At 68.0% G+C, this 54,662-nt stretch carries 59 protein-coding genes, 4 tRNA genes and 4 pseudogenes (1 of these 67 running past the window's edge); 32 read left to right on the forward strand and 35 right to left on the reverse strand.

Features of this window, described 5'->3' with window-relative positions; translation table 11 throughout:
* Positions 1-597, reverse strand: partial view of a MocR-like transcription factor YczR gene (yczR, locus tag ACRXBZ_RS17525; protein ID WP_433880003.1) — the 5' end (the start) only. It extends 849 nt beyond the left edge of the window; only the first 597 of its 1,446 coding nucleotides appear in the window; its start codon is at positions 595-597; the stop codon falls past the left edge of the window.
* Positions 598-658: 61 nt separating this feature from the next.
* On the opposite strand from yczR, the gene yczE reads away from it, so the two are divergent.
* Positions 659-1,306, forward strand: coding sequence for a membrane protein YczE (gene yczE / locus ACRXBZ_RS17530; protein ID WP_433880004.1), 648 nt, complete (start codon positions 659-661; stop codon positions 1,304-1,306).
* A gap of 153 nt (positions 1,307-1,459) precedes the next feature.
* On the opposite strand, the gene ACRXBZ_RS17535 is transcribed toward yczE, so the two are convergent.
* The 3 genes from ACRXBZ_RS17535 to ACRXBZ_RS17545 form a co-directional block, all read right to left on the reverse strand.
* Positions 1,460-1,663: a hypothetical protein gene (locus ACRXBZ_RS17535; protein WP_433880005.1), complete on the reverse strand. Its 204-nt coding sequence runs from the start codon at positions 1,661-1,663 to the stop codon at positions 1,460-1,462.
* A 219-nt stretch (positions 1,664-1,882) separates the two neighbouring features.
* Entirely contained in the window at positions 1,883-3,526 is a 1,644-nt protein-coding gene (locus ACRXBZ_RS17540) for an ABC-F family ATP-binding cassette domain-containing protein (RefSeq protein WP_433880006.1), read from the reverse strand.
* Positions 3,527-3,581: 55 nt separating this feature from the next.
* Complete coding sequence (locus tag ACRXBZ_RS17545) at positions 3,582-3,704, reverse strand: hypothetical protein (protein ID WP_433880007.1); 123 nt, start codon at positions 3,702-3,704, stop codon at positions 3,582-3,584.
* Positions 3,705-3,792: 88 nt separating this feature from the next.
* Here ACRXBZ_RS17545 and ACRXBZ_RS17550 point away from each other — a divergent pair, with 88 nt between their 5' ends.
* Positions 3,793-4,503, forward strand: coding sequence for a GTP pyrophosphokinase (locus tag ACRXBZ_RS17550; RefSeq protein ID WP_433880008.1), 711 nt, complete (start codon positions 3,793-3,795; stop codon positions 4,501-4,503).
* 162 nt (positions 4,504-4,665) lie between these two features.
* Here the strand turns inward: ACRXBZ_RS17550 and ACRXBZ_RS17555 are convergent.
* From ACRXBZ_RS17555 to ACRXBZ_RS17575, 5 genes are all read right to left on the reverse strand, one after another.
* Positions 4,666-4,739, reverse strand: a tRNA-Phe gene (locus tag ACRXBZ_RS17555).
* A 28-nt stretch (positions 4,740-4,767) separates the two neighbouring features.
* A tRNA-Asp gene (locus ACRXBZ_RS17560) sits at positions 4,768-4,844 on the reverse strand.
* Positions 4,845-4,867: 23 nt separating this feature from the next.
* Positions 4,868-4,940: transfer RNA gene (locus tag ACRXBZ_RS17565), tRNA-Glu, on the reverse strand.
* Between the two features lie 285 nt (positions 4,941-5,225).
* Positions 5,226-5,420 carry a hypothetical protein gene (locus tag ACRXBZ_RS17570; RefSeq protein WP_433880009.1) on the reverse strand — a complete coding sequence of 65 codons (195 nt, stop codon included), beginning with the start codon at positions 5,418-5,420 and terminating at the stop codon, positions 5,226-5,228.
* A gap of 125 nt (positions 5,421-5,545) precedes the next feature.
* Positions 5,546-5,785, reverse strand: coding sequence for a hypothetical protein (locus ACRXBZ_RS17575; RefSeq protein ID WP_168585652.1), 240 nt, complete (start codon positions 5,783-5,785; stop codon positions 5,546-5,548).
* A 246-nt stretch (positions 5,786-6,031) separates the two neighbouring features.
* Between ACRXBZ_RS17575 and ACRXBZ_RS17580 the strand changes: the two genes are divergently transcribed.
* Together ACRXBZ_RS17580 and ACRXBZ_RS17585 are read left to right on the forward strand one after the other, a co-directional pair.
* The gene (locus ACRXBZ_RS17580) at positions 6,032-6,253 is read left to right on the forward strand and encodes a heavy-metal-associated domain-containing protein (RefSeq protein ID WP_168585653.1); all 222 of its coding nucleotides are present in this window, start codon (positions 6,032-6,034) and stop codon (positions 6,251-6,253) included.
* 264 nt (positions 6,254-6,517) lie between these two features.
* Complete coding sequence (locus ACRXBZ_RS17585; RefSeq protein WP_433880010.1) at positions 6,518-7,036, forward strand: hypothetical protein; 519 nt, start codon at positions 6,518-6,520, stop codon at positions 7,034-7,036.
* 98 nt (positions 7,037-7,134) lie between these two features.
* On the opposite strand, the gene ACRXBZ_RS17590 is transcribed toward ACRXBZ_RS17585, so the two are convergent.
* The 3 genes from ACRXBZ_RS17590 to ACRXBZ_RS17600 all read right to left on the reverse strand — a co-directional run bounded on the left by ACRXBZ_RS17590 (position 7,135) and on the right by ACRXBZ_RS17600 (position 12,104).
* On the reverse strand, positions 7,135-8,328 hold the full coding sequence (locus tag ACRXBZ_RS17590; RefSeq protein WP_433880011.1) for an acyl-CoA dehydrogenase family protein: 1,194 nt from the start codon (positions 8,326-8,328) through the stop codon (positions 7,135-7,137).
* A 3-nt stretch (positions 8,329-8,331) separates the two neighbouring features.
* Complete coding sequence (locus tag ACRXBZ_RS17595) at positions 8,332-10,383, reverse strand: acetyl/propionyl/methylcrotonyl-CoA carboxylase subunit alpha (protein WP_433883906.1); 2,052 nt, start codon at positions 10,381-10,383, stop codon at positions 8,332-8,334.
* A 107-nt stretch (positions 10,384-10,490) separates the two neighbouring features.
* Entirely contained in the window at positions 10,491-12,104 is a 1,614-nt protein-coding gene (locus ACRXBZ_RS17600; protein WP_433880012.1) for a carboxyl transferase domain-containing protein, read from the reverse strand.
* An 86-nt stretch (positions 12,105-12,190) separates the two neighbouring features.
* On the opposite strand from ACRXBZ_RS17600, the gene ACRXBZ_RS17605 reads away from it, so the two are divergent.
* The 5 genes from ACRXBZ_RS17605 to ACRXBZ_RS17625 all read left to right on the forward strand — a co-directional run bounded on the left by ACRXBZ_RS17605 (position 12,191) and on the right by ACRXBZ_RS17625 (position 17,738).
* Positions 12,191-12,766, forward strand: a complete 576-nt coding sequence (locus tag ACRXBZ_RS17605; RefSeq protein WP_433880013.1) for an SACE_7040 family transcriptional regulator — start codon at positions 12,191-12,193, stop codon at positions 12,764-12,766.
* Between the two features lie 233 nt (positions 12,767-12,999).
* Positions 13,000-14,706, forward strand: coding sequence for an aa3-type cytochrome oxidase subunit I (ctaD, locus tag ACRXBZ_RS17610; RefSeq protein ID WP_433880014.1), 1,707 nt, complete (start codon positions 13,000-13,002; stop codon positions 14,704-14,706).
* 33 nt (positions 14,707-14,739) lie between these two features.
* Positions 14,740-15,207, forward strand: coding sequence for a MarR family winged helix-turn-helix transcriptional regulator (locus tag ACRXBZ_RS17615; protein ID WP_433880015.1), 468 nt, complete (start codon positions 14,740-14,742; stop codon positions 15,205-15,207).
* Positions 15,208-15,566: 359 nt separating this feature from the next.
* Positions 15,567-16,775 (forward strand): MFS transporter, encoded by a 1,209-nt coding sequence (locus tag ACRXBZ_RS17620; protein WP_433880016.1) that lies wholly within the window; start codon positions 15,567-15,569, stop codon positions 16,773-16,775.
* Positions 16,776-16,907: 132 nt separating this feature from the next.
* A complete protein-coding gene (locus ACRXBZ_RS17625; RefSeq protein WP_433880017.1) occupies positions 16,908-17,738 on the forward strand; it encodes an aldo/keto reductase in 831 nt (276 codons plus the stop codon).
* A 103-nt stretch (positions 17,739-17,841) separates the two neighbouring features.
* On the opposite strand, the gene ACRXBZ_RS17630 is transcribed toward ACRXBZ_RS17625, so the two are convergent.
* The gene (locus ACRXBZ_RS17630) at positions 17,842-18,999 is read right to left on the reverse strand and encodes an FAD-dependent monooxygenase (protein ID WP_433880018.1); all 1,158 of its coding nucleotides are present in this window, start codon (positions 18,997-18,999) and stop codon (positions 17,842-17,844) included.
* A 350-nt stretch (positions 19,000-19,349) separates the two neighbouring features.
* A complete protein-coding gene (locus tag ACRXBZ_RS17635; protein WP_223839832.1) occupies positions 19,350-19,508 on the reverse strand; it encodes a hypothetical protein in 159 nt (52 codons plus the stop codon).
* A gap of 190 nt (positions 19,509-19,698) precedes the next feature.
* Between ACRXBZ_RS17635 and ACRXBZ_RS17640 the strand changes: the two genes are divergently transcribed.
* The 5 genes from ACRXBZ_RS17640 to ACRXBZ_RS17660 all read left to right on the forward strand — a co-directional run bounded on the left by ACRXBZ_RS17640 (position 19,699) and on the right by ACRXBZ_RS17660 (position 23,890).
* The gene (locus ACRXBZ_RS17640; RefSeq protein ID WP_433880019.1) at positions 19,699-20,319 is read left to right on the forward strand and encodes a YigZ family protein; all 621 of its coding nucleotides are present in this window, start codon (positions 19,699-19,701) and stop codon (positions 20,317-20,319) included.
* Positions 20,320-20,450: 131 nt separating this feature from the next.
* Positions 20,451-20,936: a hypothetical protein gene (locus ACRXBZ_RS17645; protein WP_433880020.1), complete on the forward strand. Its 486-nt coding sequence runs from the start codon at positions 20,451-20,453 to the stop codon at positions 20,934-20,936.
* A complete protein-coding gene (locus ACRXBZ_RS17650; protein WP_433880021.1) occupies positions 20,937-21,425 on the forward strand; it encodes a hypothetical protein in 489 nt (162 codons plus the stop codon). It abuts the gene before it with no gap.
* The gene (locus ACRXBZ_RS17655) at positions 21,425-23,638 is read left to right on the forward strand and encodes a putative T7SS-secreted protein (RefSeq protein WP_433880022.1); all 2,214 of its coding nucleotides are present in this window, start codon (positions 21,425-21,427) and stop codon (positions 23,636-23,638) included. The genes ACRXBZ_RS17650 and ACRXBZ_RS17655 overlap by 1 nt, the downstream gene beginning before the upstream one ends.
* 3 nt (positions 23,639-23,641) lie before the next feature.
* The gene (locus ACRXBZ_RS17660; protein WP_433880023.1) at positions 23,642-23,890 is read left to right on the forward strand and encodes a hypothetical protein; all 249 of its coding nucleotides are present in this window, start codon (positions 23,642-23,644) and stop codon (positions 23,888-23,890) included.
* Positions 23,891-23,970: 80 nt separating this feature from the next.
* Here the strand turns inward: ACRXBZ_RS17660 and ACRXBZ_RS17665 are convergent, their stop codons facing one another.
* Positions 23,971-24,582 carry a TetR/AcrR family transcriptional regulator gene (locus tag ACRXBZ_RS17665; protein ID WP_168585669.1) on the reverse strand — a complete coding sequence of 204 codons (612 nt, stop codon included), beginning with the start codon at positions 24,580-24,582 and terminating at the stop codon, positions 23,971-23,973.
* A 116-nt stretch (positions 24,583-24,698) separates the two neighbouring features.
* On the opposite strand from ACRXBZ_RS17665, the gene ACRXBZ_RS17670 reads away from it, so the two are divergent.
* Positions 24,699-25,844 (forward strand): DUF418 domain-containing protein, encoded by a 1,146-nt coding sequence (locus tag ACRXBZ_RS17670; protein WP_433880024.1) that lies wholly within the window; start codon positions 24,699-24,701, stop codon positions 25,842-25,844.
* Positions 25,845-26,433: 589 nt separating this feature from the next.
* Here ACRXBZ_RS17670 and ACRXBZ_RS17675 read toward each other — a convergent pair.
* Positions 26,434-26,991, reverse strand: coding sequence for a phosphatase PAP2 family protein (locus ACRXBZ_RS17675; RefSeq protein WP_433880025.1), 558 nt, complete (start codon positions 26,989-26,991; stop codon positions 26,434-26,436).
* Positions 26,992-27,298: 307 nt separating this feature from the next.
* On the opposite strand from ACRXBZ_RS17675, the gene ACRXBZ_RS17680 reads away from it, so the two are divergent.
* The 3 genes and pseudogenes from ACRXBZ_RS17680 to ACRXBZ_RS17690 form a co-directional block, all read left to right on the forward strand.
* On the forward strand, positions 27,299-27,850 hold the full coding sequence (locus ACRXBZ_RS17680; protein WP_433880026.1) for a chorismate mutase: 552 nt from the start codon (positions 27,299-27,301) through the stop codon (positions 27,848-27,850).
* 491 nt (positions 27,851-28,341) lie between these two features.
* A complete protein-coding gene (locus tag ACRXBZ_RS17685) occupies positions 28,342-29,253 on the forward strand; it encodes an LLM class flavin-dependent oxidoreductase (protein WP_433880027.1) in 912 nt (303 codons plus the stop codon).
* Positions 29,254-29,428: 175 nt separating this feature from the next.
* Positions 29,429-29,687: pseudogene (locus ACRXBZ_RS17690) on the forward strand (GNAT family N-acetyltransferase); the annotation flags it as partial.
* A gap of 100 nt (positions 29,688-29,787) precedes the next feature.
* Here the strand turns inward: ACRXBZ_RS17690 and ACRXBZ_RS17695 are convergent.
* Positions 29,788-30,954 (reverse strand): serine hydrolase domain-containing protein, encoded by a 1,167-nt coding sequence (locus ACRXBZ_RS17695; RefSeq protein WP_433880028.1) that lies wholly within the window; start codon positions 30,952-30,954, stop codon positions 29,788-29,790.
* 484 nt (positions 30,955-31,438) lie between these two features.
* On the opposite strand from ACRXBZ_RS17695, the gene ACRXBZ_RS17700 reads away from it, so the two are divergent.
* Entirely contained in the window at positions 31,439-31,672 is a 234-nt protein-coding gene (locus ACRXBZ_RS17700) for a hypothetical protein (protein WP_433880029.1), read from the forward strand.
* 155 nt (positions 31,673-31,827) lie between these two features.
* On the forward strand, positions 31,828-32,382 hold the full coding sequence (locus ACRXBZ_RS17705) for a flavoprotein (protein WP_168585678.1): 555 nt from the start codon (positions 31,828-31,830) through the stop codon (positions 32,380-32,382).
* 134 nt (positions 32,383-32,516) lie between these two features.
* Here the strand turns inward: ACRXBZ_RS17705 and ACRXBZ_RS17710 are convergent, their stop codons facing one another.
* The 7 genes and pseudogenes from ACRXBZ_RS17710 to ACRXBZ_RS17740 form a co-directional block, all read right to left on the reverse strand.
* Entirely contained in the window at positions 32,517-32,936 is a 420-nt protein-coding gene (locus tag ACRXBZ_RS17710; protein WP_433880030.1) for a VOC family protein, read from the reverse strand.
* A 159-nt stretch (positions 32,937-33,095) separates the two neighbouring features.
* Positions 33,096-33,296, reverse strand: a pseudogene (locus tag ACRXBZ_RS17715) (dihydrofolate reductase family protein); the annotation flags it as partial.
* A 31-nt stretch (positions 33,297-33,327) separates the two neighbouring features.
* A pseudogene (locus ACRXBZ_RS17720) lies at positions 33,328-33,642 on the reverse strand (SDR family NAD(P)-dependent oxidoreductase); the annotation flags it as partial.
* Positions 33,639-33,824, reverse strand: a complete 186-nt coding sequence (locus tag ACRXBZ_RS17725) for a hypothetical protein (protein ID WP_433880031.1) — start codon at positions 33,822-33,824, stop codon at positions 33,639-33,641. The pseudogene ACRXBZ_RS17720 and the gene ACRXBZ_RS17725, both read right to left, overlap by 4 nt.
* Before the next feature lie 122 nt (positions 33,825-33,946).
* Positions 33,947-34,681: an SDR family oxidoreductase gene (locus tag ACRXBZ_RS17730; RefSeq protein WP_433880032.1), complete on the reverse strand. Its 735-nt coding sequence runs from the start codon at positions 34,679-34,681 to the stop codon at positions 33,947-33,949.
* 43 nt (positions 34,682-34,724) lie between these two features.
* A complete protein-coding gene (locus ACRXBZ_RS17735; RefSeq protein WP_433880033.1) occupies positions 34,725-35,162 on the reverse strand; it encodes a cupin domain-containing protein in 438 nt (145 codons plus the stop codon).
* A gap of 420 nt (positions 35,163-35,582) precedes the next feature.
* The gene (locus ACRXBZ_RS17740; RefSeq protein WP_433878414.1) at positions 35,583-36,893 is read right to left on the reverse strand and encodes an IS701 family transposase; all 1,311 of its coding nucleotides are present in this window, start codon (positions 36,891-36,893) and stop codon (positions 35,583-35,585) included.
* Positions 36,894-37,075: 182 nt separating this feature from the next.
* Here ACRXBZ_RS17740 and ACRXBZ_RS17745 point away from each other — a divergent pair, with 182 nt between their 5' ends.
* The 7 genes and pseudogenes from ACRXBZ_RS17745 to ACRXBZ_RS17775 all read left to right on the forward strand — a co-directional run bounded on the left by ACRXBZ_RS17745 (position 37,076) and on the right by ACRXBZ_RS17775 (position 41,763).
* Entirely contained in the window at positions 37,076-37,444 is a 369-nt protein-coding gene (locus ACRXBZ_RS17745; RefSeq protein WP_433880034.1) for an ArsR/SmtB family transcription factor, read from the forward strand.
* A pseudogene (gene arsB, locus ACRXBZ_RS17750) lies at positions 37,441-38,495 on the forward strand (ACR3 family arsenite efflux transporter); the annotation flags it as partial. The gene ACRXBZ_RS17745 and the pseudogene arsB, both read left to right, overlap by 4 nt.
* Before the next feature lie 60 nt (positions 38,496-38,555).
* Positions 38,556-38,903 (forward strand): arsenate reductase/protein-tyrosine-phosphatase family protein, encoded by a 348-nt coding sequence (locus ACRXBZ_RS17755; protein WP_433883907.1) that lies wholly within the window; start codon positions 38,556-38,558, stop codon positions 38,901-38,903.
* 4 nt (positions 38,904-38,907) lie between these two features.
* Positions 38,908-39,396, forward strand: coding sequence for a GAF domain-containing protein (locus ACRXBZ_RS17760; RefSeq protein WP_433880035.1), 489 nt, complete (start codon positions 38,908-38,910; stop codon positions 39,394-39,396).
* 1,151 nt (positions 39,397-40,547) lie between these two features.
* Complete coding sequence (locus ACRXBZ_RS17765) at positions 40,548-40,865, forward strand: ANTAR domain-containing protein (RefSeq protein ID WP_433880036.1); 318 nt, start codon at positions 40,548-40,550, stop codon at positions 40,863-40,865.
* 292 nt (positions 40,866-41,157) lie between these two features.
* The gene (locus tag ACRXBZ_RS17770; protein WP_433880037.1) at positions 41,158-41,490 is read left to right on the forward strand and encodes a DUF6247 family protein; all 333 of its coding nucleotides are present in this window, start codon (positions 41,158-41,160) and stop codon (positions 41,488-41,490) included.
* Entirely contained in the window at positions 41,491-41,763 is a 273-nt protein-coding gene (locus ACRXBZ_RS17775; RefSeq protein ID WP_433880038.1) for a hypothetical protein, read from the forward strand.
* Positions 41,764-41,771: 8 nt separating this feature from the next.
* Here the strand turns inward: ACRXBZ_RS17775 and ACRXBZ_RS17780 are convergent, their stop codons facing one another.
* The gene (locus tag ACRXBZ_RS17780) at positions 41,772-42,680 is read right to left on the reverse strand and encodes an IS5 family transposase (RefSeq protein ID WP_433877464.1); all 909 of its coding nucleotides are present in this window, start codon (positions 42,678-42,680) and stop codon (positions 41,772-41,774) included.
* 373 nt (positions 42,681-43,053) lie between these two features.
* Here ACRXBZ_RS17780 and ACRXBZ_RS17785 point away from each other — a divergent pair, with 373 nt between their 5' ends.
* On the forward strand, positions 43,054-43,266 hold the full coding sequence (locus ACRXBZ_RS17785) for a hypothetical protein (RefSeq protein ID WP_433880039.1): 213 nt from the start codon (positions 43,054-43,056) through the stop codon (positions 43,264-43,266).
* Positions 43,267-43,724: 458 nt separating this feature from the next.
* Here the strand turns inward: ACRXBZ_RS17785 and ACRXBZ_RS17790 are convergent.
* Positions 43,725-43,800: transfer RNA gene (locus ACRXBZ_RS17790), tRNA-Lys, on the reverse strand.
* A gap of 381 nt (positions 43,801-44,181) precedes the next feature.
* Here ACRXBZ_RS17790 and ACRXBZ_RS17795 point away from each other — a divergent pair.
* A complete protein-coding gene (locus ACRXBZ_RS17795) occupies positions 44,182-44,919 on the forward strand; it encodes a DUF4232 domain-containing protein (protein ID WP_433880040.1) in 738 nt (245 codons plus the stop codon).
* Here the strand turns inward: ACRXBZ_RS17795 and ACRXBZ_RS17800 are convergent.
* On the reverse strand, positions 44,903-45,193 hold the full coding sequence (locus ACRXBZ_RS17800; RefSeq protein WP_433880041.1) for a hypothetical protein: 291 nt from the start codon (positions 45,191-45,193) through the stop codon (positions 44,903-44,905). The genes ACRXBZ_RS17795 and ACRXBZ_RS17800 overlap by 17 nt on opposite strands.
* A gap of 33 nt (positions 45,194-45,226) precedes the next feature.
* Entirely contained in the window at positions 45,227-45,565 is a 339-nt protein-coding gene (locus ACRXBZ_RS17805) for a DUF5753 domain-containing protein (protein ID WP_433880042.1), read from the reverse strand.
* Positions 45,566-46,006: 441 nt separating this feature from the next.
* On the opposite strand from ACRXBZ_RS17805, the gene ACRXBZ_RS17810 reads away from it, so the two are divergent.
* On the forward strand, positions 46,007-46,684 hold the full coding sequence (locus tag ACRXBZ_RS17810; RefSeq protein WP_433880043.1) for a DUF4232 domain-containing protein: 678 nt from the start codon (positions 46,007-46,009) through the stop codon (positions 46,682-46,684).
* Positions 46,685-46,993: 309 nt separating this feature from the next.
* Here ACRXBZ_RS17810 and ACRXBZ_RS17815 read toward each other — a convergent pair whose 3' ends face one another.
* The gene (locus tag ACRXBZ_RS17815) at positions 46,994-48,487 is read right to left on the reverse strand and encodes an MFS transporter (protein WP_433880044.1); all 1,494 of its coding nucleotides are present in this window, start codon (positions 48,485-48,487) and stop codon (positions 46,994-46,996) included.
* Positions 48,488-48,554: 67 nt separating this feature from the next.
* Between ACRXBZ_RS17815 and ACRXBZ_RS17820 the strand changes: the two genes are divergently transcribed.
* The gene (locus ACRXBZ_RS17820; RefSeq protein ID WP_433880045.1) at positions 48,555-49,109 is read left to right on the forward strand and encodes a TetR/AcrR family transcriptional regulator; all 555 of its coding nucleotides are present in this window, start codon (positions 48,555-48,557) and stop codon (positions 49,107-49,109) included.
* A gap of 49 nt (positions 49,110-49,158) precedes the next feature.
* On the opposite strand, the gene ACRXBZ_RS17825 is transcribed toward ACRXBZ_RS17820, so the two are convergent.
* Complete coding sequence (locus ACRXBZ_RS17825; RefSeq protein ID WP_433880046.1) at positions 49,159-50,346, reverse strand: MFS transporter; 1,188 nt, start codon at positions 50,344-50,346, stop codon at positions 49,159-49,161.
* Positions 50,347-50,411: 65 nt separating this feature from the next.
* On the opposite strand from ACRXBZ_RS17825, the gene ACRXBZ_RS17830 reads away from it, so the two are divergent.
* Positions 50,412-50,816: a MerR family transcriptional regulator gene (locus ACRXBZ_RS17830; RefSeq protein WP_433880047.1), complete on the forward strand. Its 405-nt coding sequence runs from the start codon at positions 50,412-50,414 to the stop codon at positions 50,814-50,816.
* A gap of 475 nt (positions 50,817-51,291) precedes the next feature.
* On the opposite strand, the gene ACRXBZ_RS17835 is transcribed toward ACRXBZ_RS17830, so the two are convergent.
* From ACRXBZ_RS17835 to ACRXBZ_RS17855, 5 genes are all read right to left on the reverse strand, one after another.
* Complete coding sequence (locus ACRXBZ_RS17835; RefSeq protein ID WP_433880048.1) at positions 51,292-51,648, reverse strand: hypothetical protein; 357 nt, start codon at positions 51,646-51,648, stop codon at positions 51,292-51,294.
* 356 nt (positions 51,649-52,004) lie between these two features.
* On the reverse strand, positions 52,005-52,859 hold the full coding sequence (locus ACRXBZ_RS17840; RefSeq protein ID WP_433880049.1) for an ATP-binding cassette domain-containing protein: 855 nt from the start codon (positions 52,857-52,859) through the stop codon (positions 52,005-52,007).
* Positions 52,856-53,260 (reverse strand): GntR family transcriptional regulator, encoded by a 405-nt coding sequence (locus tag ACRXBZ_RS17845; protein ID WP_210435500.1) that lies wholly within the window; start codon positions 53,258-53,260, stop codon positions 52,856-52,858. Before ACRXBZ_RS17845 ends, ACRXBZ_RS17840 begins: the two co-directional genes overlap by 4 nt.
* Before the next feature lie 52 nt (positions 53,261-53,312).
* On the reverse strand, positions 53,313-54,290 hold the full coding sequence (locus ACRXBZ_RS17850; protein ID WP_433880050.1) for an ABC-2 membrane transporter-related protein: 978 nt from the start codon (positions 54,288-54,290) through the stop codon (positions 53,313-53,315).
* Positions 54,287-54,466 (reverse strand): hypothetical protein, encoded by a 180-nt coding sequence (locus tag ACRXBZ_RS17855; RefSeq protein WP_433880051.1) that lies wholly within the window; start codon positions 54,464-54,466, stop codon positions 54,287-54,289. Before ACRXBZ_RS17855 ends, ACRXBZ_RS17850 begins: the two co-directional genes overlap by 4 nt.
* Between the last annotated feature and the right edge of the window lie 196 nt (positions 54,467-54,662).

Consider the following 54,662-nt stretch of genomic DNA (forward strand, 5'->3'; position numbering starts at 1 on the left):
GCGTTCGCCCGGCGACACCAGCATCCGCAACAGGAGCGCGAAGCCGTGCTGCGCCCCGTTGGCGACGAGGATCTGCTCCGGGCCTGTCGGTAGTCCCCGCTTCGCGTAGCGCTCGGCGATCCGCTCGCGCAGCACCGGCAGGCCTTGCGGCTGGTAGCCGTGACCGGACAGGTGCTCTGCGAACCGCAAGCGCGCCCGATCCACCGCAGCGCACAGTTCCGGCGGTGCGCTCGGCGTGGCCTGCGCGAGGTTCAGCACCTCGGTGCCCGCGGTAGGGAACCAGCCACCGTGGGATTCGTTGTCGCGCTCCTGGTCCGGCAGCTTCACCCACGACCCGGCGCCGCGCCGGCTGGCCACGAAACCGTCCTCCCGGAGCCGGTCGAGCGCCCGCGCGATCAGGGTCCTGCTGACCCCGAGGGCATCGGCGAGCTCGCGTTCCGCCGGAAGTCGAGTCCCCGGCGGCAGTCGGCCGTCCAACGCCAGCTGCCGCAGCGCCGCGGCCAGCGCCTGGGAGGACGGGCGTGCTGTTCCGTCCCAGGAACCGAGCAGCTCGACGAGCTTGCGGCCGGGGATGTGCGCGGACGGGGCGAAGACCATAAGGCCAATTGTAGTTGATTGGCTATCGACGACAAGGCCAATTCTGTTCTAGAAAGTCCTCATGGCCTCGATCTCGACCCCTGTGGACCTCTCACCGCTCTCCATCCGGACCCGCCCGCTGCTCCGGCTCGGGCAGCTCATCGGCGGTCTGGTGCTCTACGGAGCCAGCATGGGGTTCATGGTGCGGGCGCAACTCGGCCTGGACCCGTGGGACGTGCTGCACCAGGGCCTGGCGCAACGCCTCGGCTGGAGCTTCGGGGCGGTCACCGCGCTGACCGGCGTCGCGGTCCTGCTCGCCTGGCTGCCGCTGCGGCAACGGCCCGGCATCGGCACGGTCGCCAACGTTGTCGTCATCGCCATCTCGGTGGACACCACCCTGGGCCTCACCCCACCGATCGACGCGCTACCGGGGCAGATCTCGGTGATGATCGGCGCCATCGTGCTCAACGGCTTCGCGACGGCAGTTTACGTCGGCGCGCGGCTCGGACCGGGTCCGAGGGACGGGCTGATGACCGGCCTGCACGCCCGAACTGGCTGGTCGGTGCGCTTGGTCCGCACCTTGATCGAGCTCTGCGTCCTCGCGGCCGGGTGGCTGCTGGGCGGCACGGTGGGCGTCGGCACCGTGCTCTACGCGCTCGCCATCGGGCCGCTGGCCCAGTTCTTCCTGCGATTCGCGGCGGTCCGGGAGAAAAAAGATCTCTGCCCCTAGAGACATCCGGGATACCACGAAGTAGCATGGACGCCGTCCACCTGACCCCCAGGGGTGGACCTTGACGCCCCCGCACTCCCGGTAACCCCCAGGCCGGTTGAGCGCGGGGGCGTCCCTACTTGGTTTCCGCCTCGTCTTGTGCGGCGGTGCAGGTCAGGCAGGCGGATACAGGCTTGACAGGTGGCCCGTGCCCTGGCACTGCGGGCGGGTCCGCCACTCGCCCGTGGTCATCCCCGTCCGCATGTCCTCGGTGGCCTGCACGACGTACATCCGCGGCTCGCCGAGCTTCCGGAGTCCGCCGCAGGTGAAGCACAGCGCGCGGGCTCGTCGTTGCCCGGCATGTCTCGATCCTTCCACGGTCGCGAACGCGACCGGCTCGCGGTCAGATCGCGGCGATCGTGCCGGGTGGCCACCATCCCTGTTGCAGCCCGCCCTCCCGTATCGATGCCGTCGATCAAGCTACCGCCGAGGCACGACAGTCATCAGGTCGGTCGGACCCCGTCTCCAGCCCGGTGGCGGCGAACGTTTCCGGACCAGTGCTCCAACGTCACAGGCTGACGACGGGCGCGGGAGCACTCACGGCGAGGTCTCGGCGAGCTTGCCACCCGACATCTCCAGGCGGCGGGTGGTTCGCACCGCATCGAGCATGCGGCGGTCGTGAGTCACCAGCAGGAGCGTGCCCGCATAGGAATCGAGGGCCGACTCCAGCTGTTCGATGGCGGGCAGGTCGAGGTGGTTCGTCGGCTCGTCCAGCACCAAGAGGTTGACCCCGCGCCCCTGGAGCAGGGCGAGTGCGGCCCGGGTGCGCTCGCCGGGCGACAGCGTGGCGGCCGAGCGCAGCACGTGGTCGGCCTTGAGGCCGAACTTGGCGAGCAGCGTGCGGACCTCGGCGTTCTCGGTGTCGGGCACGGCCGCGCAGAACGCGTCGAGCAGCGACTCCGAGCCGTGGAAGAGCGCGCGTGCCTGGTCGACCTCGCCGACGACGACGCCGGAGCCGAGCGCCGCGGACCCCGCATCCAGCGGGACGCGCCCCAGCAGCGCCCCGAGCAGCGTCGACTTGCCCGAACCATTGGCGCCGGTGATCGCCACGCGGTCGGCCCAGTCGACCTGCAGCGTCACCGGTCCCAAGGTGAAGTCGCCGCGCCGCACCTCCGCTTCGCGCAGGGTGGCGACGACCGCCCCGGAGCGGGGCGCCGCCGCGATCTCCATGCGCAGCTCCCACTCCTTGCGCGGCTCCTCGACGACATCGAGCCGCTCGATCAGGCGCTCGGTCTGCCGTGCTTTGGAGGCCTGCTTCTCGGTCGTCTCCGAACGGGCCTTGCGGCCAAGCTTGTCGTTGTCGGTGCCCTTGCGGCGGGCGTTCTTGACGCCCTTGTCCATCCAGGCGCGCTGCATGTGCGCACGCGCCTCCAGCGCGGACTTCTTGTCGGCGTACTCCTCGAACGCCTCCCGCGCGTGCCTGCGCGCGACCGCGCGCTCCTCCAGGTAGGCGTCGTAGCCGCCGCCGTAGAGGTTGATCTGCTGCTGGGCCAGGTCGAGTTCGAGGACCTTGTTGACCGTGCGGGTGAGGAACTCGCGGTCGTGGCTGACGACGACGGTGCCGGCGCGCAGCCCGCGCACGAACCTTTCCAGGAGTTCGAGGCCCTCCAGATCGAGGTCGTTGGTCGGCTCGTCCAGTAGGAACACGTCGTAGCGGGACAGCAGGAGCGAGGCCAGGCCCGCGCGGGCGGCCTGACCGCCCGAAAGCGAGCTCATGGCCTGGTCGAGCTCGACGAACAGACCAAGCGAATCCGCGACGCCTTCGGCGCGTTCCTCCAGGTCGGCACCGCCCAGGCTCAGCCAGCGATCCAGGCTCGCGGCGTACGCGTCGTCGGCCCCGGGCGCGCCCTCGGTAAGGGCCTGCGTCGCCTCGTCCATCGCGCGCTGCGCCGCAGCGACGCCGGTGCGGCGGGCGAGGAACTGGTTCACCGTCTCCCCGGGCCTGCGATCGGGCTCCTGCGGCAGGTAACCGACGATCGCGGTGGCGGGGGAAAGGCGCAGCTCGCCGCGCTCCGGCGCGTCGAGCCCGGCCAGCAGTTTCAGCAACGTGGACTTCCCGGCGCCGTTGGCCCCGACGAGCCCTATCACATCGCCGGGCGCGACGACGAGGTCGAGCCCGGTGAACAAGGAGCGGTCGCCGTGCCCGGCGGCGAGATCAGAGGCAACGAGAGTCGCAGACATCAGACCGCCGAGAATAACAACAGCCCCGGAAGCCCCCGCGGAACGCAGGCGGCCCCTACCGATCCCGGTAAGGGCCGAATTGACTGGTCTTCGCGGTGGCCAGGGGCGGGGTCGAACCGCCGACCTCCCGCTTTTCTACGACACCCGCGCCGAACGCGCCGGAGACCGGGAGATCCATGTCGTCATCCTCTCGCCCCGCTCCTGAGCGCAGGCCCGGTCATACGGCCCGGCCTAGGCTGGAATCGATCAGCGGGGAAGGAGCGTCGATGGGTTCCGGGGACATATCTCCGCGCGGCGGCTCGCGCGGGTGGCCCTATCCGCAGCGCAGCGCCATCGAGCAACTCGGCGACATGGACCGCGACGACGCCCTCGCCTTCATGCGCCGGACCGGCGACCTGCTGATGGTGCACAAGTTCGGCGTCGACGAGCTCATGACCAAGCTGCGGATCTGGAGCGAGGAGTTCGACTACGCCCACGAGCACGATCCGATCGAGCACATCACCTCGCGGATCAAGCGCCCGGAGGCGATCGCGGCCAAGCTCGCCCGGCGCGGGCTGCCGATCGACCCGGTGTCGGCCCGCGAACACCTCACCGACATCGCCGGCGTGCGCGTCGTGTGCCCGTTCATCTCCGACGTCTACCTCGTCCGCGATCTCATCCGCCAGCACCAGATTGAGATCGTGCAGACCAAGGACTACATCGCCGCGCCGAAGCCGAACGGCTACCGCAGCCTGCACCTGATCATCAACGTGCCGGTGCACCTGTCCGACCGCACCGAGCAAGTGGCCGTCGAACTCCAGCTGCGCACCATCGCGATGGACTTCTGGGCCGCCGTAGAGCACGAGCTGCTCTACAAGAGCGGGGGCGAGGTGCCGGAGAGCTTCGCCGCCGAGCTCAAAGCGGCGGCCGAGGCCGCTGCCGGACTCGACGCTCAGATGTCTTCGCTGCACGAACGCAGCGAGGAGGCGCCCGGCTAGAGCGCGGCTAGAGCCGGGAGCTGGATCGCAGCGCCAGCATGTGACGGACGCCCTCCGAAGCGACCTCGCCGCCGGACGGAACGCCTACTCCCCGGAAGACCGACTGAAACGAAACAGCCCCCGCCGAAACTGGCGCGGGCTGTTTTCGCGGCTTACGAGCGGTGGCCAGGGGCGGGGTCGAACCGCCGACCTTCCGCTTTTCAGGCGGACGCTCGTACCAACTGAGCTACCTGGCCGATAGCGTCGGCTCAATGCCGTTCGCCTTGGCGACCCAGACGGGACTCGAACCCGCGACCTCCGCCGTGACAGGGCGGCGCGCTAACCAACTGCGCCACTGGGCCATGCTTCTATCTTCAGTTGTTCGTACCCCCAACGGGATTCGAACCCGCGCTACCGCCTTGAAAGGGCGGCGTCCTAGGCCGCTAGACGATGGGGGCTTGGCCGATTCGAAACCGACCCGGCCTTGCCTCCAACCGGCTTTCCCCTTTTCGGAGCGCCCCGTTGGCAGTGATGAAAGCTTACGACATGCCTTCAGCGCCCCCAAGGCGGGGGGTCCCTTAAGCCGCATGACACCCCTCGCGACACCGATCCGACGCGGGACAGCCTCCGATGATAGCCATTTGACCTGCCGCTTTGTTGGATCTTGGCACCCCATCGCCGACGTAGGGTGGCGAGCACCCAGCAGCCCACGAGGCGAGTCCCGAACCCGAAAAGCGCACAAATCAGACAGATGGCGATTTTGTGATCCGCGCCTCAAGATCGACCCGTCGGTTCGGGTTCGCGCGCCAGTCCTCCCGGGCGATCGCGGCGAGCACCACGCGCCAGATCTCGCCGAAGCGGTCGGCCGGCCCCGCCGGCACGAAGAGGTCGTCCGCGATCCGCCGCCCGAGCGACGCGGTCCACGAACGGATGATCAACTACGCCACCGGAAGTTACCGCGAATCCGACCATCCCGCCCGCCGGGTTCGAGCCGGCGCCGACTTGCCGACGCCGCTCGACGAACGCCCCGAAAGCGCACCTCGGCGGCACGGCGGACGCCCGGTCAGCGCGTGACCGGCGGCTGTCCGTCGTCGTCGGGCGCCAATCCCAGCATGTCCAGCAGGAGCTTGCAGTCCTCGGCGTTTTCCGCGCTGCGGGCGACCGCCATCCTGGCCCGGTGCACCTGCTCCGACGAGATCCGCGAGGGCTCGCCGGTGCGCGGCGCGGGCACCGCGGACGACTGCCGCGAGGACCCGTCTTCGTGTTGCCACAAGAACTTCCGTACGTCCAGTGACCCGTACATGACGCCTCCCCGGCCTCGGGTTCCGGGCGCAATTTATCCACAGGTCGTCAACACCCGCAGCCCCCCAGAGAGTGATTTGACTTCGACGCAGAGTAATCGCGTGGGAAACCTCGATCCACTTCGAATATTGCCCTGGTCACACCCCCTGAGCCACCCCCACCACGATCGTCCATAATGGACGTTCGGGACAGTTTGCGGCGGAATCCGCATCGAGTCGTGGCAGAAACCTGCCAGGAGGGAACTTTCATGAGCAGTCAGACGTTCGTCGTTAGCGGCATGACGTGCGGCCACTGCGCCAAGTCCGTCACCGAGGAGCTCTCGGAGCTGCCCGGCGTCAGCGGCGTGCAGGTCTCGGTGGAGAGCGGGCAGGTCTCGGTGACCAGCGAGCAGGAGCTCACCCGGGACGCGGTGGCGGCGGCCATCACCGAGGCGGGGTACACGATCGCGGGGTGGCCCGGCGCGAACTGAGCAGCGACCGGGATGCAGCAATCCTGCGGCGGAAAGCTCCCCACAACGTCCTGCGACGTGCCACAATCGGTCCGCTGACAGACCCCCGGTCAGCACCTGTGGAGATCCCCTCCGGCCCCCGCGTTCCTCCCCCTGGCGCGGGGGCCCTCCGCTTTTTCATCACGATCGCAAAAGCGCAGGTGGGAGCGCTTTTCTGTGACTCGGCGAGCGGTGATAGGGCTCACAGCGACTCGCGGGTCGCAACACAACCGTTATCGTGTGCCGGTGGCTCTAGGACGAACCAAGACCGGCCGACGGCAGCAGAAGTCTGCCCAGTCGGCCGAACCGGATCATGAGTTCGAGTCGTACCTGGCTGCGCTGGCCCCTGAGGAGAGCGTCGAATCCACCGGGTCCGGACGCCGCTTCGGCGCCTCACAGGTCTACCAGCTGCGGCTGCCCCTGATGGCCAACGAACGCCTGCGGGAGCTCGCCTTCAAGCAGGGCACCTCGCCGGCAGCGCTGGCCCGTGACTGGGTGATGCAGCACCTGGCGGACGCCGACGAGGAGCCGGTGCAGAGCGGCCCGGCACCGAGCGGCCAGGGGCCGGTGTGGCCCGGCGAGGACACGCAGCAGGGCTTCCGGCCCGCGCCGGAGTACGACGCGCCGGCAGGTTACGACGCGCACGCCGGTCACGACGCGCCGGCCGGTTACGACGTGCCAGCCGGTTACGACGTGCTGGCCGGTTACCCCGGCATCGAGGAGACCGACGAGATCACCGTGCCGCAGAAGCGGTTCCGGCGCTGATCCCCCCGAAACCCGACCCAACCCCCGACCCGATCCCCGACCACTGATCTGATGGCCGGCGGAGGCCGCAACCCCGAGGCCTCCGCCGTCCTTTTCTCTCAGGCCGGCAGGCCGAGTTCCCGGGCGATCAGCATGCGCTGGACCTCGCTGGTGCCCTCGCCGATCTCCAGGATCTTGGCGTCCCGGTAGAAGCGCCCGACCGGCGTCTCGTTCATGAACCCGTAGCCGCCGAAGATCTGCGTGGCGTCCCGGGCGTTGTCCATCGCCGCGTTCGACGAGACGAGCTTGGCGATCGCGGCCTCCTTCTTGTACGGCTCGCCGCGCACCATCCGCGATGCCGCGTCGTAGTAGGCCAGCCGCGCGGTGTGCGCGCGCAGCTCCATGTCGGCGACCTTGAACTGCATGGCCTGGTACTCGCCGATCTTGCGGCCGAAGGCCTCTCGTTCACCCAGGTAGCGCAGGCATTCGTCGACGCAGCCCTGGGCGAGGCCGACGCCGACCGCGGCGATCGCGACCCGGCCCTCGGTGAGCGTCGCGAGGAACTGGGCGTAGCCGCGGCCGCGCTCGCCGAGGAGGTTCGCGGCGGGCACCCGGCAGTCATCGAAGGACAGCGCATGGGTGTCGGAGGCGTTCCAACCGACCTTCGAGTACTTCTTCGCGACGGTGAAGCCCGGGGTTCCGGCGGGCACGATGATCGTGGAGATCTCCTTGCCGCCGCCCGGCTTCTGCCCGGTGACGGCGGTAACCGTGACGAGGCCGGTGAGGTCTGTGCCGGAGTTGGTGATGAACGCCTTGGAGCCGTTGATCACCCACTCTCCCTCACTCTCGGCTTCGCTCGAGCGCGAGGTACCCCCTACGTCGAGCACCGCTGTGGTTTGGGTGCTGCCCGCGTCGGAGCCGCCGCCGGGCTCGGTCAGGCCGAACGCGCCGAGAATCTCCCCGGCCGCCAGGCGGGGCAGCCAGGTGCGCCGCTGCTCGTCGCTGCCGAACCGGTAGATCGGCATGACGCCCAGCGAGACCCCGGCCTCCAGGGTGATCGCGACGGACGAGTCGACACGCGCCAGCTCCTCCAGCGCCAGGCACAACGCGAAGTAGTCGCCGCCCATGCCGCCGTGCTCCTCGGGGATCGGCAGCCCGAACAGACCCATCCGCCCCATGGTCTGCACCAGCGGGTACGGGAATTCCTCGCGTTCGTAGTAGTCGCCGATGACCGGGGCGACTTCCTTGCGGGCGAAGGTCTGCACGCTCTCGCGCAGGGCTTCGTGCTCTTCGCTGAGCCGGTGATCCACCATCGTTCAGGCCTCCTCTTGAGCGGCGAGGACAGCCAGCGGCTGGTCGAGTCCGACCGACTGCCCCTTCCTGGCGTGCACTTCGGTGACAACGCCGTCGATCGGCGCGGTGACGGTGTGCTCCATCTTCATCGCCTCGACGACGAACAACCTTTGTCCGCTGCGGACTTCCTGGCCGGGGCTCACCTCGGCGACCAGCACGGAGCCCGGCATCGGACTGGTCACCACGCCGTCCGACCGACCGGCGGCGCCGCCGCGCTCGGCGAGCAGGCGGTGCTCGGCGAGCGCCCAGGCGTGGCCGTCCGCGGCGAGCCAGGTGGTGCCGTCGACGTGCGCGTAGCGGTACCGACGGGTGCGGCCCTGGTAGGTGACGGTCAGGGTGTCGCCGTGCGCTTCGACCGAGGCCCGGTGGACCGCAGTTTCAATTGAAACTGCCGTTGCCGGGTCACCCTTGGGCACAGTTTCAATTGAAACCCCGGCGTCCCGGGCGCGGCCTCGCAACCGGACGCGGACCTCGTCGGCCGGGCCGGCGAAGCGCCAGGTGCTCCAGGCAGGTTCGCCGAGCCGCCAGCCGTCGGGGATGTCCCACGGGTCGACGACCGGCTCGGTCGGTTCGGCGGCGAGCAGCCGCTCCAAGGCCGCGGCGACGTAGGCGTCGTCCGGTGTCGTGTTGCTCTCGGCGACGAGCGAGTCGAGTTCGCGCTCGACGAGGCCGGTGTCCAGGCGGCCGGCCAGGACGTCGTCATGCCTCAGCAGTGCGCGGAGGAACGCGACGTTGGTGTGCAGGCCCAGGACCGCCGTGTCGGCGAGCGCGGCGTCCAGCCGGCGCAGCGCATCGGCCCGGCTCGGCGCCCACGCGATGACCTTGGCCAGCATCGGGTCGTAGTCCGATCCCACGCGCCCGCCCGCGCGCACCCCGGAATCGACCCGGACGCCGGGGCCGGACGGCTCGTGCACCGCCAGGACGTCGCCGCCCGTCGGGAGGAAGTTGCGGGTCGGGTCCTCGGCGTAGACACGGGCCTCGACGGCGTGGCCGTCGATCGACAGGTCCTCCTGCGCCCAGGGCAGCGGCTCTCCCCCGGCCACCCGGACCTGCTGTTCGACGAGGTCGACGCCGCGTTCCCCGCCGACCGAGGTGACGAGTTCGGTGACCGGGTGCTCGACCTGCAGGCGAGTGTTCATCTCCATGAAGAAGAACTCGTCCGGGCGGTCGGCGGAGACGATGAACTCGACGGTGCCCGCCCCGACGTAACCGACCGAGCGCGCCGCGTCCACCGCGGCGGCACCGATGCCGGCGCGCGTTTCGGCGTCCAGCAGCGGCGACGGGGCCTCCTCGACGATCTTCTGGTGCCGCCGCTGCAGGCTGCACTCGCGCTCGCCGAGGTGCACCACGTTGCCGTGCGCGTCCGCCAGCACCTGGACCTCGATGTGCCGCGGTCGGGTCACGAAGCGCTCGACGAACAGCGTGTCGTCGCCGAACGCCGAGCGGGCTTCGCGGCGCGCGGAGCCGATCTGGTCGTTCAAGGTGGACTCGTCGTGGATGAGCCGCATGCCCTTGCCGCCGCCACCGGCGGATGGCTTCAACAGGACCGGGAAACCGATCTCGACCGCCGCCGCGTGCAGGTCGGCGTCGGTCATGTCCGGCTCGCTGCGGCCGGGCACCACCGGGACGCCGGCGGCGGAAACCGTTTGCTTGGCGCGGATCTTGTCGCCCATCGACTCGATCGCGGTGGCCGGTGGGCCGATGAAGACGATGCCCGCCTGCGCGCACGCCTCGGCGAAGCCGGCGTTCTCGGCGAGGAACCCGTAGCCGGGGTGGATCGCCTGGGCTCCGGTGCTGCGCGCGGCGTCCAGGATGCGCTTGCCGTCGAGGTAGCTCTCGGTGGCCGGGCTCGGTCCGATGTGGACTGCGGTGTCGGCCTCGGCGACGTGCCGCGCGCCGCGGTCGGCGTCGCTGAACACCGCGACGGAGCGGATGCCCAGCCGCCGCAGCGTCCGGATCACGCGTACCGCGATCTCGCCCCGGTTCGCCACCAGCACCGTGTCGAAGTGCTGCATCGTCACCCCTTCGCCTTGCCGAACGGCAGATCACAACGTTTCGCCTGGTCAACACCCGTGAGCGCTTTTGGTCGCCAGAGCACCGAAAACCACTCACGGCCTGTTTTTCACATCCGGAAGACGCCGTAGGAGATTGGTTCCAGCGGGGCGTTGGCCGCCGCCGAGATCGCCAGGCCCAGAACCGTTCGGGTCTGCTTCGGGTCGATCACGCCGTCGTCCCACAGCCGGGCAGTCGCATAATACGGGTGGCCCTGGTGCTCGTACTGGTCCCGGATCGGCTGCTTGAACGCCTCCTCGTCCTCGACCGACCAGTGCTCACCGCGCGCGTCCAGCTGGTCGCGGCGCACCGTCGCCAGCACCGACGCCGCCTGCTCGCCGCCCATCACCGAGATCCGGGCGTTCGGCCACATCCACAGGAACCGCGGCGAGTACGCCCGGCCGCACATCGAGTAGTTGCCCGCCCCGAACGAGCCGCCGATGACGACGGTGAACTTCGGGACGCGGGCGCAGGCCACGGCGGTGACCATCTTCGCGCCGTGCTTGGCGATGCCGCCCGCCTCGTACTCCTTGCCGACCATGAACCCCGAGATGTTCTGCAGGAACACCAGCGGGATGGACCGTTTGTCGCACAGTTCGATGAAGTGCGCGCCCTTGAGCGCCGACTCGCTGAACAGGATGCCGTTGTTGGCGATGATGCCGACCGGGTTCCCGTGGATGCGGGCGAAGCCGGTCACCAGCGTCTGGCCGTAGTCGTGCTTGAACTCCGCGAACCGGCTGCCGTCCACGATCCGCGCGATGACTTCCCGCACGTCGTAAGGGGTGCGGCTGTCGGTCGGGACCGCGCCGTAGAGCTCGCCGGGGTCGACCGCCGGCGCCTCCACCGGCGCGACGTCCCACTGCCTGGGCTCGCGGGGGCCGAGCGTGCTGACGATCGAGCGGACGATGCGCAGCGCGTCCGCGTCGTCGGCGGCCAGGTGGTCGGTGACGCCGGAGGTGCGCGAGTGTAGCTCGCCGCCGCCGAGCTCCTCGGCGGTCACCTCGGCCCCGGTCGCGGCCTTCACCAGCGGCGGACCGCCCAGGAAGATGGTGCCCTGCTCGCGGACGATCACGGCCTCGTCGCTCATCGCCGGGACGTAGGCACCGCCCGCGGTGCACGAGCCCAGCACGGCGGCGATCTGCGGGATGCCGCGGGCGGACATGGTCGCCTGGTTGTAGAAGATCCGGCCGAAGTGCTCGCGGTCCGGGAACACCTCGTCCTGCCTGGGCAGGAAGGCCCCGCCGGAGTCCACCAGGTACAGGCAGGGCAGGCTGTTGTGCAGCGCGACTTCCTGCGCGCGCAGGTGCTTCTTGACCGTGATCGGGTAGTACGTGCCGCCCTTGACGGTTGCGTCGTTGGCGACGACCACGCATTCCCGCCCGGACACCCGGCCGATGCCGGTGATGATGCCCGCCGACGGCGCTTCGTCGTCGTACAGGCCGTGCGCGGCCAGCGGCGAGAGCTCCAGGAACGGCGAGCCTCGGTCGAGCAGCGCGTCCACCCGGTCGCGGGGTAGGAGCTTGCCCCGTTCGACGTGCCGGATGCGGGCCTTCTCGGGCCCGCCCAGCCGGGCGCGGCCGAGCTGGGTGTTGAGGTCGTCGACGAGTTTCGCGTGCTGCTCGGCGTAGCGGGCGAAGTCCGCCGAGTCCGGGTCCACGGCCGTGCGCAGGGCGGGCGCATCCATGCGGGCACACCTTCCACCGGAGTTAGTCATCGTTAACGCGACCGATGTTAACGACGACTAACGCGTTTCGTCTAGCATCGACGTCGATGTCCACCGATGCAGCCAAGCCGTCGCGCCGCGAGCAGATCCTCACCGCCGCGGCGGAGAAGTTCGCACGCTTCGGCTTCCACGGGGTCGGTATCGACGACATCGGCGCGGCCGTGGGCATCTCCGGGCCCGCGCTGTACCGGCACTTCCGCAGCAAGGACGCGATGCTCGCGGAACTGCTCACCGGGATCAGCGACCGGCTGCTGCTCGGCGGCCAGGACCGGGTGGGCGCCGCCGCGGACGCGCGCGACGCGCTGGACCGGCTGGTGCGCTGGCACGTCGAGTTCGCGCTGTCCAACCCGGCGCTGATCACCGTGCACATGCGCGACCTGGACAGCCTGGCCGACGCCGACCGGCACAAGGTCCGCGAGCTGCAGCGCAGCTACGTCGAGGTGTGGGTGGACGTGCTGTGCCAGATCCGGCCGGACCTGGACCGCCCGACCGCCCGCGCCGCCGCGCACGCGGTGTTCGGGCTGATCAACTCGACCCCCTACAGCGCCTACCTGGACGCCGAAGCGATGTCCCGCCTGCTGCGCTCGATGGCGCACGGCGCCATCGAAAGCGCGCCGAGCTGACGCCCGCATCACCAGGAGCCGTGCCAATTTCGCGAGAAATTGACCGCCACCTGGGGGAACGCACTGCGAACCGGGACGGAGCGTGACATCTGGCGTCACCCGAGGCCGTGCCAATTTCTCACGAAATTGCGCCCTCTCCGGGTGACGGGGGATGCCGATTGCGGCTCGCCGGGGCCGGGTTGAGACTGGGTGGACCCGGCTCTGATGCCCTCGCGATGCCGCAGGAGACTGGCATGGCAACCGTCAGGATCGAACCCACCGCGGTTCCGACGCGGTCGCGGACCACCAGGCGCCCGCTCAAAGGTCAGCGCCTGATCCCGTGGCTGCACACCACGGATCCCAAGGACATCGGGATCCTCTACCTGATCGCCTCGTTCTTCTTCTTCATCGTCGGCGGCTCGATGGCGCTGCTGATCCGCGGCGAGCTGGCGCAACCGGGCCTGCAGTTCCTGTCGCAGGAGCAGTACAACCAGCTGTTCACCATGCACGGCACGGTCATGCTGCTGCTGTTCGCCACACCGATCGTGTTCGGCTTCGCAAACGTCGTGCTGCCGCTGCAGATCGGAGCGCCGGACGTGGCGTTCCCGCGGTTGAACGCGCTGTCGTTCTGGCTGTTCCTGTTCGGCGGACTGATCGTGCTCAGCGGGTTCCTGCTGCCGGGCGGCGCGGCCGACTTCGGCTGGACCGCCTACACGCCGCTGTCGCGCGGGATGTTCAGCCAGGGCCCGGGCGGCGACGTGTGGGCGGCCGGGCTGATCCTCAGCGGCCTGAGCACGATCCTGGGCGCGGTCAACATGATCACCACGCTGGTGTGCCTGCGCTGTCCCGGTATGACGATGTGGCGGATGCCGATCTTCTGCTGGAACATCCTGGCGACCAGCCTGATGGTGTTGATGGCGTTCCCGATCCTGGCCGCCGCGCTGTTCGGACTCCTGATCGACCGGCACCTGGGCGGGCACGTGTTCGATCCGGCCAACGGCGGGGTCGTCCTCTTCCAGCACCTATTTTGGTTCTTCGGCCATCCAGAGGTCTACATCGTCGCGCTGCCGTTCTTCGGCATCGTGACCGAGATATTCCCGGTGTTCAGCCGGAAACCGCTGTTCGGCTACACCGGTCTGGTGTTCGCCACGCTGCTGATCATGGGCCTGTCGATGCTCGTCTGGGCGCACCACATGTTCGCCACCGGTGCGGTACTGCTGCCGTTCTTCTCGTTCGCCACGTTCCTCATCGCGATCCCGACCGGGATCAAGTTCTTCAACTGGATCGGCACCATGTGGCGTGGCCACCTGACCTTCGAATCACCGATGCTGTTCGCGGTGGGGTTCATGGTGACGTTCCTGCTGGGCGGGCTGACCGGCGTCATCCTCGCGTCACCGCCGCTGGACTTCCACATCACCGACACCTACTTCGTGGTCGCGCACTTCCACTATGTGCTGTTCGGGACGATCGTGTTCGCGGTGTTCGCCGGGGTGTACTTCTGGTTCCCGAAGATGACCGGCCGGATGATGGACGAGCGGCTGGGCAAGCTGCACTTCTGGCTGACCTTCATCGGCTTCCACGGCACATTCCTGGTGCAGCACTGGCTGGGCAGCGAGGGCATGCCGCGGCGCTACGCCGACTACCTGAGCTCCGACGGCTTCACCACGCTGAACGTGGTGTCGACCATCGGCGCGTTCATCTTGGGAGCCTCGATGCTGCCGTTCCTGTACAACGTCTTCACCAGCTACCGCTTCGGCGCGGTGGTGACCGTGGACGACCCGTGGGGACACGGGAACTCGCTGGAATGGGCCACGTCGTGCCCTCCTCCGCGGCACAACTTCACCGCGCTTCCGCGCATCCGGTCGGTCCGGCCGGCGTTCGAGCTGCACTACCCGCACATGACCGAGCGCATGGACATCGAGGCGCACGCAAGCCTGCGCCGCGGCGCAAATCATTCGTAATTTGAACGATTCGTGGCTGGTAGAGTATTTGGTGTGGCAGCAGAGATCCCCAAGACAGGCGTCGCGTTCCTGCTCACCCAGCTGGGCACGCAGGCCGCGACGAAGTTCGCCGAGCGCGTCGGCGCGCTCGGCCTGACCCCGCCCCAGGTCGGCATGCTGCGGATGATCGCCGCGCAGCCGGGGCTGAGCCAGCAGACGCTGGCCGGGAACCTCGGGATGCTGCCCAGCAAGGTCGTCACGTTCGTCGACGACCTGGAGGGTCGCGGCCTGGTCACCCGCACCCGCAGCACCCGCGACCGCCGCGTCCACGAGCTGACCCTCACCGAGGAGGGCACCGAGCTGCTGGACAAGATCCGCGCCGTGGCCGCCGCGCACGAGGCCGGCTTCTGCCAAGCCCTCGACGCCGACGAACGCGCCCGGCTCCAGTCGCTCCTGGAACGCTTGGCCGAGAGCCACGACCTGGCCCCGGGTGTCCACCCTGGTTACCGCACCATCCGCTGACGCACTACCAGCGCGGTATCGACCAGTACGCCCCAGAGCAGAAGCTTTTCCACGTTCGGTTTTTGCCAGAGTGCACAGTGAAACCGCCTCGCGGATGTGCACCGCGCACCGTTCCAAGTCCACTGTGGATGAAAAGATTCCCTTGCCTGCTCGGCAGAACGAGCGGTTCCCGACGTGGCGCGGTTCATAACCGCTTCGGGAACAGCGGGGCACCGGACTACTGTTGAACACGTCTGGGGAGCGCCACTGATAGCCGTCTTCCTGAATCGTTCTCGAACGCCGGGATGTGACGCGCACCGCTGTGCGCCCGGTCGGCGAGAACGCGACAAACCGTCCGGCTTTCAAGGGGAGACGTCACCTTGCCCATTGCCCTGTTGGCCCTGGCCATCGCCGCATTCGGGATTGGTACGACCGAGTTCGTGATGATGGGCCTGCTGCCCGAAGTCGCCACTGACCTGCAGGTGTCGATCCCGGACGCCGGAGGCTACATCTCGCTGTACGCGCTCGGCGTTGTCATCGGCGCACCACTGCTGACCATGCTGGGCATGCGGTTCAAGCGCAAGACGATGCTGCTCAGCATGCTGGTGCTGTTCACCGTCGGGAACCTGTGCTCGGCGACCGCGCCGACGCACGAGCTACTGCTCGGCGCCCGGTTCCTCGCGGGCCTGCCGCACGGCGTGTTCTTCGGCATCGGTGCCGTGGTCGCCGCGAGCCTGGTCGCCACCGACAAGCGCGCCCAGGCCATCTCGATGATGTTCATCGGGCTCACCGTGGCGAACATCGTCGGGGTCCCGGTCGGCACGCTGCTCGGCCAGGCGCTCGGCTGGCGCTGGGCGTTCGGCCTGGTCGCGGTGATCGGCGTCATCGCGCTGGCCGCGGTCGCGGCGCTGGTGCCCGACCAGCCCAAGCCCACCGACGTCAGCGTGCGCGGCGAGCTGCGCGCGTTTCGCCGCCCGCAGGTCTGGCTGGCGTTCGCCGTCGTGGTTTTCGGCTTCGCCGCGACCTTCTCCTTCTACAGCTACATCAAGCCGGTGCTGACCGACGTCACCGGCTACACGCCGACCGCGGTCACCCTGCTGCTGGCGCTGTTCGGCGTCGGGATGACCGTCGGCACCGCGGTCGGCGGGCGGCTCGCCGACCGGGCTCCGATGAAGACGCTGTACGTCTTCCTCGGCGCGCTGGCGGCTTGCCTGGCGCTGTTCGTGGTCACCTCACACAGCGCGGCGCTGGCGCCGATCACGGTGTTCCTGATCGGCGCGACCGGGTTCGCGGCGATCCCCAGCATCCAGGCACGAATCCTGGACCAGGCCAGGGAGGCCCCGGCGCTGGGCTCGGCAAGCATCCAGTCGACCTTCAACATCGCCAACTCGCTGGGGGCCTACCTCGGCGGCGTGGTGATCGCCGCCGGCCTGGGGTTGACCGCGCCGAGCTGGGTGGGAGCCCTGCTGGCGGTGGTCGGCCTGGGCTTCGCGCTGGTCTCCGGCCGGCTGGACCGGCGGACCCAGCAGTCCGAGGTCCTGGTCTCGCACCGCGCCGCGCAGCCCACCGAGTCGATCGAGGTCGGCTGAGGGATTCCCGCTTAGCTCTAGGCAGATCGGCTAGCCGGGGCTTACCGCACCGAATACGGTGACCGGCAAGGCGGACACCAGCCCGCGATCCGCGGGACGAACAATCCGACATCGGTGGAGGAAAACACCCTCATGACACAGGTTCCGAACATCACGCTCAACACCGGCGCAGCGATGCCGCAGCTGGGTTACGGCGTCTTCAAGCTCCCGGCCGGCCAGGTCGTCGAGCGGGTGCTGGCGGCGCTGCAGGCCGGGTACCGCAGCATCGACACGGCCGCGGTGTACGGCAACGAGGAGGGCGTGGGCAAGGCGATCGCCGAATCGGGCCTCAAGCGCGAGGAACTGTTCGTCACCACCAAGCTCGGGAACGACTCCCAGGGCTACGACAGCACGCTGAAGGCCTTCGACGAGAGCCTCACCAAGCTCGGGCTCGACTACGTCGACCTCTACCTGATCCACTGGCCGCTCCCGGCCAAGGACCGCTACGTCGAGACTTGGAAGGCGTTCCAGCAGCTGCACGCCGACGGCCGCGCCAAGGCGATCGGGGTGTCGAACTTCCAGATCCCGCACCTGCGCCGGTTGTTCGAGGAAACCGACGCGGTGCCCGCGGTCAACCAGATCGAGCTGCACCCGAACCTGCCGCAGGCCGAACTGCGCGCGTTCCACGCCGAGCACGGCATCGCCACCGAGGCGTGGAGCCCGCTGGGTCAGGGCAAGGGACTGCTCGACGATGCGTCGCTGGCTTCGCTCGCCGAAAAATACGACAAGAGCCCGGCGCAGATCGTGCTGCGCTGGCAGATCCAGCTGGGCAACATCGCGATCCCGAAGTCCGCCACGCCCTCGCGGATCAAGGAGAACATCGAGGTCTTCGACTTCGAGCTCGCCGACGACGACGTCGCGGGTATCACGGCGCTGAAGACCGGCATTCGCGTCGGCCCCGACCCGGACGTCTTCGGCGGCTGACCTGCAGCCCGGAAGCCCTCCTCGCCGACCTGGCGGGGAGGGCTTCTTGCCGCCGCGAAATCGCCGGACTGACCGGGTCCGCCGAGGCGGTGCCGCGGGAGGTTCAGGCGACCTGGACCTGGGGTTGCCGGGCGAGGCGGAGGACGTTGCTGCCGGAGCGCAGCGAGGCCACCTGACTGCGGGTCGCCAGCCACCTCGGGAACCTCGCCAGGCGCTGCAACGGGGTGCTGCGCTGCGCCGAGGTCAGCGCCGCGGTACGCGATACCTTCAGCGCGCGCGGTCGCCGCTCCTGCTCGTAGGCCCGCAGCAGCTCCGCCGGTTCGCGGTCCACATTGGACAAGAACTGGGTGAGCAACCAGGCGTCCTCCAACGTCTGGTTGGCCGCCTGCGCCACGGCGGGCGGCATCGCGTGCACCGCGTCGCCCAGCAGCGTGCTGCGCGGGCCGCCCCAGACCTGCGGCACCTTGTGCCGGATGTGCGGGAAGAACCCGAGGTCGTCGTCGGTGACCGAGGCCAGCAGTTCCTCGACCGGGCCCGGCCAGCCGCGGAAGACCTGCCGCAGGTCGGCGACGGACAGCACCGGGTCGCCGTCCTTCCAGGGCATGTCGAACCACCAGTGGAGCAGCCCGTCGCCGGTCGGGATGAGGCCGCAGTGCGCGTTGCGGCCGGCGATGTTGAGCGTCTGGTGACCGTGCGCGATCGGTAGGTCGCTGCGGGTCATACCCTGCCAGCTGGCCCAGCCCGTCGGCCGCGCCGGGTCACCGCCCAGCACCTCGCGGCGCACCACCGAACCCTGGCCGTCGGCGCCGATCAGCACGTCCCCGGCGGCCAAGCCGCCGTCAGCGAACTCGACGACGACGTGGTCCGGGTGCTCGGTGACGCCGACGCAGCGGCGGCCGAAGTGCAGCACGCCCGGCGGCAGCGCGGCGGCCATCTCCGCGATCAGCGTGCGGCGGGGAATCTGCACCGTCGGCGAGCCCAAGCGCTCGGTGACCTCGCCGAGGTCGGCTTCCCAGAGCAGCCGACCGGTTTCGGTGACAGACCGGAGGCTGTGCAGCGGACGGCCCGCCTCCTCGATGTCGACGCCGAGTTCGCGCAGCGCAGCGGTGCCGTTGCTCCACACCGTGATGCCCGCGCCGGTGGTCCGCAGGGCGTTCGCGTGCTCGAAGACCTGCACGTGGTGGCCCTTGTCGATCAATCCGTTGGCGATGGCAAGTCCCCCGACTCCGGCCCCGATCACGAGAACCCGCATCGTCTCCATCCGTCATCCCCGACGTCGATTGTCGAGTCGATTTTATCCACTCGACCGGATATACCGAATTGTCCTTGCTCACACAGAGCGAACACCCCGGTTGCCCGGCCGGCGACGACGGTTAAAATCACGACTAGGCGCGATCGCATTCGCAAACCATGTTGCGCGCATGGGCCCGCGCGTCGCACCCCCGTTCCGCGCCGACCACGTGGGCAGCCTGCTCCGCCCGTCGCCGAGGTCTGGGGCTGAGCCCGCTCGGCCCGGCTGGGGCACTCCACAGTTCCATTGAAACTGTGGATCCCGGGGCGGTCCGCGAGGTTTCAACTGAAACCGGGGACCACCCGCCGCCGACGCGGGGGTCAGGCGGCTTCCAGAAATCTGCCTGCGACCAGGCCGGGATCGTCGGCTCCGTCGAACCGCACCCAGAGGACCGGACCGTCGAAGACTTCGGGGAGACCGGTGGCGGTCTCCACCACCGTGCCGACCCGATCACGGAACCGGCCGAACGTGGCGCGCACCCGCGTGCCTGGTTCAAACGGGCTCGATGACTGCTCCATGAGGGGGGACGTTACGGGCCCGCGGCCCACAACGGAAATCGCCGCCTCCTCCAGCCCGGATCACCGCGCTGACCTGCACCGTTTCCGGAATGGGAGGATGGCCCGAAGGTGCTGCGCGGCGGTGGCGGGCGCCACTGGACAAAGGGGACCGATGCGGACGATCAAGCGGACGGGTGAGCACGAGCTGGAGGTGAAGAAGTCTCGCTTCCGGTGCGCGCTGGCACGGGTGACCACCGAGGCGGAAGCGCGGGAATTCATCCAGCAGCGCCGCCGGCTGCACCACGACGCGCGGCACCACTGCACCGCGTTCGTCCTCGGCGACTCTGGGGAGTTCCAGAAGTCCAGCGACGACGGCGAGCCGGCGGGCACGGCGGGCGTGCCGATGCTGGAAGTGCTGCGCCGCAACGAGATCACCAATGCGGTCGCGGTGGTGACCCGCTACTTCGGCGGGGTGCTGCTCGGCGCGGGCGGCCTGGTGCGCGCCTACGGCGGCGCGGTGTCGGCCGCCCTGGACCACGTGGGCCTGCTCGAACGCCGCCCGGTCCGCATCGTGACGACCACGGTGGACTACCTGCTGGCCGGAAAGCTGGACAACGACCTGCGCTCGGCGGGCTACCAGGTGGCGGACACGGACTACCAAGCCGAGGTCCGCTTCCGCATCAACGTCCCGGAGTCCGAAGTGGACACCTTCCGGACCTGGCTGGCGGAAGCCACGGGCGGAGCCGCCGAACCAGAGCTGGGCGACCTCACCTACGCCGAAATGGAACCCTGATCCCGTACCGCCGTCCGGCCTAATATTTTGTACGGTGCACGCCACGTGGTTTGGCCGCTTTTTCCGCTGCCGATCGATCGGATAACGTCACTCCCCGCTGTGTTCTGATTACTACGCGCATGTGGGGGGACATGAGTTCAGCAGCGTCCATTCCGGACGCGCCACCGCTGGTTCGGGAAGCGCTTCGGTTCCGCCGGACCGTGGAGCGTCCGGCCGATCTGGTGGCGACCTTCCGCAGCGCCGGGGTCTACCTCGAATGCGTGTCCGGCCCGCCGACCGTGCCGGTGGTGCACGTGGACGGGATCCCGTGGCTCCCGGTGTTCTCCGACCTGCGCTACTTCGCCGAGTACCGGCGGCAGCGCGGCGAGGCCGAGCAGGCGGCCGAGTACCTGTTGCTCACCGGCGCCCGGCTGCTGGACGGCTACCTGCCCGGCATGCCGAAGGGCACGAGCGTGCTGCTGGACCCGCTCCAGGAACACACCGTGACCCTGCCCGCACTGCGCGGGATCCTGCCCGAGTCGATCGCAGTGGACCGCGACCAACCGGATGATCGCCCGGTGGCCGCGCAATCGCCGTACGAAACACCTGTCAAGCGTGCTTGGGGAGGGACGCTTTAAGTGGGCAACGATGGATTCCGCGTCGACCTGGGGGCTCTGGAACAGGCGTCGCATGGCGTCAACGACGCCATCGCCGCGTTGGAGAACGAACTTCCGTTTCCCGTGAAGAAGCTGGGCAACGATGGCCACGGCGTCACCATGATGACCCTCGGTGCGGAGCAGTCCGGTTCGGCGCTGGTCACCGAGGCGCTGAAGAGGTTCTGCGGCAAGTGGGAATACGGGGTGAAGTTCTTGGTCGAGGAGGGGGCCGCCGCAGCATCAGCGCTGTCCGACACGCGGACCGAGTACGAGAAGATGGAGCAGGCCGCGATCGACGCGTTCAAGAAGGTCTTGGGTGCCGGGTTCGACAACCCCACCGCCGACCTCGACGCCGCCCCGCAGAAGTCGTTCGCGCAGTTCGGGGTCGATATCGCGCCGGAGGGACTGCCGCAGCAGGCCGCCTCGCACGTGTTGAACCAGGCCGGCCACAACACCAAGGTGGACGGCTGATGGCTCCGGACCCCAAAGAGGAGATTCCCGGCGAACTTCCCGCCATCGACGAAACCCTGGCCACCATGACGAAGCTGGGCACCGCGTTCGAGAACGCCGGACAGGGCTTCCAGAAGATCAACACCACCGGCTGGGAGGGCCAGACCGCCGACAGGTTCCAGGAGTACTTCCAGCAGGAACCGCCCAAGTGGTTCCGCGCGGCCGACGCCTTCACCGAAGCCGCCGACGCGATGCGGCGGTACCGCGACGTGCTGGCTTGGGCTCAGCAGCAGGCCGAGAAGGCGTGTGCCGACATCGAGCAGGCGGAGCGGAGAACTGCGCAGGCCGAGGCCCAGTACGAGAAGGCGGCCGACCAGGGCAACGCCACCGAGCCGTTCCAGGACCCGGGCGCGGCCGCCCGCAACCAGGCCCAGGCGTCGCTGGACTCGGCGAAGGCCCAGGTCGAGGAGGCCGCGAAGAACCTCGCGAAGACCTTGATGCAGGCGGCCGAGAAAGCACCGCCGCAGCCGGGGCCGCTCACCATGCTCGAGTCCGCGGCCGAGGACATCTTCCAGAACGTCGCGGAGTCCGCAGGCGACTTCTGGGAGGGCAGCTTCGACGGAGCCCTGGGCATGCTCCAGCAAGCCCGAGTGCTCAACCCGTTCGACCCGTACAACCTGACCCACCCATCGCAGTACGCCGAGAACATCGGCAACCTGGCGGCGAGCACCGTCGCGGCAGGCAAAGCATTCATCAGCGACCCGATCGGCACCGGCAAGGCGATGATCGGTGCCGGAATCGACAGCTTCACCAAAGACCCCTTCGGCACCCTCGGAAAGCTAGCCCCGGAAGTAGCCGCGGGCCTCGCAACCGGCGGCAGCAGCACAGCGGGATCCATGAGTCGGCGCGCGCTGGACACGGTCACGGACTTCTTCGGCGACAAGAGCAAGACCCCGGCTCATCATCCGGACGCCGCCCCGAATGCCCACACACCCCTACCAACCCAGCCGAACTCGCACCCGGCGCCCCAAAGCCCTGGCTACCCGCCCCCACAGCCCCACGACATCGGCACCTCGTTGCGCTCCACGCCCAGCAACTGGACCCCTGAACCACCGTCACAACCACCCATCGCGTCCTGGGGCCACAACGACGCACCCCCTTCGCCCTCAATGCGCCCCTCGCCCGAACTGCAGTCAATCCCGGATAATGGGAAACCGTTCGGACCGCAGGGCAGCGGGTGGGACCGCGGGCCCGACCACGACGCGCCCGCACGGGACGCCCAGCCGGGCAACCAGGATCAGCCGCGCCAGGCCTATGGACGCGGGACGAACAGGAACGATGACCTCGACTGGGGTGACCCGTGGGAAGACGTCGGGGGACGCAGCACGCGGGAATATGGCGAGGAGCCGCCATCGCGGGAAATCCCAGAGCAGCCCGACGGGCACCCCGACCGCCAGCCGGACGCGCAGCGCCAGGCGGACGCGCAGCGCCAGGCGGACGCGCAGCGCCAGGCGGACGCGCAGCGCCAGGCGGATCCAGCCGGGCAGCGGGACCAGGACGAGGCACCGGAACCTGCGCCGCGGGCATCCGACCCGGAGCCGCACGGCGAGCCGTGCCACGAGCTGCCCGACGAGGACCGGCAGTCCTACCGTGAGCGAGTCGAGGCGCGTACCGGAGTCCCGTTCGAAGAGAGCGTGGCCCGGCTGCGGGAAGAACACCCCGAACTCGCCCACCTGGACGACGAGAAAGCGATGGGTCTGCGCCGATACATCGGCGAAGACGCCAACACCCTCAACCGCATCTTGCGTGAAGGAGACGCGATCGACCGCGACTACGTCAGCCCCGAGGCCAACGTGCTACGCAGCGCGCTCGAAGAGATGCCGCGTGTCGACGCCGTCCAGACGCCGCGAGTCTTTCGCGACATCGGCGTTAGCGACCAAGAATTCCAGGCCATCTTGCAGCGCTACCAGCCCGGTGAGACCGTAGAGGAACTGGCGTTCACCTCAGCCTCGAAGGACGTCCCGCCGGCGATGTTCTCAGAACACGGCCCCGAGAAGCCGCACAAGGTGCGGTTCATCATCGACGACCCCCAACATGCTCGAGACCTCTCCGCGACAAACCCGGACGAGCTTGAAGTAATGTGGCAAAGCGGCAATCGCTTCCTGGTTAGCGAAGTGCGATCCGCCGATGATGACCTGTGTGTCGTCATGCGAGACCTAGGGAAAGGGAATTAAGCCATGACCCCGGAAGAGCGTGAAGCGTTGTTGCGCCAGTATTTGCCGAAACCAGAGGACGTTGACCCGGAGACCAGGAAGAAGACCGATGAGGCAATCCGGTACATGAATGAAAAGATCGCTCGCGGTGAAGTGCTGAAGTCGTGGAGCAAGGAAAACTTCCCCATCGGGCTGGACAGCAATTTTGAGCCGTTCCCCCTCACCGGACCGGACCGGGATCAGGGGCACGCTGGTGGCGAGACCCGGCAGTAAGCGCTCTGACCACACCCGCCTGGCTGAAACGCAACGTTCAACACCTCGAGCAGCGCGGGTTGTTCCTCCCAGCAAGACGCTCAGTCCACTGTGTAAGTTCCGAAGAGGCGGTCCAGGTGGTAGTCGATCGATCTGATCGCTTCTTCGCTCGTGCGTTGGCCCAGGAGCAGGCCCACCGATAGGCCGTCCGGGATCAGGAGCAGGGCTTCGGCTTCTCTTTCCGGGTTCCGGTCGGCCGGTAGTTCTCCGGATTCCTGCGCGAACCGGAGCTCGCCGGCCACCCACGCTTCCAGTTGCGGCCACTGCTGGCGGTAGAGCTCCGCCATTTCCGGCGACGCCAGCGCTCGCAGGAAGAACGCCACGTGCGTCAGGTATTCCATGCGGCTGTCGTCGGACAGCGCCAGCATCTCGAGCATCAGCGTCCGCATCACCACCCGCGCCTCCGGCCGCGTCGGCATGCTCGTCAGCTGCCCCACGATCCGCTGCTCGGCACGGTTGTTCACGTGGTTCATCGCGAAGGTCAGCATCTCGTCCTTCGACTTGAAGTAGTGCTGCACCGCGCCCATCGAGACGCCTGCTTCAGCCGCGACGTCGCGCAGGCTCACCGCTTCCAGGCCGCCTCGGCTGGCCAGCCGCATCAGCGCCTCGGCGATCTGGATTCGCCGGGCCTCGTGGTCCACCTGCTTGGGCACGCTCCTACACCTTTCCAATGCGCCCGCATTGCAAACCTGCCAGCCAACGGTTTACCATGCACTTGCATCGTAACCCTCCGTGCTTGCGGAGGCGAGTTCATACGACTGGGGAATCCATGACCGACCTACAGCAAGCACCCACCTCCAGAAGGATCACCGCGATAGACGTCATCCGCGGCGTCGCCATCCTAGGCACGCTGGGTACCAACGTCTGGATCTTTACCGACCCGGAAGGACCCGCCGGCTCGCTGACCGCGGTGGCCACCGGGACGATCACCGCGAACATCGAGGCGGCCATCCGCTTCCTCGCCAACGGCAAGTTCCTGGCGCTGCTCACGCTGCTGTTCGGCATCGGCCTGGAGCTGCAGTACCGGTCGGCGCTGCGGCGGCGCGGGCGCTGGCCCGGCTGGTACCTGTGGCGGGCGGCGCTGCTGTTCACCGAGGGCCTGCTGCACTACGTGCTGATCTTCGAGTTCGACGTGCTGATGAGCTACGCGGTGACGTCGATGCTGGTCGCGTACCTGATCGGCCGCAGCGAGCGGGCGATCAGGGGCTGGACGATCGCGATGGCCTCGCTGCACGTCGCGTTCATCGGCGTGTGCACGTTCGGCCTGCTGAGCGGACACGCATCGATCGGCGGTGGTGGCGAGCCGTCGCAGCTGTACGCCTCCGGCAGCTACCTCGACCAACTCTCGTCGCGGATCGCCGACTGGGGGACCTACCGGAGCGAATCGATCTTCATCATCCCGATGTCCACGGCGCTGTTCCTGATCGGCGCCCGGCTGTACCGCGCGGGTGTGTTCGCGCCCGAGGGGCAACGGCTGCGGAACCGGCTGATGCTATTCGGGTTCGGCGTCGGCGTGCCGTTGAACCTGGTCACCGTCTACGCGGGGCACGGCTGGTTCATGGTGGACCGCTACATCCTGCCGCCGATCATCGCGCTGGGCATGCTCGGACTGATCCCCTCGGTGGTCGGCGCGATGCGCGGTGCCCCGGGGCCGCTGCACCGGGGACTGACCTCGGTCGGCCGAACGGCGTTGTCCTGCTACGTCTTTCAGAACCTCGTGGCGACGATCCTGTGCTACGGCTGGGGATTCGGCCTGGCAACGCGCTTCGACTGGGCCCGCCCGTGGTGGGTCCTGGTGATCTGGGCAGCAATCTGCGCAACGTTCATGGCCCTGTCGACGTGGTGGCTCCGGCACTTCGAACGAGGCCCCCTCGAAGCGGCCTGGAACTGGGCCTACCGCCTACCCCAACGGTGACAGATGCCCGTGAGTGGTTTTGGGTGCTATAGCAACACAAAGTACTCACGGGCCCTGACCGGCCAAAATGTCCGTCAGCTACGGAAGCGATCCACCTTCACAGCAGCGAGGACCGCACCCAAGCCCCCGAGCACGGCTAACGTCCCACCGTCCCGATCCTTCGTAACTGTGCGGAGGCGCTCATGGGTTCGAGGGCTTGGTGGGTGGAGTTCGATGCAGCTTCGCTGGCCGCTCGGCGGGAGGGCGTCGTGTACTGGATCGTCCCGGCCGGGATGAAAGGTTTCGGCATCGCATCACCGACAAGCCCGGACGGTGGCCCGTCGGCGCAGAGTCGTTGCGCTGTGCGGCGAGAGAGTGAAGATGCCGTGACCGACACCTTGGCCCGCCACACCGCGCACGGTCAGCATTACCGCCCAGTGCGCCGGATGCGTCACGGAGTACCAGCGCCGCGGCTCACCTCGAAGCGGGCCGAAGTCCGGGTGGGGCCGTGGTCTGCGGGCAGCCATAGCAACCTGCAGCCATAGCAACCAAAGACCAAGGCCGGGGTGACCAGGCCAACCTTGCGCTGCGACGCTGCCGACCGCCCGAGTCACATCTCCGTCGAGTTCCGTTGGAATCGCGGGGCGTTGCAGGCGAAGACGCTCACCGCTCCCAGGACCGCGCCGAGGAGGTACCCCGCCAAGACGTCGTGCGGGTAGTGGACGCCGATGAAGATCCGCGAGAACCCTTCGAACAGCGCGAGAAGCACCACGATCGCCGTGATGCGGTGCCACAGCATCGCCAGCGCCACCGCGAAGGCCGCGGCCGTCGCCGAGTGGCCGCTCGGCAAGGACCAGATGCTCACGCCGGCGCAGTTCTCGATCGTGCCGCTCGGGATCGTCATCGCCCGGCACGGCCGGTCCTGCTGGAAGACGTCCTTGACCAACCCGGCGGCCACCCACGCGGCCCCGCCCGCCAGCAGCGGTGCGACCAGCACCGCCAGCCGCCGGCCCGCCCGCCACCACGCGACTAGCGTCAGCAGAGCGAACACCGCCAGCAGCGCCTGGGTGCCGAACAGCGCGAAGGCGTGCACCCAGTGCGGTGTCGAAATCGCCCACTCCGCGATCGCCCGGTACCACTCCGCGCTCAGCTCCAGCAGACTCCGCACCAATCCGACATTACCGACCGGCCGGCATCGATGCGGTGAAGGCGCCGAAACGGGACGTGCTGTGGTGGCTCGTCCTGCCACCCTTACTTTCGGCAGAATCCCGACATCAGGGTGGCGCGATCTCGCGCGAAATCGACGCAGCATCCGGTGACCGCGACGGCCGCCCCGTTGGCTACGGATCGTGATCCCGGGTTGCGCGACGGTGTGGACATGTTCGGTGAGGCGGTTGAAAGTTGCTGTCTTCGCCCGCTTTTCGGCGGTTGTGCGCGTACCCTGACTCGGCCGGATCGTCGACTAGGAGGCAGTCGTGCGTTCACTTCTCCTCGTCAGCACCATCATCGCCACGCTCGCATCCCCGGACCACACCAGCGAACGGGAGTCGCTGGATCCGCTGCTCCGGTCGGCCGCCGAGCGCGTCACCACATCGGACACGGTGGCGGAGGCCAAGTGGGGCACCGGCCAGCCGATCGACGACCCGGGCCGGGAGCAGCAGGTGCTCGACGCCGTCGCGCGCAAGTCGCTGGAACTGGGCATCGACCCGGAGGAGGCGAAGCGGGTCTTCCGGGACCAGATCGAGGCCAGCAAGCTTGTCCAACGCGCCCTGCACGAGCGCTGGGCGGCGCACCCCGACGAGCGGCCGGCCGAACGCCCCGACCTGGGTGAGATCCGGCCGATCATCGACCGGCTTAACGACGAGATCCTGCTGGAACTGCGCGATACCCGGCAACTGCGCGAACGTCCGGCCTGCGGCGGCCGGCTGACCAGCGCCTTCCAGCACACCCGGACCGACCTGCGGCTGAACTGCCTGCACCAGCTCGGCCTGACCCGGGCGATCCCGTCGATCTGCACTCGCCCCTGACCCCGGCTCCTGCTCCCAGCACCTGGACCCAACGCCTGGACCCAGCGTTCTGACCGCAATTTCAATGGAAATCAGAGGTCCGATTTCCATTGAAGTTGCGGAAGTTGTCCACAGCCATGGGCGTGTCGTGACCCGACACGCCGATGGTCTTCGATTTCCATTGAAATCGGAGTGGTCAGCGGAAGACGGAGTGGTCAGCGGAAGGCGTGGTGAGGTCAGCGGAAGGCGTAGCGGGGTCAGCGGAAGGCGTGGCAGGGTCTTCTACCCATTCCCGGAAGGTTCGTGGTGGGTGGCCCGTCACCTTTTCCACCGCCGGGGACACCGGCTCCGGGTCGTGGGAGATCCGCTGCCGGTAGGTGAGGGCGCCGTCCGCGAACGCCGTCGGCCAGCCGTTGTGGAGGTCAACACCGACCGCGGCGGCTTGACCTCCAGCGCACTGGAGGTTCGATGCTTGGGACCAGCACCGATCCCGCAGACCTCGGGAGCCAACCATGCCGGTCGAAGTCGGAATCTTCTTGCCCAGCGCGGCGGAGGCCGAGATCCGCGAGGCGGCCTACCATGCCGTGGACGCCGAGCTGGACGCCATCTGGAGCGGCGACCACCTCGCCAACGGGGTTCCGGCGCTGGACGGCATGCTGGCCCTGGCCACGGCGGCTGCCGTGACCGAGTGCATCGACATCGGCTTCGCCGTCTATCTCCCCGCGCTGCGGCCACTCGTGTGCGCGGCCAAGCAGATCGCGACGCTGCAAAACCTAACCGGCGGCGACCGCCTGCACCTCGGCATCGGCGTCGGCGACCGCGACAGCGGCTACGCCGCCGTGGGCCTCGACGCCGCTACGCGCGGCCGACGCACCGACGAGTTCCTGCAGCTGCTGCCGTCGCTGCTGGCCGGCGAGCCGACCGTGCTGCCGCACGGCGCTACCGCGCAGCTCGCCCCGGCTGCCGCCGTGCCGCCGCTGTGGATCGGCGGCTCCGCGCCTGCCGCGCTGCGCCGCGCGGCTTGCTTCGGCGACGGCTGGATCGCCGAGATGCACAGGCCGGACGGGATCCGCACCAAGGCCGCGCGGCTGCGCGAGCTCGCCGAGGAGCGTGGTCGCCCGGCTCCGCGCCTGGGCCTCGCGATCCAGGGCAGCCTGGTCAAACGTCCGGACGCCGGTCTGCTCGACCGCTGCGCGGGGAATCTGGCGGAGCTCTTCGGGATTCCGGTCGATGTGGCCCGTGACTACGTCGTCGCGGGGACGCCCGAGCAGGTCGCGGAGCAGCTCGCCGCCTATGCCGAGGTGGGTGTCGAGAAGATCGCGTTCGCCGTGGACGGCGACTGGCACAGCTCCTGCGACCTGCTCGGCCAGGTCCGCGAGCTCCTCGATCCGGCGGAGCGACCGAGGTGTCTCAGGTCGAAGTGACGAACCGAGGCTTGGGTGCGCTATCCACCCGGCGCGTTCTTACCGATGCCGCTAGTGGCGGCCAGTGGGGTGCGGGTCGCACCACGCGGCCCTACTCCACATCGCGCAGCCCAGCCGCGCTCAATCCGGCGGGGCTGGCCCTGCTCGCGGGTATCCGACCAGTGGCTGGCGGAGCGTCTTCAACCCCGACCACCAGGGGGAAGGGCCTGGCCACCGAGGCTGCCCGCGCAGTCCTCCGCCTGGGCTTCGAGGAGCTCGACCTGCACCGGATCGTCGGCAGGTGCAACGCCCTGAACACCGCCTCGGCGAAGCTGATGGAACGCCTCGGTATGCGCCGCGAGGCCCACTTCATGCAGAGCTCGATCATCAAGGGTGCCTGGCGCGAGGAGTTCGTCTACGCGATCCTGCGATCCGAATGGCGGCGCCAGGACTGATCTCCCCACTGGCTCGTGCCGGCTTCCCGCGGCGGGATCTCGCGCCTGGCCGACGACCGTCCACAGTAGTCAATCTTGGACGGTCGGCGGATCGCGCGGATCAGTCGGAGAGGGACTGGTAGACGGTGGTGCGGAAGTCGGTGAAGTGCTGCGACGGCGCGGCGGAGGCCATCGCGCGCTGGGTGAGCAGGATGCCGATCAGGTCCTCCGCCGGATCTCCGAAGGCGGTCGTGCCGAGGCCGCCCGACCAGCAGAACTGGCCCGGCGTGGTCGACAGGTCGACGCGGTGGGTGACGACGGCTTGGCCGAACGCCCAGCCCGCGCTCTCGCCGAGGATCGGCCGCGCATCCGCCTTCTGCTGGTCGGTGAGCTGGTCGGTGCACATCAGCGCGACGGCCGGCCGGGACAGGATCCGCTCGCGCCCGTAGCGCCCGCCGTCCAGCAGCATCCGGTAGAAGGCCAGGTAGTCGTCGACGGTCGAGACGAGGCCGCCACCGCCGCCGGGGAATTTCGGCGGGCTGTCCACGGGATCGTCGCGCCGGACGAGCTCGCCGCCCGGCCCGGCCTGGTAGCTCGGCGCGAGTCGGTGCAGTTGGCCGGCGGGCACGTGGAAGCCGGTGTCGCGCATGCCGAGCGGCTCGAAGATCCGCTCCCGCAGGAAGTCCGGCAACGACTTCCCGGAGGCCCGGGCGATCAGCACGCCCAGCACGTCGGATCCGGTGTGGTAGAGCCACTGCTCGCCCGGCTGGTAGGCCAGCGGTAGTTCGCCGAGGCGGCGCATCCACTCGTCGATCGACAGGTCGACGACGTCCAGTCCTGGTGCCAGACCGGCCTCCGACAGCGCCCGGAAGATCGGTGGGTTGCCCAGGACGACGCCCAAGCCGAACCGGAAGGTCAGCAGGTCGCGCAGGGTGATCGGCCGGTTCGCGGGCACCGTCTCGTCGAGCGGCCCGTCGGGCCGGGCCAGCACCCGGCGGTCGGCCAACTCGGGCAGCAGCTCGTCGACCGGGTCGTCCAGCCGCAGCACGCACTCCTCCACCAGGATCAACGCCGCCGCCGCGGTGATCGGCTTGGTGTTCGAGGCGATTCGGAAGATCGTGTCCCGGCGCATCGGCTCGGTCCCGCCGACCGCCAGCGTGCCGAACGCCTTGATGTGCGTCTCGCCGCCTCGGCTCACCGCGGCCACCGCGCCCGGCAACTCGCCCCGGGCCACGTAGCCGTTCATCACCTCGTGCAAACGCGCCAAGCGCTGCTTCGCGAAACCCATGGTCCCTCCTACAACTCCGCCGGTCAGCTGCCGTGAGCAGTCCTGTTGGTGCAGAGGCTGTTTGGGAGCTCGTGCTGCCTGGCGGTTCCGGCGGCAGCCCCATCGGGAGCGGTCTGGTGCCGCCTCGCCAAGCGGTGTGAAGGGAACGGCCTGTACACCTCACTAGACGGCACGAACGTTCCGTTCGCTCCACACCAGCACATTCCAAAACGGCCTCTATCGCGCCAAAAGTACGCGCGGGCACCGACAAAGCGCGAGCGCCCGCCGCCCGCGGTGTTCCAGCATCGTGATCCGGGTGGTGCTCGAAGTGCTCGGCCGGGAGCCGGGCGCGCTGGTCCTGGTCTCGGCGCGGTCGGCAGCGATCGCCCCATCATGCAGCTCTCACCAACACCGGGTATTGCCACCTCGGAAGCGATGCCCGAAGATTCCCGTTCAATGGTACGGGAATTCTGATTATCCACAGAGGACACTTGGCCTTCGGCTGGTGCCCAGCGATCGCGGAGCTCAGCGGCAGCCCGCAAGCCAGCGGCGAGCAGGACTCGCCGACGGCGTCTACGACGTGCTCGGCCAGGCCCGCGCCCGCACCACCTCCACCGGCCAGCGAGTGAAGCCGCTGCAGTACAAGGTCCCGGCCGGGCAGGTGTACGCGGCCGGCGAAAACGCGTCCACAAGGCGCATCATCGCCTGCTTCCTCGCCATGGCACCACGCAAAGCGTGATCAAGCGACACCTCACCGAAGACATGACCAATGACACAACTCATTCGACTCAAGAGGCCATGGCGGCCCAAAATGCACGAGACCTGACCTGCGGGAACGCAGCGACTCTCGAATGCCCTGGCGGCAATCCGCCCCTCCCGCGACATACTGGCGGGATGAGCGAGCGGACCCTGGGACTGATCGGATCGGCGGCCGGTGGCGTGGAGGAGATCCGCCCGGCGCTGATCGAACCCGCGATCGCCCGGGGCTGGCGGGTCGCCGCGACGCTGACTCCGACCGCGGGCTGGTGGCTGCGGGAGTTCGGCGAGACCGAGCGGATCGAGCAGGTGACCGGCCTGCCGTGCCGCGTCGAGTCCCGCTTGCCCGGCGACGGCCGCCCGCACCCGCCGATCGACTGCTACCTGGCATGTCCGGCGACTGCCAACACGGTCGTCAAACTCGCCCTCGGCATCGCCGACAACCAGGCCCTGACCACGCTCGGCGAGGCGATCGGAACCCCGGAGATCCCGGTGGTGATTTTCCCGAAGATCAACATCGCCCAGGTCCGCCACCCGGCGTGGAAGTCCCACACCGAAACCCTGCGCGAAGCCGGGGTGGAACTCCTGACCGGCGACGACTACTGGCCCCTCCATGATCCCAGGAAGAAGCAGGAGATCCCCTGGCTCCAGATCCTCGACGCGGCAGAATCCGCGGTTGCCCGGCGAATCTGACTGCGCTCGAACCATCCCGTCGCGCGCCAGGCTGCCGAACTGTGATCGAGGACGATCTTCGCAGGGTTCGCGGACACCCGCTTTAGGTTGTTTCCGGCGGGCTTGAGCTCGAACGATGTTGGATGCCCGCCGGGTCAGGGCAGGTGCGCGAGCACGTTGACCACCGTGCCGCTGGGGTCCTCCACGAAGAAGCGACGTACGCGCCACGGCTCGTCGGTGAGCGGATACACGACGCGCAAACCGCGGCGGACGGACTCGGCGTGCGCCGCATCAACTGCCGCCGGGTCGCCGACGTCGATCCCGAAGCGCGGCGCGGGGGTTTCCATGCCGCGTGGCGAGATGATCACTTGAGCCGTGGGGTTGTCCGGCGACCTCAGGCAGAGGACGGGATCTTCCATCGCGATCTCAAGACCGAATACCCCGACGTAGAAATCGCGCGACGCGGCGAGATCGTCCCCGTCGGCGTAGGAAAGAATTCTCCTGATCATCACCGCATTATCGTCGCCGTGCTCACCACCCGCTTGGACGAATGGAAGCCCCACCACCAGCGGCACACGCCCTCGAACTGGGCCGGCCCCCGTCAGCTTCGCTCCACGGCAGGATTCGAGTCCGAACTGGGAGACTTCCCTTCCGGCCATCTGCAGGGTTTTCGCCGTGACCTCGACGGATTCCGGTTGCAGACGACGGTTTTTAGCTCAGAGCGGGCCTTCGTGTCACCTTCGCCAGAACCGGTGGTGGGTCACGCCGCTCGGGCTGGGCACGACCTCGAGGTGGAACCGGTCGAGCAGCTCCTCGGGCGACTCCCAGAGCCGCACCCCGGATCCGAGCTCCACCTGCGAGACCGCCACGTGCATGGTGTCGACGAGGCCGGCGTCGAGGAACTGCCGGATGGTGGTGGCCCCGCCGCCGAATCTTGGCGTCGAGCTTGCCGCCCAGTTCTTCCCAACTCATGTCCTGGAACGGCTTGATCGCGTACGGGGTGAGCGCATTGTGCACGAGCACGTCAGTGCCGCCCCATGCCGCCTGGACCTGCTCGATCATGCGCTCGACCGCCGTTGCCTCGCGCACGTCGGCCTGCACTGCCATCGCCTGACCGCCAGCGGCCTCGATGCCGGCCACGACCTCCTCGGCTGCCGTGCTGTCGCGGAGGTAGTTGACCACCACGCGCATCCCTCGCGCGGCCAGGAGGCGCGCGGGGGCCGCTCCGGTTCCGCTGCTGGCCCCTGTCACCAATGCGATCCTGCCGGTTTCCCCAGTCACGGGCCCACCTCCTGCTCCTCATCGCGGGCCGTCGGCATGACCGCCCGGAGTTGCTCATCGCCGATGCCGGGGTGTGCCGAACGGATCGCCCCGCAGAGCACGGTGCCTACGGTCGCCCGCAGCAGATCGGCCCCGGTCCGGTCGGGTTCGCGCGGCAACTGCGAGATGAGCAGCCGCTCCAACGCGACCCCGGTCAGCAGCTCAGGCGGGCGCGAAGAGCAGCCGGCTGGCCGCCTCCACGATCACGTCAGCACCCGCACCCTCGGAAACTCGGGTAACCGATCTGCGTCGTCGTCGAGCCGGGTCAGCGCGCGAGCCAGTCCCGGTAGGTGGTCTTGGCGATGACGGTGTCGTCCTTGGCGATCAAGGCGTCGCCTGAGGCGGCGGCGAACATGCCGGCGCTGTCGTCGGTGATGACGGTGCGGTGGTCACCACGGGCGGCGAGGGTGATCGTGCCCAACTCGTCGAGCGCGAAGACCTCGGGCCCGGCGACGTTGCGGGTGCCGAGCAGCGGGGCACCCACGGCGACGTCGGCCACGGCCTGGGCGACGTCGGCCGCGGCCATGGGCTGGACGCGCGTGGTGGGCAGGCGAACCGTGTTCTCGTCGGCGGTCCAGGACAGGGCTGCGTCGATGAACTCGAAGAACTGCGTGGCGCGCACGATCGAGTAAGGCACCGGGCCGGCCTTGAGGAGATCCTCCTGCAGCACCTTGGCGCGGTAGTAGACCAGGTCCGGCACCTGATCGGCCCCAACGATCGAGAGGACGACAGCGTGGCCGACGCCGGCTGCCTTGGCAGCCGCCATCAGGTTGTCCATGGTCTTCTGGAAGAACTCGAGCGAGGCGTCGTCGAAGGTCGGCGAGTTCGTCAGGTTGACGACGACGTCGGCCCCGTCCAGCGCCTCGGGCAGGCCCTGCCCGCTGAGCAGGTCCAGGCCGGTGGACGGTGAGTGCGGCACCGCCTCGTGCCCGCTCGCGTTCAGGATCTTGACCACCTGCGATCCGATGAGCCCGGTCCCACCGATGACAGCGATCTTCATTTCTCCGACCTTCCCTGTTCTCGCGGTGCGGCTGAGCGCGAGTTCAGTCCGCGCGCGGTGCCCGGCGGTCCGCGCGCCGGACGAGCTCTTCGTCGTCCACGAAGGTGAGCATGGGTTGGCCCGGTTCGCAGAGCATGGTGACGGTGAAGCGCACCGGGATGTCGGCGCGGTTGTTGCCGTCCTGATAGTGGATGACGTCGCCGCCCGGCTCCCAGAACGCCTCGCCAACCCGGACGACGCGCGCCGGCTCACCCTCGAGCTCGAACACCATCTCGCCCTCCAGCACGTAGCCGAAGGCCGGGCCGGAGTGCCGGTGCGGAGGGTTGCCGGGGTTGCCCGGGGGGAACTCGACGACGATGGTCATCGCGTGCGCACCCGCCGGGATGAAGGGCGGCTCCGCCTCCTGCACCACGGTGATCGCCGACTGCCACCCGTCCGATCGTGGCTTCTGCCCGGCGGTCGTCGACTCGATGTCCGACATGGAAAGACCTCCCTGATGGGGAACGGGGCCTCGGAAAACGCGCGCACGGACCTCCAGATGAGGAAAGTCAGCTACCCCGCCCCACGCCGCGGGTGCCGTCGCCACCACCTCCTTCCCTGCGAGGTGCCGTGGTTGAAGTGCAGCATCGCGCCCGGTCGCGAAGGCAGAGGCGGAGGTCATCGCTGCGGCTGGTTGAGCCCTCGATTGCTCAGGACGTGGAGCCGGGAGGCCGCCGACGCCGTTGAGCGCGTCCTGGAAAACTAGGCCCGATCGTTCTATGCACCTGAAGTGCACGCACGATCTTCAGGAACGCCAGTAGAACGTGATCGATCCTTCGAGGTCGCCGACCCGAAGGGCGAGTTGCATGCGAGACATCTCATCCCCTTTTTTAGATGTTTGTCTAATCCTGAGGTTTCGCGGTTATGCGGCGGTGGGGGTGCTGGTCGGGGGACCGGTCGGGTTTTGATCAGGTGTGTTGTGACCTGCGCTGATCGTTGTTATTCGGGCTCGGCGGAAGGCGATGAGCATGTCGTCGATGCTGATGTGGGTCTTGCGGCGGTACCAGGGTCGGCCGGCGTGGGCGATGGCCAGGTCGGTCACGGCGTTGCCGTGCTGGGCGTACCAGAGGATAAGGATGGTCAGGCCCAGCATGGTGAAGGGCACGCTGCGCTGCACGGCGGCGGGTACCCGGTTGGCGGTCTCACCGGTGCCGAGGAGGGTTTTACAGTCCTTGATCGTTTGCTCGATCGACCAGCGGTCGGCGTAGCGGGCGATGAGGGCTTCGCCGGTGGCGGTGGTGTCGGTGGAGACCACAGCGATGTCGTAGGGCTTGGTGGAGTCGGGGGTTTTGACCAGCACCACGACCACCGGGGTGGTGTACAGCGATCCCCACCACAGACACGGGATCACCGCGATCAGCACGGTGTCGGTACTGCCGTAGCGGCGCACCCGGGTGCGCCGCCAGGTGGCGGTAGCGGCCAGGTCCGCGGGGGTACCCAGCCGGTCGCCTTTGAGCCGGGGGCGCCCGCGCCGGCCGGTGCGCGGCGGGCGCGGGCCGTACAGCACGGCGTTGGAGGCCAGGCGGGTGGTGAAGGTGACCTTGGCCGGGAACGGGGTGCGCCAGGCCGGGCCACGGTAGGCGGCATCGACGACGACGTCGATCTGGCGTCCGGGAAACGCTGCCGCCACAAGCCCTACCAGTTCCCGCGCGAGATCGGGTTTGGAGATCCCGGACTTGTTCTTGGGGATGTACAAGCGAAACAGCACCGGCAGGCACACCTGGCGTGCCATGAACGGCAGTGTCACGATCAGCCCGGCGACCACGAAACAGTTACCGCGGCCGATACCGTCACGGCCTTTGGCCGAGCCGTCGTGCTGCCAGAACACCCCGTGGGTCTTGGAACCGTAGCGGTGGAACAGTGTGTCGTCGATGCCGACCCGCAACGGCCGGCCGTCATCGACGAGACGGGCCACCACCAGCCGGGCCAGCGCCAGCCCCAGGGCGTCCGGACTCCAGCGGGCATCGGAGAAAAACCGGTGCGCCCGCGCGTGATGCGACACCCCCGCCAGCCCCGCCGCGCCCCACATCCCGGTCACCGTCCGCGGGCCCGTGGCCGCCAAAAGCCCCGTCACCAGCTGCGTGAACGTGATGAACGTCGGCGCGGTGAACACCAACCGCACCCCCTCCAGCACAGACAGTAAGGACGCGAGTACGGTTCCAGCAGGAAGCATCGGCGAATCTCCCCATCAGCGGGCGGTTAGTAGCACGCCGATGCTTCCGCTATCTCCGGCCCCGCCACCCCACCCGACACCAAGATCAACCGATCGTGTCACCACCAAAACTGCGAAACCTCAGCTAATCAGATCACGACCAAAGCTTGCCCCCTTAGTTCGATGAGCGTCAAGATAGAAAAATGTCGAAACAAGAGACGCCGGTCGACAACGCGGCCTTGTGCTGCTCGCCGGTGATCCGGCAGCCACTGACCGCAGATCAGTCGGCGGAGCTGGCTCGGGTGTTCAAGGCGATCGGTGAGCCGGTGTGGCTGCGGCTGCTGTCGCTGATCGCCTCGCACGCGGGCGGGGAGGCGTGCGTGTGCGATTTGACCGGGGCGTTCGAGCTGTCCGGACCGACGATTTCGCACCACCTCAAGGTGCTGCGCGAGGCCGGGGTAATCGAGGGCGAACGACGCGGGACCTGGATCTACTACCGCGTGCGCCCCGAGACCCTGCGGGCCGTCTCGTCCGCGCTGGTGCCCGCCGACGCCGGGACGGTCACCGCGTGACCCGGGCGGCAGAAGCGCCGGCGGTCGCGCGCTTGTCGACGCTGGACCGGTTGCTGCCGGTGTGGATCGGCGCAGCCATGGCGGCCGGTCTGCTGGCGGGGCGCTGGATCCCCGGTCTCGGCCCGGCTCTGGACTCGGTGCAGGTCGATGGCATCTCGTTGCCGATCGCGCTGGGCCTGCTGGTGATGATGTACCCGGTGCTGGCCAAGGTCCGCTACGACCGGCTGGACGCCGTCACCGGCGACAAGCGGCTTATGGTGTCCTCGCTGGTGCTCAACTGGGTCGTGGGCCCGGCGGTGATGTTCGCGCTGGCCTGGGTGTTCCTGCCTGACCTGCCCGAGTACCGCACCGGGCTGATCATCGTCGGCCTGGCGCGCTGTATCGCCATGGTGATCATCTGGAACGACCTCGCCTGCGGCGACCGGGAAGCCGCCGCCGTCCTGGTGGCGCTGAACTCGGTGTTCCAGGTGATCGCGTTCGCCGGTCTCGGCTGGTTCTACCTCTCGGTCCTGCCCGGCTGGCTCGGCCTGCCACAGGTCGGGCTGGAGGTCTCGGCGTGGCAGATCGCCAAGTCCGTCCTGCTCTTCCTCGGCATCCCGCTGATCGCCGGGTACCTGACCCGCAAGCTCTGCGAACGCGCCAAAGGCCGGGACTGGTACGAAACCCGGTTCCTGCCCAAGATCGGACCCGTGGCGCTGTACGGGCTGCTGTGCACCATCGTGATCCTCTTCGCGCTGCAGGGCGACCAGATCACCAGCCGACCGGTCGATGTCGCCGGATTGCCGTGCCGCTGCTGGCCTACTTCGCGATCATCTGGGCCGGATTGTTCGCGCTGGGCAAGGCCATCGGTTTGAACTACGAGCGGTCGGTGACGCTGTCGTTCACCGCAGCGGGCAACAACTTCGAACTCGCCATCGCGGTCGCCATCGCCACCTTCGGCGTCACCAGCGGCCAAGCCCTCGCCGGGGTCGTCGGCCCCCTGATCGAAGTGCCCGTGCTGGTCGCCCTGGTCTACGTCTGCCTGGCCGCCCGCCGATGGGTCACACCACCACGCCTACCGCCCCAACCGAAGACGAGCGCGCCCGCACCGTCTGAACATCCTGGAGTGATCGTGTCCCGCACCCCCGAAGTCCTGTTCGTCTGCGTCCACAACGCCGGACGCTCCCAAATGGCCGCCGCCCTGCTGCAGCACCACGCCCAGGGCAAAGTAGCCGTGCGTTCGGCCGGATCAGCCCCGGCGGAGACCCTCAATCCCGCTGTTCTCGCAGTGATGGGCGAACTCGGTCTCGACCTTTCGGCGGAGTTCCCAAAGAAGCTCACCACCGACGCCGTGGAAGCTGCCGACGTGGTGATCACCATGGGTTGCGGTGACTGCCGAGCTCCGGAAGACCCGCTTGAGGCTGCTGCGCGAAGCATACCGGCGTGGCGGAGACCACGCAGCTGTCCTGTTCGATACTGAGTTCTTGGGCGATGCCGACAAACCCACGGTTATGGAAGCGATCCTGCGGGCTGCGCTCACGGCCGGCGGTGCTGACTTCTGCGATCTGCAAGTACACGATCGGCAAGAGGGTGCATTGCGGATCCGGGCACAGCACGGCTTCAGGCCCGCGTTCCTGAGCTTCTTCGCAAGCATCACGACCGGCCATCCCACCGCCTGCGCCAAGGCACTGGTCACCCGCACGCCTGTTCTGGTCGACGATGTCACCCGCAGCCCGATCTTTGTCGGACAGCCGACGCTTGCCCCGATTCTCGACGCCGGGACCCGCTCCGTCGCCTCGTACCCGCTACTGGACGAGGGACCACAGCCGCTCGGCGTGCTGTCGTTGCACTACAGCCGCCCTGGGTTCGGACGCGGAGTCCCCGAACTAGTGGCACTCGGCGCCGCCACGGCACTCAAACACTTTCCTCTCGACGGAGATGGCCCCGGCCACTGGTATAACTTCACACTGTGACGGCTTCCGTCACGGCTGACCCACTTACTAACGCCGCTTCCGGCGGAGCAACATTGCAGTGCCTGGGGATCGAACCCAGAACCCGCGGATCTCGCTTCCCTGATCTACAAGGCTTTCCGTTGTCTGCCAACATCTTTGGTTACCTGCACGAATCTCAGATGCGTACTTTGCATTGCCTGCCGAATTTTGACTTTGATTGCGGATGATTCTTGGCAATTACTTGGCAACCGGGTTCAGGACCACGTACAGGGTCCAGTTGAGGCTCGCCCCCGGACAGCACCTGGAGCTTCGGCACTGCCGGGCGGAGCATCACTCGTGGAGATCTTCCTCGTCGGCCTTGATCACGTGGCCCGGGTGGAGCTTCCGAAGGCGGGAGGCAGCGTTGCGCCGCAGGACGCCGTGAGTGTTTCTGGGTGCTATAGCACCCACAAACGCTCACGGGTGTACTTCCGCCACGCGCGGTGCCCGAACCGCTGGGCACCCCGCAGCCGACCACCACCGCGGTCTCCAGCGCCAGCGGCCTCGCCCCATGAGAGAGGAGCCACCGTGCCGCTTAGAGTGGTAGACCGTCCCTGTCGTTTCGGGTGACCTTGATGAATCCGGTCAGAACCCCTTGGGCATCGCGCTGGGCTGTGATCACCACGTGCGCCCAGAACTGGGTGCCGTCCTTACGCACCCGCCAGCCGTCATCGACATAAAAGCTCGCCTCGGCTGCCTGCTCCAGCTCCGCCTGCGGATACCCGGCAGCGACCAGATCCGCCGGGTAAAAAACCGAGAAGTGGCGATGATCTCATCGGGCAGGTAACCCTTCATGCGCTCGGCGTCCGCGTTCCAACTCGTGACCCATGCCGTCCGCATCGAGCGCGAAGATCGCGTAGCGGCGATTCGTAGACGTGGCCGCCCCCTCAACTTCCAAGCTTGATTCCGCGGCCCACCAGGAACCCCGATCGTTACCTTGCCCATACTGCGCCCGGAGCGCGATCTCTTCCCAGGGCTTTCATCCTGGTTTCACCGACCTGCGAGCCGCTCGCAGCCCAATCCCAGCGCCCGCTGTGGCGTATGCCGCGACCACGCACCGGACATCGTTTCGCCGGTCCCAGTTTGCTCAAAAAGTGACATACTGGACATCAGAGAGATCGGGTGTGGTCCTTATGCAAGGTAGCGGCACCTCCGACCAGCAGCAGCCGTGGGGAAGCTCTAGGGCATGCGACAGCCTCGGCAACCTCGACGCGGCACTACAGGGCCATCCGGCGATCGAGCAGGCCAAGGGCATGCTGAAGCTGGCCTTCGGGTTCGATGACCACGACGCACTCGAGCTGCTCGCCGGGATGTCGCACGACACCGGTACGGACATGCGTGACGTGGCTCAGACGCTTGTAGAGCGGGTCACGGGCGCAGCGAGCGCGTCGACCGTGAAGAGCGTAAGCGCCCATGTCCTTGAGGAGTGGAACCGACTCAAAGAAACCTAACCCTGAACCTAACCCCCGCCTTGCAAAGGCGATCAAGTGGCCTCGTCTAGCTCGGCGGCTGATTGAACTTCGCTGGTCGACGTGCCGCTTGCGGTTGTCGTTGTTCTTCGTTGGTGTTGGTCCGCGCGTGCCCCGGATGTGCTCCATGCGCGTCCGAGGCACATTGTGCCGCTCGAATTGCCGATGGACTGATCGCCTCGCGCTTCGCACGTAACCACAAAAACACACGTGAGCTGGGGCCTGGTGGTCTCGGCGCAGGCTTCTGGTTGACGCCGACGGCTATGGTGGTCACGTGGCTGCTCCCCATTCAGCATCGAACACGAACCCGGCTCCGCCGCCAGCTGACGCTGCGGGTATCCGGGCGTGCCTGACGCCACGAGTGGCTGCCGAGTTTGACGCGGAATGGGGGCACGTTCTCGATCGCGCGAAGCAATCACACGATCTGACCGAGGTGTTTGAGCTGCTGCACAAGTGGCGGCACCTCGCCCATGCCGAGCAAGTTGCCCCTGGCTCCTACTTTCGGCTGCTGGCCAAATCTGAGCAGATCACCAGTACTGGCCAGAATCCCGATGCCGCGCCGTTGGAGGACATGCAGGCCGTGATCCGGCAACGGCTGGGCCGCTAGGTGTATCAACTCGTTCCCGATAGCGCCGTAGTGGCGCAGGTCGCCGCATTGCCCGATGACGCCTTGGCCGCCTACGCCGACGTGCTTGAAGTCCTGCAGCTCACTCCCTGGAACGGCAAGCCACTGCACGAGGCCAATCCCGATGGCGCCGTTCGGCGCTGGGACTTCGGCCCCGGCCAAGCGGGCCAGGTGATCTACCTGATCCTCGACGAGCAGCAAGAAGTCCACCTATTGCTCGTGCAGTGGCTCGAAGTCTTAGAGACTGTTGGGTAACTGGGTGGTTACGCAGCGATGTTGGTTTCGGCGGTGAGTCGGCGGGCGGCTTCGCGTTCGGTGGCGTTGGACCACCGGATGCTCTGGCCGGCGAGCCGGGTGGCCATGAGGCGGATCATCGCGAGTTTGATCATGTTTTCGGAGTTCGCGGTCAGGCGTTCGTAGTCGCGGGCGAGGCGACGGTTGCGGATCAGCCACCCAAAAGTTCGTTCGACCACCCACCTACGTGGTAGCACCTGGAACCCCTTGACATCGTCGCTGCGTTTGACGATTTCCAGTACCAGTCCGAGTTTTTCCTTCGCCCAGGCCAGCAGGCCGTTGACGACGGAGTTGGCGTATCCGCCATCGGCCCACACCAGAGCGATCGAGGGGAACCGGGCCGCCAGGCGTCGCAGGATCTCGCGCCCGCCGCGCTCCGCGCGGTCCTGCACCGATGCGGAGGTGACCATGACGACCAGCAGCAGGCCGAGGGTGTCCACGACCAGGTGCCGTTTGCGGCCTGTCGTTTTCTTGCCCATATCGAACCCGCGTTCCTGCCCTCCCTCGCTGCTTTTGATGGACTGGGCGTCGAGCACGGCCGCCGACGGGTCCGCCGTGCGTCCGGCCTGGCGCCGAACCTGATCGCGCAGCGCGTCGTGGACACGGTCGATCGTGCCGTCGGCACTCCAGTCCCGAAACCAGCGATAGGCCGCGTCCCAGGGCAGCAGATCACGGGGAATCATCCGCCACTGACAACCCGAACGCAGCACGTAGAAGATCCCGTCCAGCACCAGGCGATCGTCGTATTTCCTTGCCATACCGCCCTTTCGGCGGTCTCGTACCGGCATCAACGGCTCCAGGACCGCCCACACCTCATCGGTCAGACTGGACGGATAACATGGGCGGCGATCATCCCCGCCGGTATCGCAGTTGCACACACAACAAGATCACGGCGGGGATGATCTCTTTGTCATCTCGACACACCGACCGTGATCAACATCACGCCACGCTCAGTGTCGCCCCAGTTACCCAACAGTCTCTTAGGAGGACGTGGCATAGCCTCGTCGGTACTTCCGGTCGATGGGCGCTTTCTCGAGTCCGCCTGACCTGGCTGCTCGTGCCAAGGACATCGTGCGGGAGAGTTGGGGCGGGGCCGACACTTTGAGGGCTGAAAGGTTTGAGCGCTGAAGGGTCGGTTCCCTCGTCCGCGCTCGTGGTTGTACACCGGGCCCGGTGGTTGGGGCACTGGAGGTCAATCCCACGCGGGAGACAGCTCGCATCGAGGGCAGGAGGAAGAAGGCTCCTCGTTCGTTGACCTTGGATGAACGCGTTCAATGGCTCTCTCAGCTCGAATCGGATCAGGAGGCTGTCCGGTGGGACCTTCCTGATCTGTCGCGCTTCATGCTCGCCACCGGGGTGCGTCTCGGTAAGGCGCTGGCGGTCTACTGGCATGATGTCGACCTCGATGCAGGTTTGTGCTCGGTTGACTACGCCGTCGTCCGAGAGTCAAAGGCCAGGGGTTGATCAGGAAGTCCACCAAGACCGGATTCGGGGAGCGAACGCTACCGCTGGCCTCCTGGACTGTGGAGATGTTGCGTCGGCGGTTCGCGGAGACCGGTGCACAGGATGGCCCGGTGTTCCCGGACAGTCTCGGCGATCTTCGTGACGCGTCGAACACGCGGCGGGTGCTGCGTGAGACCCGAGGCAGTGAGGGCTTCGCCTGGGTGACTTCGCACGTGTTCCGCAAACCGCCGCGACGATCTTGGACGAGGCGGGGTTGTCAGCACGGCTGATCGCTGACCAGTTCGGGCACTCGCGGCCGTCTATGACGCAGGATGTGTACATGGGCAGGAAGGCCGTCAGCAGGCAGACGACGGACGTCTTGGAACGCTCCCTGGAGAGCTAGGCCCGCTCGAAAGGTGCACCAAAAGTGCACCGGACGATCCCCAAACAAGAAACCCCAGGTCTGTGACCTGGGGTTTTGGTGGGTCGCCTGGGGATCGAACCCAGAACCCGCGGATTAAAAGTCCGCTGCTCTGCCAGTTGAGCTAACGACCCGCGTGCATAAGGTTACAAGGTCCCGTCGATCTTGTGCGGTGATGGTCGCAGCTTCTTCGCCGATGAAGATCACACTGCGGGCGGATCACCCGTCGGCGCGTGAGGGTTTCCCCTCCTCCCGCCCGTTCCGCGCGGCGGACCCGCCGGGCGAGTCACTCCCGGCCTGATGTCGCAGATCGTCCACTGGCGGGGCGGGGCGCGGTGCCCTCCGAAGGCCCCGGACGGCGCTGCCGACCCGACCGAACGAGATCGGTCGGCATCTGATCTGCAGGTCAGAACATGGTTGATTTTCTCCACATCGCTCGGAGCAACCTCGGCTCCAGACGCACGTCTTCAGGACGAAAGCGAGAAACGGTCAAGGGCTAGACGAAAGGGAACAGCATGTTGGTCAATCGGCCTCGGACGTTGGGCGCGATCGCTGGACTGCTCGGCGGTGCTCTGCTCGCCGGATGTGGTCAGCCGACAGCGGCCCCGGCTGCGCAGGACGGCGCCACCCAGGCCGCCGGGGTCGCACCCGGTGGATCACCAATCCAGGCCGGCAGCTCCACCAGCACCCACAGCGATCAGCAGCGCACCGACGGCGACGACAGCCGCCAGACCGCGAGCACCAACGCCAACCGGCAGCCCACCAGCACCAACGGCGCACGTCAGCCCGCCGGCACCGAGTGCTCGGCCAAGGACTTCAAGGTGGATCTCAACGTCCAGCCCAGCCGGCCCGGCGTCTTGCTGATGGCCGTGTCGAACACGTCCCAAAAGGTTTGCAAGCTAAACGGCTGGGCGGCCGTCGCGGCCGTGGACATGTCAGGCGCCCCGCACACCGACGTGCCGGTCCAGAAGGTCGAGATCCCGGGCGGTCCGACGGAGTTCAGCCTCAACCCAGGCCAGACCGGCTTCGCCGGGGTGCTCATCGAGCGGGGCGACAAGGCCGACCCGGACACCGTGGTCGCGACCGGCTTCAACGTCACCCTGCCGGGCGCTGGCGGGCCAGTGAACGCGAACATCATCGGCACCGACGGCACCCAGACCGGCAACGGCCGCCTCTACGCCGAGTTCCCGGTCAAGGCGATGAAGGTCGGTACCCTCCAGCCCGTCTCCCAGGGTGTCACCGTCTTCGACTGATCCGAACGGTGCGAGGCGCCCCCGGTCGAGTTGCCCGGCCAGGGGCGCCTCGCTCCGGGACGCACAACGGCACCAGACCCGCCACGCCCGCGGCGGCCACGACCGGCTTGGACACCCGGTTTCCGGCACGTGCCGGGACGCCGGCGGGCTTGGCGGTCTTCGCCGCGGTTACGGGCTTGGCCTGCGTCTTGGTCGCGGTCGCGGGCTTGGCCTGCGTCTTGCGGAGAACGGAGCGTTCACCGCCAGCGGTGGGTGCGGCGAGGGGATCGTTCAACCCGCCACGGGAAGTTCTCCACATCGACGGCGTCTAAAGAATCTCCACGTTGTCGACTTCCACGGCAGCGACGAGGTGCCGAAGTTGTTCGGCGTGAACGGCGGGACCTCCGATAGGCTCCCGGAGCGCGTTCTCCGTGATGATCGCAGTGAAGGTAGGCGCGTTCTGCTTGGTGAGAACGTTTCGTCTGCCGACACGGGTCGCGGTGCGGACGCCTGCGTCGTGCGGTGACCATCTGGAAATGATCGCGTGCGCGTAGTCGTAGGTCTGCAGCAACCCGGGGACGACCGTGGTGGCTACCTCGACGATTGCTCGCGCCGTCCTTTCGTACTCGATGAACGTGGTCATGTCGCGGTGCGATGAGTCGCCCACCGCACCGCAACCTACAGGAGTCCACATCGGACACTGTGGAGCCGCCCTCGCAGGAACTCCAGCGCCGCATCCTGGAAGCCCTCCGCCACCTCTAGCCGCACCAGACCCGGACCCGACCGCCGATGCCCCCGACCTGCGGCGGACGAGCCCCGCGGGCCGGTCGGTGCGACTCCTCTCCCCACGCACCGACCGGCCGCCCCATCCACCGACCCAGCGCAGGGACAGCACGCACCACGCCTACACGGGACTACGCTCCACCCGAGACGTCATAATTGTCCATAATGGATTACTCGTTGCCGGCGACAACAGGCCCGCGAACCATGAACATCACAAACTGCCTTCGGCGTCACCGCACTTGCCCGAAAGGGCAAGTCGATATGTTGATTCGCAACCACGCTATGGCATGCACGTCTTCAGGGATGAGAGATTGCGAAGCGCTCGGTGCGCACTACGAAGGGATTCACCATGATGCTCAACGAGACTCGGACGCTCGGCGCAATCGCCGGACTGTTCACCGGGGCGCTCCTACTCGCCGGATGTGGTCAGTCGACGCCGGCTCCCGCGCCTTCTTCGGGCGGCGTCAGCACGCCCGCTCCGGCCGCTGGAATCCCCGCCGGCGATTCGAGCAGCACGCCGGTGAACGAGCCGGCTCCCTGGACCCACGCGGGCGGCCATCAGATCGACAACCCCGACTGCACGGCTTCGGACATGAACGTCGACCTGCAGACCCAGCCGAGCCGCCCCGGCGTCCTTCTGATGGCCGTGACGAACAAGTCGGAGAAGACCTGCGACGTCAGCGGCTGGGCGGACATCACACCCACCAACATGTCCGGCGCGGACTCCAAGATCCCGGTGGAGAAGGTCAAGATCCCGGGCGGCCCGACGCAGTTCGAGCTCGCCCCAGGCAAAACCGCTTTCGCCGGAGTGCTCCTCAACATCGGCGACAAGGGCGGCGACGTGACCGTCACCGGCTTCCAGGTCACCGTGCCGGGTGCCGCCGGCACGGTGGACGCCAGCTTCCTCGACACCGCGGGCAAGAGCGTCGATCCCCAGATCCCGCTGAAGTCGTTGAAGGTCGGTACCCTCCAGCCCGTCGCCCAGGGCGTCACCGCGTTCTGATTCGATGACACCAGTGAGGCGCACCCGCGACCCGGCCATCGGTCGCGGGTGCCTCGTTTTGTCCGTCGGATCAAGCCGGGGTGCAGGCGACGCAGCGTGATCGCCGGTTCTGCGATTCGTCGAACGTTGAAGTCCACATCGGACACTGCGGAACCGCACTTCCCGGAACTCTAGCACCGCATCCCGGAAGCCCTCCGCCGCCTCTAGCGGCACCTGCCCCGGGCCCGAACGCCGATGCTCCGACCTGCGGCGGACGAGCCCTGCGGGCCGGTCGGTGCGCCCCCTCCCCAGGCACCGACCGACACGGCCTCAGCGCCGAGACAGCACCCACCACGCCTGCACGGCGGCGAAAACGAGGATCGCGGCACCGACCACGCTGGTGACGTGCACGCCGAAGGTGAAGGCGTGCGCCGCCGACTCCCGCAGCGCGATACCCTGCTCCACCGGCAGCTCGTTCGCCACCGACAACGCTCCGCCCAGGGTGTCCCGAACTGTGTCCACAATGGATTCTGGGATCCCGGCGAGATCGACTTTCCCGCGGTAGGCGGAGGTCAGCACGCTGCCGAGGATCGCGGTGCCCATTGCGGCGCCCAGCTCGTAGCCGGTCTCCGAGATCGCCGACGCCGCGCCCGCGTTCTCGGGGGCGACGCTGTTCATGATCGTGTCGTTGGTCGCGGTCTCGGTGATGCCCGCGCCCAGGCCGACGACCATGAACGCCACGACCACCAACCAGACCCCGTCCTGCGTCGGGAGCAGCACCATCAGCAGGTAGCCGAGCGACGTCGCGAGGATCGCCGCACCCAGCAGCTCGGCCAGCCGGACCCGGCGGATCAGCCGGACGGCCAGCAGCGACCCGACCACCGACAGCGCGATGCCCGGCAGCAGCGCGAACCCCGCGCGCAGCGGGCTCATGCCCAGCACGAGCTGCAGGTACTGGGTCATGAAGAACAGGTCGCCGACCATCACGAACACCGCCAGCAGGTTGCTGGCGACCGCGACGCTGAACCGCGGATTGCGGAACAGGCGCAGGTCCAGCATCGGCGCGGCCAACCTGCGCTGCCTGCGCACGAACGCGTAGCCAGCGATCACCGCGACCACCACCGCAGGCAGCGCCAGCGCACCGCCGCCGGCGAACTCCTTGATGCCGAGGGCCAGCGCCAGCATCGTCAGCAGCGACAGGCCAGCGCTGGGCAGGTCGTAGCGGCCGGGCGCCGGGTTGCGCGACTCCGGGATCAGCAGCGGGCCGACGATCAGCAGCAGGACCATCACCGGCAGGTTGATCAGGAACACCGCACCCCACCAGAAGTGCTCCAGCAGCACCCCGCCGAGAAGGGGGCCGAAGGCGGAGCCACCGGCGAAGGTCGCCGTCCAGGCCGCGATCGCGGTCGTTCGGGCGCGGGGGTTCGTGAAGATGTTGCGGATCAGCGACAGCGTCGAGGGCATCAGCGTCGCCCCAGCCACGCCCAGCAGCGCGCGGGCCGCGATGAGCAGCTCGGCACTGGGCGCGAAGGCCGCCAGCGCGGAGGCGAGCCCGAAGCCGGTCGCGCCGATCAGCAGCAACCGGCGGCGGCCGATCCGGTCGCCGAGCGTGCCCATCGTGACCAGCAGCCCGGCCAGCATCAGGGAGTAGATGTCGACGATCCACAGCAGCTGGCCGCCGGTTGGCCGCAGTTCCTCGCTGATGTGCGGCAGGGCGAAGCTCAGCACCGTGTTGTCGACCGAGATCAGCAGCACCGGGAGCAGGAGGGCGCCGAGCGCCGCCCATTGCTTGCGGGTAATCCGAGGCGAATTCAGTTTGATCATCTTCTGCTCGAGTTCATCTATACCGTCCAGACGGTATAGTAACCGTCCGGACGGTACAGTACCACCCATGTCAGCCACCAACACCCGCGACCGCATCCTCGACGCGCTTCAGCGGATCCTGGTCCGGCAAGGCACGGGGGCGGTGACCCTCGAATCGGTCGCCGCCGAGGCAGGCGTGTCCAAGGGCGGCCTGCTCTACCACTTCCGCTCCAAGCAGGCGATGCTGCAGGGACTCGTGCAGCGGCTCGGCGAATCCGCCGGAGCCGAGTTCGAGCAGGCCGGCAGGGTCGGCGTGGACGTCGTCCGGTACTTCCTGGAGGCCTCGCAGCCCGCTTCGGACGAGGAGATGGCGCTGTACTGGTCGGTCATCGCGGCTCTGCGCAGTACCGAAGAGCTCAGCGAGGCGGATACCGAGGTGCTGGCCAGGGTCTTCGCCCACTGGTCGAAGCTGCTCACGGACTACATCGGCGACCCGGTGCTCGCCGAGACCATCCGCCTGGTCGGCGACGGCCTGTACCTGAGCGCGCTGTCCGGCCTGCCCAGCCCTGAGCCGAAACTGCTGCAGCAGGTCTTCGACCGTCTGCTGGAACAAGCAGCCGAAACGCGCCGAACCCGAGCCTGAACCGAGGTGAGGGGCACCCTTGAGCAGGGTGCCCCTCACCTCGGAAGGTTCACCGGGCTTTGGCGGGGAAGGCGTTGGTGCGGGCCGCGACCGTGGTTGCCAGGACCGGCAGCAGGAGGAGCAGGAGCGCCCAGGAGAAGGCCTCCGGGCCCAGTCCGGCCAGGATGAGGCCGCCGATCACGCCGCCTGCTGCCATGGCCGCGTTCCAGAGGGTCACCAGCATCGCTTGGGCCGCGTCCGCCGCTTCCCCTCCGGCGTTTCCCGCCGCCGTTTGGAGCAGGGTCGGGACGCCTCCCCAGCCCAGGCCCCACAGCGTCACCGCGACGTAGACCAGGGCTGGGTTTTCCGCCATGAGCGCCAGGAACGTGGCCGCGAGCGCAACCAGGATCGTGCTGGCGATCGTCAGGGTTCGCAGCCGGCGGTCGATGTGGGCGCCCACGATCCAGATGCTCACCATCGATGCGATGCCGAAGATCAGCAGGACCAGGTCGACGGAGCCGCCCATGCCCAGCCCGGCGAGGAAAGTGGCGATGTAGGTGTAGAGGATCGTGTGGGCCAGCACGAAGACCAAGGTCACGAACAGGATCGGTGCCACGCCGGGGACGCCGAGGGGCCTGAGGATCGGGATCGCGCCGCCCTGCCGCTGCCCGGGGAAATCCGGGACCAGCGCGACGATCCAGGCGATCAGGACGACCGCGAGCACCGACATGACCGAGAACGTCACCCGCCAGCCCAGCAACCCGCCGAGGAAGGTTCCGGCCGGTACGCCCAGCGAAAGCGCGAGCGGAATACCCGCCATCACCACCGCAATCGCCTTGCCCCGCAGGTGTTCCGGCGCCACGCGGCGCGCATAGCCCGCCAGCAGCGCCCAGACCACGCCCGCCGCCACGCCGGCGACGAACCGGCCCACCATGGTCAGCGGGAAGTACGTCGAGACTGCCGTGACCGTATTGGCGACCGCGAACCCCGCCACCCCGACCAGCAGCAGGCGCTTGCGCCGCCACCCCGCCGTGGCCGCGGAAAGCGGGATCGCCGCGACGGCCGTCCCGATCGCGTAAATCGTCACTGCCTGCCCCATCGCGGACTCGCCGACCCCGAGGCCGGCGCTCATCGCGGGCAGCACACCAGCGGGCAGCGCCTCGGTCAGGACCGTGATGAAAGCGGCGGTGGCCAGCGCCAGCAGCGCGCGCAGCGGAAGTCGTCCAGCATCCAGGAGTTGCGTGCTGCGATCAGTCATGCCGTATATGCTCGAACCATCACACTGATGTGAAGGTCAAAGCGACTGGACGTGAGGTCGAGCACATGCGCATCGGAGAGCTGTCGGAGCGCACCGCCACATCCCGCCGACTGCTGCGCTACTACGAGGAGCAGGGCCTGATCGTCGCGAACCGCTCCCCGAACGGCTACCGCGACTACGACGAGTACAACGTGGACCGCGTGCTGCAGATCCGCGGGCTGCTCGACGCCGGGCTGCCGACCCGCATCATCAAGCAGATCCTGCCGTGCCTGGACAAACCCCGTGTTATCTACTTCCCAGACGCGACACCGGAGATGATCGCCACCCTGGAACTCGAACGCGACAGGATGACCGACCGAATCAGGTGCCTGACCCGGAACAGGGACGCCGTAACGGAATACCTCGACGCGGTCCTGGAATACCGCCACACCGGCGAGATCCCGACCCCAGCCCAGTCGGGTCAAGGGTGAAGGGCGCCTTTGGGCCAGCCAGTGAGCAGTCAGGGATGTGGCGAGGCCGGGATGTGTTCGGGACGAGCCGATCCTGTCGACGCGGCGAAACGGCGTGACGGTCGCGTGGCTGGGGGCGATTTCGCGCGAAATCGTCACCTTGCAGGCGTGGCGAGCGGCGATTTCGCGCGAAATCGCCGCCACTGCCGTAGGGCGCTGCCGTAGGGCCGCCGTCTCACTGGCACGCGGAACGAGTTCTCAAACAGCCTCAGAACTCACGAGGCACACCCGCACACAGCGTTATCCGCCGCCTTCGGCCTCACCCGATGTGGCAATCCAAAAGAGACAGTTGCTCGCGAATGCGGTTAAGCCGCTTAAGAAAAGTGCTCCGCCAGCTCCGCCTTCAACTGCCAACGACCGCTGCTGGCGGAGTCCGGGTGGCGGTCACCTCTTGGACTCCGCCAGCGATACTGCTCGCCCTGCGCGCAGTTCCGAGTCAGGCGAAGGCGCAGTTCACGGCAGGCGCGGCCACAGTGCCTCCCGCGTTGCAGACCAGCGTGCGATCAGCCTCGAGCGGGCCGTATGCGCTCACGAGCTTGCCGTTCACGGAGAACTGCACCGTCGTGAAGCCCTCGGCCTGCACCTCGCGGGCGGAGTTCGGCTCCAGGACGGAGGAGAAGCCGTCGCCGTTGCCGTTCAGCACGGTGTACTCCAGTGCGTAGTCGGCCGAGCTGATCCGCAGTTCCGGCGCATTCGCCGCGGGAGCGGCGGCGGCGAATGCGCCGGTGCCGACCAGTGCTCCCGCAGCCAGCAGTCCAGCGATCATTCCGCGCTTGCCGAAGGTGAAGTCCATGTCCACTACTCCTTAAGGTCTTTCACTAGTTATCTAGTGGAATACCTAAAAGATAGCAGTGGTGCGGATCGCTGGCAAGGCCGGGGTCCGGAAATCCGGCGGATAAAGCACCTACGGGATCGTCACGCCAGCAGACGCCTCACCAAGAGCAGAACGAGCCGATTCGCGTCAGCAGCGCGGAAGGGCTCTCGCACGGGGCGACGCGACAACACACGTGCGAAGCTGCCGCCGGATGCCCGAAAACAGCGAACCCCGCCAACCGCCGGCTCGGCGCCGGGGTCAGCGGGGTTGGCGAGTGGTACCCAGGCTGGTCAGGGACCGTGAACGGTTGTGGGCGCTATGGCACCCGAAACCGCTCACGGGCACTGCAGTACGCGATCGGCGCGCAGGTAACCGGTCACGAGCGATTCCAGGTCGAGCTGTTGCGACTCCCATCCCGGGGCGAGCACCCCGGGGTCGCGCACCAGCATCCGCTGCTGCCGACCGGATTTCCTCGCGTGCACGACCGTCCCGGCCTCCGGGGGCCCCGCATCGGCGGGCCCCACCAGGTCGCGGTGCTCCTCGAGAAGTTCGTCGACGTCGCCGTCCAGTTCCACGCCTCCCCCCTGCAGCAGCAGGAGGTGGTCGCACACCTCGCGCAATTCGCCGAGCAGGTGCGAGGAGATCACCACGGTCATCCCGCGGTCCGCGACGTCGGCCATCACCAGCCTGATGGTCTCGTCCCGGGCCAGCGGATCGAGGTCCGCGAGCGGTTCGTCCAGCAGCAGCAACCGCGGCAACCGCCCCAGGCACAGCGCCAGTGCGAGCTTGGAGCGCATGCCCAGGGACAGCGAGTCGACCCGGGAGCCGACGTCCAGCCCGCCGAATGCGGCCACCGCGTCCTCGACGCGCTCCTGCGACCAGCGGCGGTTCATCTTCGCCGCCGCGCGGACCATCTCCGCGACCGTGAAGTTGCCGTACAACGGGCGACGCTGCGACAGGTAGGCCGCGTCCGGGTGGATGCGGCCGCGCACCCTGTCGCCGAACACGCGCACGGCACCCGACGACGGCTCAACCAGGCCCGCCGCCAACGCCAGGAACGTGCTCTTGCCCGCACCGTTGGCACCGACCAGCGCGACCACCTTGCCTTCGGGGAGCTCGACCGTGCAGTCCTCGATCCCCCGACGGTCTCCGAAGCGCTTGGACAAACCGATGGTGCTCAGCGCGCTCATGATGGGCGTTCCAGTCCTCCGGTCGGGAAGTACTCGTCACGGACGGCAGCGAAGAGCGCATCGACCTCTTCGACCATGAGCCCGCCGCTCCTGGCGCGGCTCATCCAGTCCGCCAGGTCGCGCCGCATCGGGGCCTGGACCGAGGTGCGGTCGCTGGCCAGCGAACGAGTCACGAAGGTACCGACCCCGCGCCGAGCCTCCACCAGGCCGTCCCGCTCCAACTCGCGATACGCCTTCAGCACCGTGTTCGGATTGACCGCCGTGGCCTCCACCACCTCGCGCGCGGTGGGCAACCGGTCACCGGGTCCCAGCAGGCCCAACCGCATGGCCTGCGTGACCTGCTGGACGATCTGCATGTATGTGGAGACCCCGGAGCGACGGTCGATCCGGAACTCGATCATACCGCCCAGCATAAGGGCCGCCATCGCCGAAGTCGCGAGCTACGCAGCGTTATCAATGCTGCCTGCGCAGCGTCCACGCGGTTCCTCCGAGCAGTAGGACCGCGACCGCGCCAAGAACGCCGAACTCGATCAGCTGCAGCATCGGGGCGGACGAGGCCGGAACGACCTCAGCGTACTTGCCGATCACCCCGTGCTGCGCATAGCACTGAGCCAGGTCGAAGGTCGAGGCTGAACCGCCGCCCCGCACACCGCACACCGCGGGATCGAAACCGCCTTCCGGTATGGCCCGCCCGTCGGCACCCAGGTAACCCACCTGGACAACTTCGTCCAAACCGGACGCGGCAGCGCTCATCGGGTCGTCAGAGGTCCGCAGCTGCGACGGCACCAGCGACGGTCCCACCACTGCGACGACCCCGCGCGCCGCCACCAGCCCGGCCAGGGTGCTGATCATCGCCGGCAGCGACCGCCCCAGCACCGCCCCCAGCAGCGCGCCTGCCGCGTAGCCGAGAAGCAGGTGTGCGGTCGGCATCCAGCCCGTGCTCTCGAAATTCAGGAACGCGAACGGGCCGCTCACCAGCGGCCCCATCAGCCCGGCATCCGCGACCCAGGAACTCACCAGCAGCTGCAGGACCACCAGTACGACCAACGAGGGCACCAGAAGCATCACCAGCTTGACCGCCATCCAGCGGACCCGGCTGACCGACTGCGTGAACGCCAGCACGTGCGTGCCGTGCTCGATCTCGCGGGCGAACAGCGGTGCCGCGCTGAACACCCCCAGCAGCACCGGGAGGACCACGATCCCGAGTTGGCCGGCTTTGAGCAGGTCAAACCACTCGTCGCGGAAATCACTCGCCACGGTCGCGCAGCCTGCACCGCGGACTCCCACCGCGAGGCACCGCTGCAGACCCTGGTCCTGGATCTGCTGCGACATGCTCGTGTGCAGCACAAGTACCGCGACCGCGCCTAGCAGCAACACCGCTGCCATCAGCAACACCTGCACGCGGTGCTGTCGCCACGCCAGCCAGGTCATACCACTACCTCCATGTCATCCGTGCGCATGTATGCGAGCGCGATGTCTTTGAGCTGCGGCTCCTGTCGTGCCGCCCCGGCGCCCGCACAGGTTCGCGATGCCCAGCCCCGCCGGTACCGCTTGCCGAGCTCGCGCGCGTTGCCCGCGACGAGCCCCGGCGAATCAGTGGACGGCATCGGGCCCCATCGAATACCAATATGTTTTCACTAGTTATATAGTGATTTAAGGTAGAAGTCCAGCCTAACGGACTCCCGCCCTGGAAGACCGAGGCACCGCACCGCCCGACGACGCACGGGCAGGATGCACCAACGGGCATGGCTCGCCTACGTGGCCAACAAGAGCCGTGCCCGTCTGCACCCCGGGTGCGGAACT

It is taken from the genome of Saccharopolyspora hattusasensis (genome assembly GCF_050972075.1).
Taxonomy (GTDB): Bacteria; Actinomycetota; Actinomycetes; order Mycobacteriales; family Pseudonocardiaceae; genus Saccharopolyspora; species Saccharopolyspora hattusasensis.

Coding starts and splice junctions, on each gene's coding strand:
- ACRXBZ_RS17540 (WP_433880006.1), bottom strand. CDS start 3,526: ATGTCTGCGACTCTCGTTGCCTCTGATCTCGCCGCCGGGCACGGCGAC.
- ACRXBZ_RS17825 (WP_433880046.1), bottom strand. CDS start 50,346: ATGACTGATCGCAGCACGCAACTCCTGGATGCTGGACGACTTCCGCTG.
- ACRXBZ_RS17655 (WP_433880022.1), top strand. CDS start 21,425: ATGGCTCCGGACCCCAAAGAGGAGATTCCCGGCGAACTTCCCGCCATC.
- ACRXBZ_RS17640 (WP_433880019.1), top strand. CDS start 19,699: ATGCGGACGATCAAGCGGACGGGTGAGCACGAGCTGGAGGTGAAGAAG.
- ACRXBZ_RS17575 (WP_168585652.1), bottom strand. CDS start 5,785: ATGTACGGGTCACTGGACGTACGGAAGTTCTTGTGGCAACACGAAGAC.
- ACRXBZ_RS17590 (WP_433880011.1), bottom strand. CDS start 8,328: ATGGTGGATCACCGGCTCAGCGAAGAGCACGAAGCCCTGCGCGAGAGC.
- ACRXBZ_RS17630 (WP_433880018.1), bottom strand. CDS start 18,999: ATGGAGACGATGCGGGTTCTCGTGATCGGGGCCGGAGTCGGGGGACTT.
- ACRXBZ_RS17685 (WP_433880027.1), top strand. CDS start 28,342: ATGCCGGTCGAAGTCGGAATCTTCTTGCCCAGCGCGGCGGAGGCCGAG.
- ACRXBZ_RS17820 (WP_433880045.1), top strand. CDS start 48,555: ATGTCAGCCACCAACACCCGCGACCGCATCCTCGACGCGCTTCAGCGG.
- ACRXBZ_RS17815 (WP_433880044.1), bottom strand. CDS start 48,487: ATGATCAAACTGAATTCGCCTCGGATTACCCGCAAGCAATGGGCGGCG.
- ACRXBZ_RS17735 (WP_433880033.1), bottom strand. CDS start 35,162: ATGTCGGACATCGAGTCGACGACCGCCGGGCAGAAGCCACGATCGGAC.
- ACRXBZ_RS17660 (WP_433880023.1), top strand. CDS start 23,642: ATGACCCCGGAAGAGCGTGAAGCGTTGTTGCGCCAGTATTTGCCGAAA.
- ACRXBZ_RS17645 (WP_433880020.1), top strand. CDS start 20,451: ATGAGTTCAGCAGCGTCCATTCCGGACGCGCCACCGCTGGTTCGGGAA.
- ACRXBZ_RS17830 (WP_433880047.1), top strand. CDS start 50,412: ATGCGCATCGGAGAGCTGTCGGAGCGCACCGCCACATCCCGCCGACTG.
- ACRXBZ_RS17855 (WP_433880051.1), bottom strand. CDS start 54,466: ATGCCGTCCACTGATTCGCCGGGGCTCGTCGCGGGCAACGCGCGCGAG.
- ACRXBZ_RS17835 (WP_433880048.1), bottom strand. CDS start 51,648: ATGGACTTCACCTTCGGCAAGCGCGGAATGATCGCTGGACTGCTGGCT.
- ACRXBZ_RS17550 (WP_433880008.1), top strand. CDS start 3,793: ATGGGTTCCGGGGACATATCTCCGCGCGGCGGCTCGCGCGGGTGGCCC.
- ACRXBZ_RS17580 (WP_168585653.1), top strand. CDS start 6,032: ATGAGCAGTCAGACGTTCGTCGTTAGCGGCATGACGTGCGGCCACTGC.
- ACRXBZ_RS17845 (WP_210435500.1), bottom strand. CDS start 53,260: ATGATCGAGTTCCGGATCGACCGTCGCTCCGGGGTCTCCACATACATG.
- ACRXBZ_RS17545 (WP_433880007.1), bottom strand. CDS start 3,704: ATGGATCTCCCGGTCTCCGGCGCGTTCGGCGCGGGTGTCGTAGAAAAG.
- ACRXBZ_RS17625 (WP_433880017.1), top strand. CDS start 16,908: ATGACACAGGTTCCGAACATCACGCTCAACACCGGCGCAGCGATGCCG.
- ACRXBZ_RS17840 (WP_433880049.1), bottom strand. CDS start 52,859: ATGAGCGCGCTGAGCACCATCGGTTTGTCCAAGCGCTTCGGAGACCGT.
- ACRXBZ_RS17695 (WP_433880028.1), bottom strand. CDS start 30,954: ATGGGTTTCGCGAAGCAGCGCTTGGCGCGTTTGCACGAGGTGATGAAC.
- ACRXBZ_RS17850 (WP_433880050.1), bottom strand. CDS start 54,290: ATGACCTGGCTGGCGTGGCGACAGCACCGCGTGCAGGTGTTGCTGATG.
- ACRXBZ_RS17595 (WP_433883906.1), bottom strand. CDS start 10,383: ATGCAGCACTTCGACACGGTGCTGGTGGCGAACCGGGGCGAGATCGCG.
- ACRXBZ_RS17765 (WP_433880036.1), top strand. CDS start 40,548: ATGCAAGGTAGCGGCACCTCCGACCAGCAGCAGCCGTGGGGAAGCTCT.
- ACRXBZ_RS17795 (WP_433880040.1), top strand. CDS start 44,182: ATGTTGGTCAATCGGCCTCGGACGTTGGGCGCGATCGCTGGACTGCTC.
- ACRXBZ_RS17600 (WP_433880012.1), bottom strand. CDS start 12,104: ATGGATGCGCCCGCCCTGCGCACGGCCGTGGACCCGGACTCGGCGGAC.
- ACRXBZ_RS17670 (WP_433880024.1), top strand. CDS start 24,699: ATGACCGACCTACAGCAAGCACCCACCTCCAGAAGGATCACCGCGATA.
- ACRXBZ_RS17605 (WP_433880013.1), top strand. CDS start 12,191: ATGTCCACCGATGCAGCCAAGCCGTCGCGCCGCGAGCAGATCCTCACC.
- yczE (WP_433880004.1), top strand. CDS start 659: ATGGCCTCGATCTCGACCCCTGTGGACCTCTCACCGCTCTCCATCCGG.
- ACRXBZ_RS17740 (WP_433878414.1), bottom strand. CDS start 36,893: ATGCTTCCTGCTGGAACCGTACTCGCGTCCTTACTGTCTGTGCTGGAG.
- ctaD (WP_433880014.1), top strand. CDS start 13,000: ATGGCAACCGTCAGGATCGAACCCACCGCGGTTCCGACGCGGTCGCGG.
- ACRXBZ_RS17730 (WP_433880032.1), bottom strand. CDS start 34,681: ATGAAGATCGCTGTCATCGGTGGGACCGGGCTCATCGGATCGCAGGTG.
- ACRXBZ_RS17705 (WP_168585678.1), top strand. CDS start 31,828: ATGAGCGAGCGGACCCTGGGACTGATCGGATCGGCGGCCGGTGGCGTG.
- ACRXBZ_RS17745 (WP_433880034.1), top strand. CDS start 37,076: ATGTCGAAACAAGAGACGCCGGTCGACAACGCGGCCTTGTGCTGCTCG.